The following is a 57671-nucleotide window of genomic DNA, read 5'->3' as shown; positions in this document are numbered from 1 at the left end:
TAGCTATGCCCCGTGATCCAGCCGATATCCGCGGTACACCAGAAGATGTCGCCCGGTTTCATGTCGAAGGTCCACTTCATGGTCTGCGCGGCCCACAGCAAAATGCCCGCTGTGCTGTGCTGCACGCCCTTCGGCTTGCCGGTCGAACCGGACGTGTAGAGGATGAAAAGCGGATGCTCCGCGCTCACCCACTCCGGCTCGCACTTCGTCGATTCGTTCTCGACGATCTCGTGCAGCCACGCGTCGCGGCCTTCGGCCCATGCGACCTTGCCGCCCGTGCGCCGATACACGATGACGTCCTTCACTTTCTCGCAGCCGCCCGCGGCGAGCGCTTCGTCGGCGATGCTCTTGAGCGGCAGCGCCTTGCCGCCGCGCATCTGTTCGTCGGCGGTGATGAGCGCGACCGCGCCGACATCGACGAGACGTTCGTTCAGCGACTTCGACGAGAAGCCGCCGAACACGACGGAATGCGTCGCGCCGATGCGCACGCAGGCCTGCATCGCGACGACGCCTTCCACCGACATCGGCAGATAGATCACGACGCGGTCGCCCTTCTTGACGCCGCGCTTCTTCAGCGCGTTGGCAAGGCGCGAGACGCGGTCCAGCAGATCCTGATAGGTGACGTTGGTGACGGTGCCGTCGTCGGCTTCGAAGATGATCGCGTTGTCGTTGCCGCGGCCCGCTTCGACGTGACGGTCGAGACAGTTATACGACGCGTTGAGTTCGCCGTCCTCGAACCACGTATAGAAAGGCGCCTTCGATTCATCCAGCACCTTCGTGAACGGCTTGTGCCACGTGAGCGTCTCGCGCGCGATGCGCGCCCAGAAACCCTCGTAATCCTGTTCCGCTTCAGCTGCCAGCGCCTTGTAGGCGTCCATGCCGGAGATTGCCGCACCCGCCGATGCCTTGGCTGACGGCGGGAATACACGTTTTTCCTGAAGAACCGATTCGATCGCAGACATCGACAACCTCTCCTGATGGTGTTTCCGAAATCCGGCGGCGCGCGCATCGCTGAATGGGCTGCGCGCGCCGTATGTTTATGAGGTTCGAAAGCGGAACGCGCGAGGCGTTCCCGAACCTTGTCTCCGTTTTACCGCGCCGACGAGACGCGAAGAATGTCACGGCACATTCCGCGCCAGCGACATCCTGCAGTGAATTCAAGATAAGCCGCTCAACTTACCCGCTTCTTACGTGGCCGGGCCAGCAGGCACGGGGTATACACGGAGTCCGCGCGGCTTCTACAATGCGTCCCCATAATCGTAACTGAACTCCCCGCGCGGTATCCAGCTTGAATCGCTACGCCTTTCTCCTGATTGCAGCCATGCTGCTCGTCGGAAGCAACGTCGGCATCGGCAAGTCGATCGTCGCCTCCGTTCCCGTTCCGCTCTTCGCGCTGCTGCGCTTCGTCATCGCGCTCGCGGTGCTCTGGCCGCTGTTGCGCTGGTCGAAGATGAAACGCGTCGCGCGCGGCGAATGGATCAATCTGTTCCTGCAGGCGTTCTTCGGCACCTTCGGCTTCACGCTGCTGATGCTGAACGGCGTCGCGCGCACGAGCGCGGTCGCGGCGGGCGTCATCACGAGCACGATTCCGGCCGTGGTCGCCCTCTTCGCGTGGCTCTTCCTGAGAGAGAAACCGGGATCGCGCGCGCTCGCATCGATCGGACTCGCGATCGCGGGCGTGCTCGTCATCAACATCGCGCAGGCCGGGGCTTCGGGCGCGAGTTCGTTGCCCGGCAATCTGATGGTGCTCGGCGCCGTGTGCTGCGAATCGCTCTACGTGATCCTTTCGCGCCGTCTCACGCAGACGCTGCCCGCCATCGACATCTGCGCGTACACGCACGCGATCGGCCTTCTGCTGATGCTGCCGCTCGGCGCGAGTTCGCTCGCCGGCTTCGACTGGACGAGCGTCGACTGGGACACGTGGGCGCTCGTGCTCTGGTACGGGCTGTCGGCGAGCATCTTCTCGTTCTGGCTGTGGATGAAGGGCATCCGCCACGTCGACGGCAGTCTCGCGGGCGTCTTCTGCGCCGTGCTGCCGGTCGCGGCGGCACTCTATGGCATCGCATTTCTCGACGAGCGGCCGACGCTCGCGCACGGCATCGCGCTCGCGTGCGTCGTGACGGGCATCGCGCTCGCGAGCCTGAAGGCGCGCGCCACCGGCTCCGTCTCGCGCGAAACCGGCGTCTAGGACGGGTTCAGCGGTTTCTGAAAGCTTTTGGGAAGTCCGCGTGGCGACACGCTACAATAGCGGGCTTCCCGACACCGCGAATGCGCCAACGCGCGCGCCGGCGCATCGCACGCGCATCGCGCGTTTCGGTTCGTCATATTCGCCAGTCATCATTTCCGGTCCGACCCGCCCCGACTGAACAGCCGCCCATGTCCGCTCCCAAGCATTCTCCCGCCTCGCCCTCGCAGCCCGGCTCGATGAAAGTGCTACCGAAAGTCATCTTCATGAGCCGCTGGCTCCAGGTGCCGCTCTATCTGGGCCTGATCGTCGCGCAAGCCGTCTACGTCGTCCTGTTCCTGAAGGAAGTCTGGCATCTCGTCACGCACGCGATGACGCTCGACGAAACCAACATCATGCTCGTCGTGCTCGGCCTCATCGACGTTGTGATGATCTCGAACCTGCTCATCATGGTGATCGTCGGCGGATACGAAACCTTCGTGTCGCGTCTCGGCGTGGAAGGCCATCCGGACGAACCGGAATGGCTCGATCACGTCAACGCGGGCGTGCTGAAGGTGAAGCTGTCGATGGCGCTCATCAGCATCTCGTCGATCCATCTGCTGAAAACCTTCATCAACCCCGACCAGCACACGTTCCACACGGTGCTGTGGCAGGTGATCATCCACGTCGCCTTCCTCGTGTCCGCGCTCATCATGGCGTATGTCGACCGGCTGACCACGCATACGCATCCGCGCCATTTTCACGACGAATCCTTTTCGCCGCCCCGAAACGCAATCGAGTGAGGCGTCGCCCAGAACGCCTGCACATAATTTCGTCCCCCAGAGCTGAAGCCATGACCGTCATCAAGCAGGAAGACCTGATTCAGAGCATCGCTGATTCGCTGCAATACATCAGCTACTACCATCCGCTCGACTATATCCAGGCGCTCGGCCGCGCCTACGAGCTGGAAGAAAGCCCCGCCGCGAAGGACGCGATCGCGCAGATCCTGACCAACAGCCGCATGTGCGCCGAAGGCAAGCGCCCGATCTGCCAGGACACGGGCATCGTCACGGTGTTCGTGAAGGTCGGCATGGACGTGCGCTGGGACGGTGCGACGATGTCGGTCACCGACATGATCAACGAAGGCGTGCGCCGCGGCTATCTGAACCCGGACAATGTGCTGCGCGCATCGATCGTGAGCCCGCCCGAAGGCGGCCGCAAGAACACGAAGGACAACACGCCGGCCGTGATCCACTACGAGATCGTGCCGGGCGACAAGGTCGACGTGCAGGTCGCGGCCAAGGGCGGCGGCTCGGAGAACAAGTCGAAGTTCGCGATGCTGAACCCGTCGGATTCGATCGTCGACTGGATTCTCAAGACCGTCCCGACGATGGGCGCCGGCTGGTGCCCGCCGGGCATGCTCGGCATCGGCATCGGCGGCACGGCTGAAAAGGCGATGGTCATGGCGAAGGAATCGCTGATGGACCCGATCGACATTCAGGACGTCATCGCGCGCGGCCCGCAGGACTGGATCGAAGAACTGCGCGTGGAGCTCCACGAGAAGGTGAACGCGCTCGGCATCGGCGCACAGGGTCTCGGCGGTCTCGCGACGGTGCTCGACGTGAAGATCATGGCCGCGCCGACGCACGCGGCATCGAAGCCGGTCGCAATCATCCCGAACTGCGCGGCGACGCGTCACGCGCACTTCACGCTCGACGGCTCGGGCGCGGCGAAGCTCGAAGCGCCGCCGCTCGACGCATGGCCGAACGTCACGTGGCAGCCGAACACGGAGACGAGCAAGCGCGTCGACCTGAACACGCTGACGCCGGAAGAAGTCGCGTCGTGGAAGCCGGGCCAGACGCTGCTGCTGTCGGGCAAGATGCTGACGGGCCGCGACGCCGCGCACAAGCGCATCGCCGACATGCTCGCGAAGGGCGAAAAGCTGCCGGTCGATTTCACGAACCGCGTGATCTATTACGTCGGCCCGGTCGATCCGGTGCGCGACGAAGCCGTCGGTCCGGCGGGCCCGACCACGGCCACGCGCATGGACAAGTTCACGGAAATGATGCTCGCGCAGACCGGCCTCATTTCGATGATCGGCAAGGCCGAGCGTGGCCCGGTCGCGATCGAGGCGATCAAGAATCACCAGGCGGCGTACCTGATGGCGGTCGGCGGCGCGGCGTATCTCGTGTCTAAGGCAATCCGCGAAGCGAAGGTGCTGGCGTTCGAAGACCTCGGCATGGAAGCGATCTACGAGTTCGACGTGCAGGATATGCCGGTGACGGTGGCCGTCGATTCGAGCGGCACGTCGGTCCACAAGACCGGCCCGGCCGAATGGCAGGCGAAGATCGGCAAGATTCCGGTCGCGACGGCTTGATCGCGGCTTGAGCGCTGCTTATTGGCGATTTATCACCATGAGTGAATGACGAGAGCCGGGCAATCCGCCCGGCTCTTTGTTTTGAAACGCCGCCAGTCGAGAAGGGTTTTCATTCTCAGTTTCGTCTGAAACAAAAAATTTCTACCCAACCTTGGCAGAGTCACGCTCAAGGTTTATCTTTCCAGAAGCCCCACGTTACGAACAGGAATCAAAAATCATGCAAGGCGACGCGAAAGTCATCGAATATCTGAACGCGCAGTTGAAGAATGAACTCACCGCCATCAATCAATACTTCCTGCACGCCCGGATGTACCAGCACTGGGGCCTCGAAAAGCTCAACAAGCACGAGTACGACGAATCCATCGGCGAAATGAAGCATGCCGACTGGCTCATTCAGCGCGTGTTCATGCTCGACGGCCTGCCGAATCTGCAAGACCTGCACAAGCTGCTGATCGGCGAAGAGACGAAGGAAATCCTCGAGTGCGACCTGAAGCTCGAGCAGATTTCGCAGTCGACCTGCAAGGAAGCCATCGCGTATTGCGAGTCGGTGCGTGATTTCGTGTCGCGCGAAATCTTCGAAAAGATCCTGCACGACACCGAAGAGCACATCGACTGGCTGGAAACGCAGCTGGATCTGATCGACAAGGTCGGCATCCAGAATTACCAGCAAACCATGATGGGCGATCACGAATAATCGAATGCCTGGCGTAGTCCCTGCCTCAATGCCGAACGAGCGTGCCGCGTCAGCCGCGAGCGCGCCGGTCGGCATTTTCGATTCCGGCCTCGGCGGCCTGTCGGTGCTGCGCGCCGTGCGCGCGATCCTGCCGCACGAGCGCCTCATCTACGTCGCCGATTCCCTGCACGCGCCCTACGGCGAGCGCGATGACGACTTCATTGTCGACCGCACGATGGCGATCGGCGAATGGCTCGTCAAACAGGGCGCGAAGGCGCTCGTCGTCGCGTGCAACACGGCCACCGCGCAGTCGATCGCGATCGTGCGCGAGCGTCTGCCGATTCCGCTCGTCGGCGTCGAGCCGGGCGTGAAACCGGCGGCGGCTGTATCGAAGTCACGCGTCGTTGGGGTGCTCGCCACCGCCGTCACGTTGCGTTCCGCGCGTTTCCAGTCGCTGCTCGACCGTTACGCGGGCGATTGCCGCTTCATCTGTCAGGCGGGACACGGGCTGGTGCAGGCGGTCGAGCGCTGCGACACGTCGTCGCCCGCGCTGATGGCGCTGCTCGAAAGCTACCTCGCGCCGATGCTCGACGCCGGCGCCGACACGCTCGTGCTCGGCTGCACGCACTACCCTTTTCTCGATCGCGCGATCCGCGACATCGCCGGCGAGCGGCTTCGGATCGTCGACACCAGCGTGGCCATCGCGCGGCAGCTCGACCGTCTGCTCGACGCGCACGCGCTGAAAAACGTCACCGCGCCGCCCGACAGCCTGCCGCGCTTTTGCTCCACCGCCGACGGCGAATCCCAGCGCCAGCTCGCCGCCGCGCTCCTTCAGCTCGATGCAAAAGTCGAGCACGTCGACATCCCTTCGCGCCGCACGCGCCTCGCTGAACCCGACATCGTCTGAGGGTTTCTCACGCGCGGCGCCGCGTTCATCGCGCGCTTTCCCCCGCCAGACAAGGCTTCTAGCAATAAACCCGCTCACTTGCGGGCTCTGTTACAAAAAACACTGAGCCCCGCTTGCAAACAAGCCAATACCGAATGATAATAATTCGCATTAACGCTAACTATTGCGAACGATCATGATTGTCTGTGTCTGCAAATCAGTGTCCGACCGGAAAATCCGAACCGCCATCGCCGAAGGGGTCGATACCTTCGACGAACTGCAATTCGAGCTCGGCGTCGCGCTGTGCTGCGGCAAGTGCGAAGAGAGCGTTCGCGATGTCATGGCGCAAAGCGGCGTCTGCGCGTCGCACTGCGGCGTCGAGCGGCATGAGCATGTTGCGCCGCTGACGTTCTACGAGCGCCAGGCTGCCTGAAGCCATCCGCGTAGCGTTCAGCCGGCGGCGCCGATGTTCGAGCCGCGCCGCCCGGTCGTTTTATCGTCTCCAGCAAGCCAGGTCACCTTCGTATTTCCGGTCACTTTTAGCCAGCCGCGCAACCCCTTGTCCCGTGGAGGGAAAGATGGAATTGCTGATCGGTTTCGTGACCACCCTGTTTATCTCCCTGCTTATTTTCCGAAAATGACGTCGTCTGGTTTCTTCCGCACCGTGCCTGCGCAGTCGCTGGACCGCGAACTGGAAGGCAGCGTTATCTGCAAGCATTTACGCAGCATCACAAGCAGCCAATAACAATGCAGTCCCCGACCACTACTTCTGCCGCCTTCCAGACGGCGCCGGCAGCGAACGCCAATCCGCGCGTCATCGCGGCATGTGTCGCCGTCGTCGCCATTCACGCCGCGCTGCTGGGCGTCGCGCTGACGATGCGCAACGCGCCGCCGCCGCGCCCGATCGAAGCCAAATCGATCACCGCGCAACTGATCAGCGAGACGCCGCAGCCCGCGCCGCAGCCGGTCGCCGTCGAAACGCCGCCGCCGCCCAAGCCGGTGCCGCAGCCCGTTCCGAAGCCGCAGCCCAAGCCGAAGGTCAAACCGAAAATCGAGCCGAAGCCCACGCCGATGCCGGTCACCGAAGCGCCGTCGCAGATCGCCGCGCCCACACCCGAACCCACGCCGCCCGCTCCGGCGCAACCGGCGCCGCCGCCGGCCGCACCGGCCATCGGCAAGCCGAGCATGGACCTCGCCGCGCCGAAGAACGTCGCGCATCTGAGCTGCAACTTCGCGCAGCCGGACTATCCGGCGATGTCCAAGCGCCGCGGCGAAACCGGCACGGCCGTCATCCGTCTGACGGTGGGCCTCGCGGGCAAGATCGAAAACGTCACGCTGCAAAAGAGCAGCGGTTCGTCGCGCCTCGATGACGCGGCGCTCGAGGCCGTGCGCGGCAGCGCGTGCAGCCCGTACAAGGAAAATGGCGAAGCGATTCGCGCGACCGCCACGGTGCCATTCGTTTTCAGTCTGAACGACTGATCGGTTTTTTTAGATACAAGGAAAGAGCAATGGAAAACTACGGGATTGCGCACGTCTGGGCGCAAGGCGACTTCGTGACGCGGGGCATCGCGCTCGCGCTCGTCATCATGTCGGTGCTTTCGTGGACGGTGATCGTCGTGAAGGCGTGGAATGTCGTGCGCCTGAAGCGCCTGACCAAGAACGCAGAGCAGGCGTTCTGGCACTCCGACGACTTCAGCGACGGCATCAAGAAGCTCGGCAGCCAGTCGTCGAGCCCGGCGGACAATCCGTTTCTCGCGCTCGCGCTCGCCGGCCAGGAAGCCGCCGATCATCACCACCAGACGCAGCCGCATCTGCACGACCGGATGGACGTGTCGGACTGGATCACGCGCTGCCTGAAGGATGTCATGGACGAAGGCGTCGGCCGCATGCGGTCGGGCCTCGCGATTTTGGCGTCGATCGGTTCCACGTCGCCGTTCGTCGGTCTGTTCGGCACGGTCTGGGGCATCTATCACGCGCTTCTGACCATCGGCGCGACGGGCCAGACGTCGATCGATCAGGTCGCCGGTCCGGTCGGCGAATCGCTCATCATGACCGCGTTCGGTCTGTTCGTCGCGATTCCCGCGGTGCTCGGCTACAACGCCCTCACCCGCGCGAACAAGGGCATCGTTACGAAGCTGAACCGCTTCGCGCACGGCCTGCACGCGTTCTTCGTCACGGGCACGAAGCTTTCGTCGACCAAGCGCGCGACAAACGCGCCGTCGGACAATCTGCGTCTCGCGACGCGCGCGTCCTAAGCCGGGGAGATTCGCAACATGGCCATGAGCCCATTCGCCGGAGACGAAGACGACGGCATGATGAGCGAGATCAACATGACGCCGCTCGTCGACGTCATGCTGGTGCTCCTCATCATCTTCCTCGTCACGATTCCAGCCATGCATCACGCGGTGAAGATCGATCTGCCGCACGCAAGCAGCCAGCCGCAGGACGAGAAGCCCGCGCACGTGAATATCGCGATCAAGGCCGACGGCACGACGCTGTGGGACGATCAGCCGATCGACGAAGCGACGCTCAACGCGCGCATCGCGCAGGCGGCGCAGCAGACTCCGCAGCCGGAGATTCATCTTCGCGCGGATCGTCAGGTGGCGTATGAAAAGGTCGCCGATCTGATGTCGGCGGCGCAGGCGGGCGGATTGACGAAGATCGGTTTCGTTACCGAGCCGAAGAGCGGCAAGTAACGTTCCGATGCGCCCTCTTCCGGGCGCACGAACGCACAAAGTAAAAGGCCTTCATCGTCGGATGAAGGCCTTTTTTCGTGCGCACGCGGCGCATTCGGGTGAGGCGGTCACTTTGGGTTCGAATAGCCAGAACCAGAAGTTCCGTCGCATGCAGCAGCCGTGGTCGACACGGACAGTGCAATCAACCCTATCAGGCTAACTATCAGAGCAGCCGTCAGTTTTCGCATAAGGAGCTCCTTAGCGAAGGAGACTTCAATATACCGCCGCAAATTTTGACGATCAATTGAATCTGACCATCGCAAGCGCGCGCTTCAATGTCATAAATCAATGACAAACGCCGATGCGGTCAAACTGTTTCCCGTTCCGGCTGTTCATGAACAGGACATTCTCCTGGGAAGCGCTGACCGCTACCGATCGACTCGACGAGAAAATCCACGAATGCGCGCACTGCAGGGACCATGCCTTGCCGCGACAGAAACACCGCGTAAAGCTGCGGCGACGGAAACGTCCAGCCCGGCATCACCGGCGATAGTTGCCCGGTGCGCAGCGGCGCGCCGTACATCATTTCGGGCAGCGCCGCGATGCCGACGCCGCGCATGACGGCCTCGCGGATCATCGACAGATCGGCCGTGACGAGGCGCGGCTCGTGCTCGAATTCGTGACGCGTGCCGTCCGGCGCGATCAGGCGGTAAACGTGGCGGCCGTCCGCCGAGGGCGTGTCGATGGTGTCGTACTGCGCGAGTTCGGCGGGCGTCATCGGCGGCGCGTTCGATTTCAGCAGCGACGGCGCCGCGACCAGCATCTGCTCCGTGCGCCACAGCGGCCGCGCGACGACATTCGAGCTCGCGGGCGGCTCCGAGCGCACGCGCAGCGCGACATCGACGGCATCTTCGAACAGATCGACGACGCGATTCGTCACGCGCATGACGACGCGCACTTCAGGGTAGCGATGCATGAAATCCGGCATCACGGCGGAAAGAAATGTCTGCGCGATGGTCACGGGCACGCTCACGCGCACCGTGCCGCGCGGCGAATCGCGCAGGCTTTGCACGACGTTGACGGCGGCCTGAGCTTCGGCGAGCATCGCCTGGCAATGCTGGTAGAACAGCTGCCCCGCTTCGGTCAGCGCGAGTTTGCGGGTCGAACGCTGCAAAAGACGCACGCCGAGCGACGCTTCCAGTTCCGACACGCGCCGCGACAGCCGCGACTTCGAGATGCCGAGCACGCGTTCCGCGGCGGAAAATCCACCGTGCTCGACGACGTGCGAGAAATACATCAGATCGTTCAGGTCATGCGAGTCGGCTTTCATGGTCGCTCGTCGAAGCTGGATGGAATGTAAAGCGGTTCGTTATCGCCAGCGCGACAATCCATTGCGCCGCGACGTCTTTTACCGCGAAATGCGGCCCATATAATAGCGCTGTGTTTCAAATTTATCGCTATTCCCCTCATTTCTGTATTCGCGACGCGAGGCAACCATGTCCACCAGCCGCAGCATCGAACGCATCATCCCGGCGACCCGCACCGTCGAAGGCGGCGGATTCGTCGTGCATCGCCCGTTTCCGACCCGTCTTCTGATGGATTTCGATCCATTCCTTCTCCTTGATGAAATGGGCCCCGCCGACTACGCGCCCGGCGAGGCGAAAGGCGCGCCGGATCATCCGCATCGCGGCTTCGAGACCGTCACGTACATGCTCGAAGGCGAGTTCGGCCACAAGGATTCCGCGGGGCACTCCGGCACGCTGCGCCCCGGCGACGTGCAATGGATGACCGCCGGCGCGGGCGTCGTGCACAGCGAAATGCCGGCCGAAGAATTCACGCGCCGCGGCGGCCGTGTGCACGGCTTGCAACTTTGGGTCAACCTGCCGCAGCGCGACAAGATGATCGCGCCGCATTATCAGGAGATTCCGTCGGCGGAGATTCCCGTCGCGACGAGCGAGGACGGCAAGGTCAGCGTGAAGGTCATCGCGGGCGAGGCGCTCGGCGTGAAAGCCGCCATCGATACGCGCACGCCGATTCTGTATCAGCACTTCTCGCTGCAACCGGGCGCGAAGATCGAGCTGGCGGTGCCGCGCGACTATCGCGTGTTCGCGTATCCGCTTTCGGGTACGGCACAGTACGGCCCGCAAAGTCAGCCGATCCGTGCGCAGCAGATGGTGATCTTCCGCGACGACAGCGATACCATCGCGCTCGCCGCCGGCGACGAGCCCGTCGAGCTGCTGCTGATCGGCGGCGTGCCGCTGAAGGAGCCGGTCGTGCGCTACGGTCCGTTCGTGATGAACACCGAGGACGAGATCCGCCAGGCGGTGATCGACTATCAGGCGGGACGGATGGGCGCCATTACACACTGAGGGCGCCGAGGGCACTGAATGCCCTCGCCCCCGCAGCGCGGTCGAAATCGACGAAACGGTGCGGCATGAACGGACACATTGCGTCACAATGACCGTTCTTGCCGCGCCGTTTCGTCATTCTTGCAGTCTCAACCCGAACAGGAGCAACGCATGGCCGGACCTTCCGTGACCGCCAGCATCGGCAACATCGACTATCAAGTCCGTCTCGGAGACGGCACGCATTCGTGGATCGCGGACGAGCCTGCCAGCATCGGCGGAGGCGACGCGGGGCCGGAACCGGCATCGCTGCTCCTCGCGAGCCTCGGCGCGTGCACGTCGATCACGCTGAAGATGTACGCGAAGCGCAAGGAATGGCCGCTGGAAGGCGTGCACGTCGAGCTGTCGATGAAGAGCACCGCCGACGGCACGAACATCGACCGGCGCATCGCGCTGGCGGGCGCACTGTCCGACGAACAGCGGGAACGGCTCTTGCAAATTGCCAATGCGTGCCCGATGCACAAGGTTCTGTCCGGCGCGATTCACATCGAGTCCAGGCTGACGCCGCAGTGATGCATCGAAGGCACCACGAACGTCCAAGGAAAACGTCGTCTTGAATTTCGAACACCTCATCCAGATCAACGATCCGCTCAACCCGCTTCTCGAGTCACTGACGCGCGAGCAGCTTTGGGAAGGGCTCGTCCTGCGCGCCGAGCAGCCGCAGTTGTTCGTGCTGGGGCTGGATAGCTGCGACATCCTCGCGCGCGACGGCGACACGATGGAGCGCGAGCTTCACTACGGCCAGGCCACCGTGCGCGATCGCGTGACGCTCACGCCCGGCTCCAGCGTGCGCTACGACATCCTGCCGACCGCCGATTACGTTGGCGGCTCGCTCACGATGGCGATCGAGCAACCCGACGCGGTGCAGCTCTTCCTGCGCTTCACCTACAGCACGACGCTGCCGGACAACGAGAACGCCACGCCCGACGAGCGTCAGACGCAGGAAATCGTGAAATCGGCTTACCGAGAATCGGATATCGACACCGTGCGGCTGATCCGCCAGTTCGTGCACGGGCGCAAGGATCAAAGTCCCCTGCATTAAGCGTCGCTTCGATGCGGTGGCGAATGCTTCGCGGCCGCATCGAGAACGGCTATCAAAAGTTGTGCTTCAATCGGAAAGTCTAGTTGCAAATAGGAATAGTTATCATTTACTATAGACCCATCGAATCAACGAACGCACACTTTCCGACATGACCGATACGCCGCGATCCTCCACGCTCAGGCTGCGCCGCCCGGCTGTCCGCGACGCCGCGATCACCCGCCCGAAAGCGACGACCGTCACGACGGTTCACGTGGCGCACGCGGCGGACAGCACCGGCGAGCGATCGCTGAAAAGCGACGCGCTGCTGCAGGGACGCAGCCACGTGAGCATCGTGCATAACGGGGAGACCTATCAGTTGCGCGCAACGCGTCTGGGCAAGTTGATCCTGACGAAGTAACGCGCCGAACGAACAGAGCAGCAACGGTAGTACGTACAGGGTATTGTGGGGACCACCTCGCCAGGAGGTGTTTGGCCTTAGCCAGCGAGGACGACTTGCACGCGAGAATTCAGACCCCTTCGTGCAAACACCAGCCAGTCGTCGATAGCAAGCGAAGCCGCTTTTTTTGGTTCCTGCTCGGGTTTTACGATGCATGCCTGCGAGCTGCATCCGAAAACGAAATGGCACGTCTTCATGACGAAGACGTGCCATTTTTTATTGCGCGAACGCTTCAGACGTTTTCGATACCCAGCGCCGCGATGCCCGCTTTCGCGACTTGCGCATCCTGATCCGACTTCACGCCCGACACGCCCACCGCGCCCACGATATCCGCGCCGACGAAGATCGGCACGCCGCCTTCGAGCATCGCGGTCATCGGCGCGGAGAGAAACGCCGTGCGGCCCTGCTTGATCGTGTCTTCGTAGACCTTGGTCTCGCGTCGGCCGAGCACGGCGGTGCGCGCCTTGCCCGTCGCCATCTCGACGGTGCTCGCGCCCGCGCCGTCGAGACGATGCAGATGCAGCAGATGCCCGCCATCGTCGACGATCGCGATCGTCACGTTCCAGCCATGTTCCCTTGCGTGCGCCTCGGCGGCTACGGCCATTGCCTTGACGTCTTCATCGGTCAGTACGGGTTTGGTTCTCACTTCTCGCTCTCGCTCTCGTTGCCGCGCGTGACGGCGTGGACGGTTTATCGGGTGAAGCCCCAGAACATCAGATACCACGCGCTGTCCGCAACGGCCAGCGCCGAAACAAACCATACCATCGCGAGGACACGGGAACCAGGCATCGATGCATAGCGGCCCGTCACGCGCCACGCGAGCCACGCGCTCCACAGATTCGCGGCGGCGAGCAAACCGAGGCGCAGACCCGGCACCCACCACAGCGGCAGATGCTCGGCGCGCAAAAGCGACACGGTCGTCGCGGACAGGCCGAGGAACACGCCGACGCCCGCGATCGGGATCAGCGCGAGCGTCAGATGATGCAGGCGCGTCGCGTTCATCCTGCCGAGCATGCGCGTGGCGAGTGCCAGAAGCGCGAGAAGCGCGGTGCCGTACACGAGCCCCGTCGCGACGATATAGCCGATGACCATCGTCCCGTCGAGCCAGGAGAAGACGTCGTTCTGCTCCGGGTAATGCGTGAAGAGGAACCACGGCGCGTTGGTATCGAGCGGCCAGAGGATGTTCTGATCGATCAGCCACGCGGCGAGATATTGCTTGAGATCGACGAACCACGTGCTCACGGTCCAGTGGAACGCGCCGATCGCGATGCCGAGCAGGCCGTACAGAATGAGCGCGGTGTCCCACGGGTTCGCGGCCTTGTCGCCGAGCTTCACGACTTCGTCCGACGGCGAGCGCCACGTGAGCGCGATGGCGTCACGATGACCGCTGCATCGGCCGCACATGTGGCAGTCCTGCGCGCCCTTCATATTGCGCAACGGGACGAGCGGCGCGCAGTTGATCGGAATCACGCGATGACCGTGCTCGCCCTTCGTGTACGAGCGGCGCCACGCGTCTTCGTTGACCTTGTAGTGGAATGGCGCAAGACGCGCGAGCAGCGAGAACACGCCGTTGACCGGGCACAGATACTTGCACCACACGCGCTTCTCGCGGCCGTACAACACGCCGATGATCATCGCGCCGACGGTCGAGCCGCCGAGCACGAGCAGCACCGCCTTCGGATACTGATAGACGCTGACCATCTGGCCGTAGATCGTCGTGAGGCCGAACGCGACGAACGGCCAGCCGCCCCAGCGCATCCAGCGCGGAATCGCCCAGCCGCGCCCGAACTTGCTCGCGAACTCGGAGAGTGCGCCTTCGGGACACAGCACGCCGCACCAGACGCGGCCGAGCATGACCATCGACAGCAGCACGAACGGCCACCAGATGCCCCAGAACACGAATTGCGCGGCGAGCGTGAGATTGCTCCACAGATGCGCGGAGCCATCCGGCAGCGGCATCACGGCGGGAACGATGATCAGAAATGCATACACGGCAACGACGACCCACTGAATCATGCGGATCGTGCCGCCGTGACGTTGCATCCAGTGGCCGGCTTGCTGAAGCCGGCTCGGTCTAGGCATTACGGAACTCATGCTGGACGGCTTGCCGCCTTTTGTTTCTGCGCCATCTGGTGATTCGAACGGCGCAGCAGAAGATAGATGACGACCCAGTACGCCACGTACGCGACGAGATTCATGCCCGCCGGATGCGCGCGATAGCCGGTGAGTGTAGCAACGAGCGATCCGAAGGTACTCGAATCGTCGAGCAGCCACGACGTGTTCCACACCTGATTGACGATGACCGGCAGCACTTCCATGTCGATCAGCTTGTCGACGCCCGTTTCGAAGAGACCCGCCGCGAGGAACAGCAGCATGATTTCGGTGACGCGGAAGAACGAGCGCCACGAGAAGATCTTGCCGCCGAGCTGCAGCACGTAGAACGTCAGCAGCGCGAGGCCGAAGCCGAGAATGATCGCGATGTACTGCGACGCATCGACATGCCCGGATTGCCCGAAGCCGACGCCGTAGAGGAACACGGCCGTCTCGCTGCCCTCACGCGCAATCGCCAGCGCAACCAGCAACGCGATGCCCCACCAGTGCCCGTCCTGCGTGCTCTTTTGCAGCGACGATTCCATGTCGCGCTTGAGCGTGCGGCCGTGGCGCTTCATCCACAGCACCATCTGCACGATCAGCACGCATGCGATCAGCACCATCGCGGTCTGGAAGTAATCCTGCGCATTGCCCGACAGCACTTCGGTGAAGCCGATCAGCGCAGCGCCCAGCGCCACCGCCGCGAGCAGTCCGATGCCGACGCCGGCCCACAGATAAGGCAGGCCGCGGCGCGCCTGATGGTCGCCGTTCTTCAGCCACGCGTAGAGAATGCCGACGACGAGCAACGCCTCGACGCTCTCCCGCCACACGATGAAAAGTACCTGCCCCATACCCGACCTCCAGCAATTCCACTTCAACCGGCCGCGCGCGGTGCGACACCCTCGCGCGGCACGTTCCGTTACTTCGCGACGATCACGCCTTGCGCGCTCTGATGAAAATCGTCGAAGAACTTGTATTCACCCGGATCGAGCGGTGCGATCACGACGAACGAATCCGCGCCCGGCGCGAGCACCTTTTCCTTGCGCAACTGCACGCTTTCGAATTCGGCGGCGCCCTTGCCGACGTTGTGCACTTCGATCTTGATGCGCTGCCCCGCCGGCACTTCGATGCGCGCCGGGTTGAGCTTGCCGTCGTTCATTTCGAGCTTGAACGTCGGCAGGTCGGCGGCGTGCGCCATGTTGATCCCGGCAAAGGCGAACGCCGACATCGCGAGTGCGGCCACCTGACTTTTCAGTTTCATGCGTACTTCCTGAGAATGAACGCGCCCGGTCCAGGATGCCGGGCGCAACGGACGATCAGTAACCGCCCTTCTTGCCGATGCCCGCGAACGGGAAGTCGTATTCGATCGTGAACGGCTTGAACCACGGACCCACGCCCGTTTCCTTGTCGGTGTGACGGCCGAACGCCATGTGACCTTCCTGCGACGGCGGCGAGATGTGCAGCTTCAGGTGATACTTGCCCGGCCCGAAGAGCTTGACGTTGTCGCCGTAGTGCGGGCCGTCGCTCGCGACCATCGGCATCAGGTCGCCCTTGATGGTCTGCGTCGAGCCGACCTTGCTGAGTTCATACGTGACGTTCAGATACGGCATCCAGTCGCCTTCGGCGAAACCGGTCGGGTTGTTCTTGACCGCGTGGATGTCCGCCTCAAGGTGGATATCCGAATCCGACGCCTTGCGCATCATGCCTTCCGGCGCCATCGTGATCGGCTGGAGGTACACGGCGCCCGTTTCCATGCCGCCCTCGATATGCTGCTTGCCGATCGGATATTCGGCAGCCGACGCCGCCATCATCGCCGTGAGACCTGCGGCGGCGACGAGGCCGCGCATCAACGTTGAACCCATCAGAAACTCCTTGTTGTTATCGATTGGCGCGCGTGCCACGCGAGCCTTGCCACTGGAAACGGGAGCGCCGCTCGGCTGGCGGCGTTAGCACAAGTCTGTGAACGTTAATACGAACCATTCTCAATGTTTGTCAGTTTAGCATCCTTCGATAGCCGGAACAATTTGACGGAGCTTACAGACCTAGGCGCAGTAAGGCTTTTCACTGAGTCGGGCGATTTTCCGCGGACAAAGAAAAAGCGCGGCGAACCGTCCGATTCGCCGCGCCTTGTGACTTAGCTGTTGGAAATCACTTACATACCGCTTACTTCCCGCCGATGCCGCTCACGTGATCGCCCACGTTCGCGCCGAACACGCGTTGCCGCAGCAGCGCCAATTGGTCGCGGGTCTGCGCGGCCTTTTCGAATTCGAGATTCTTGGCGTGATCCATCATCTGCTTTTCGAGGCGCTTGATTTCCTTGGCGATCTGCTTCTCCGACATGTCCTCGAACTTCGCGCGCGTCTGCGCTTCCTTCAGCTCGGCGCGGGCTTCGTCGGCGTTGTAGACGCCATCGATGATGTCCTTGATGCGCTTTTCCACGCCGCGCGGCGTGATGCCCATCGCCTCGTTGTGCGCCATCTGTTTCGCGCGGCGCCGCTCGGTTTCGCCGATGGCGCGCTTCATCGAGTCGGTCATGTTGTCGGCGTAGAGAATCGCCTTGCCGTTCACGTTACGCGCCGCCCGGCCGATGGTCTGGATCAGCGAGCGCTCGGCACGCAGGAAGCCTTCCTTGTCGGCGTCGAGAATCGCGACGAGCGACACCTCGGGAATATCGAGACCCTCGCGCAGCAGGTTGATGCCGACGAGCACATCGAACGTGCCGAGCCGCAGATCGCGGATGATTTCCACGCGCTCGACCGTGTCGATGTCGCTGTGCAGATAGCGCACCTTCACGCCGTGATCGGCGAGAAACTCGGTGAGCTGCTCGGCCATGCGCTTGGTCAGCACGGTGACGAGCACGCGCTCGTGAACCGCGACGCGCGCGTTGATTTCCGAGAGCACGTCGTCGACCTGCGAGCGCGCCGGACGCACTTCGATTTCCGGATCGACGAGACCCGTCGGCCGCACGAGCTGCTCGGCCACCTGCCCCGCCTTCTGCTTCTCGTAATCGGCGGGCGTCGCGGAAACGAAGATCGCCTGGCGCATCTTGCGCTCGAACTCGTTGAACTTGAGCGGCCGGTTGTCGAGCGCGGACGGCATGCGGAAACCGTAATCGACGAGGTTTTCCTTGCGCGCGCGGTCGCCGTTGTACATGCCGTTCAACTGGCCGATCAATACGTGCGATTCGTCGAGCAGCATCAGCGCGTCGGGCGGCAGATAGTCGACGAGCGTCGGCGGCGGTTCGCCCGGCGCCGCGCCCGAGAAGTGCCGCGAGTAATTCTCGATGCCCTTGCAGAAACCGAGCTCCTGCAGCATTTCCAGATCGAAGCGCGTGCGCTGTTCCAGCCGCTGTGCTTCGACGAGCTTGCCGTCGCCGTGAAAGAATTCGAGCCGCTCGCGCAATTCGAGCTTGATGGTTTCGATCGCGCGCATGACGGTATCGCGCGGCGTCACGTAGTGCGACGACGGGTACACGGTGAAGCGCGGAATCTTGTTGCGCACGCGGCCGGTGAGCGGATCGAAGAGCATCATCGATTCGACTTCATCGTCGAACAGCTCGACGCGCACCGCCATTTCCGCGTGCTCCGCCGGAAAAATGTCGATGGTGTCGCCGCGCACGCGAAACGAGCCGCGTGAAAAGTCGGCCTCGTTGCGCGTGTACTGCATCGCGATCAGCCGCGCGATGACGTCGCGCTGGCCGAGCTTGTCGCCCGTGCGCAGCGTGAGAATCATCTTGTGATACTCGGACGGATTGCCGATACCGTAGATCGCGGATACCGTCGCGACGATCACCACGTCGCGCCGCTCGAGCAGGCTCTTCGTGGCGGAGAGCCGCATCTGCTCGATGTGCTCGTTGATCGACGAATCCTTCTCGATGAAGAGATCGCGCTGCGGCACGTACGCTTCCGGCTGATAGTAGTCGTAGTACGAGACGAAGTACTCGACGGCATTGCGCGGAAAGAACTCGCGGAACTCGGCATAAAGCTGCGCGGCGAGCGTCTTGTTCGGCGCAAAGACGATCGCCGGGCGGCCCATGCGCGCGATGACGTTCGCCATCGTGAAAGTCTTGCCCGAGCCGGTCACGCCGAGCAGCGTCTGGAACGAGAGGCCGTCCTCGATGCCTTCGACGAGCTTGGCAATGGCGTCGGGCTGATCGCCCGCGGGCGGATACGGCTGATACAACTGAAACGGGGAACCTTCGAACGTGACGAACTTCGATTCGTCCAGTTCTTCCGGTGATTCGATGAGCGTGTCGGACATGAGAAATCGAGAGAGTCAGCGTCTGGCGCAAACAACCATTCTAGCGTCGTAAGCAATGCGCGCGCTCGACGCGACGTGACGGGTTCGGGAAGCGGATCGTTTGCAGATTGGGCGTGGATCACCGATCTCAAGCGCACACATTCGCGCCCTTTTTTATCGGTCGTTTTCGTCGCGTTCCCGCAAAAAAGGGCCAAAAAGCACGCGCATTCGCACCATATTCGTCCGAAAAGCCACGCCGGATTCGCTACAATGTGCGACTGGGCGCAACGGTTTTACACTGTTTTCCGCCACGCGCGCCGTGCCTTTGCTGTTTTATCGCGCGAATTTCCCGGCGCCCGCATCATCCGCTTGCTTCCTGCCGCACGTCTTTCCTTCACTGCCGATAGATCATGTCTCTTTTCTCTGCCGTCGAACTCGCTCCCCGCGACCCGATCCTGGGCCTCAACGAAGCCTTCAATGCCGATACGCGCACGACCAAAGTCAATCTGGGCGTCGGCGTGTACACGAATGAAGAAGGCAAGATTCCGCTCCTGCGCGCCGTGCGCGAAGCCGAAAAGGCGCGCGTCGATGCCGCGCTGCCGCGCGGTTATCTGCCGATCGACGGCATCGCCGCCTATGACTCCGCCGTGCAAAAGCTGCTTCTCGGCAATGATTCGCCGCTGATCGCCGCGGGCCGCGTCGTCACGGCGCAGGCGCTCGGCGGCACGGGCGCGCTCAAGATCGGCGCGGACTTCCTGAAACGCGTGAATCCGAACGCGATTGTCGCGATCAGCGACCCGAGCTGGGAAAACCATCGCGCGCTGTTCGAAAGCGCCGGTTTCGAGGTGGTCAATTACCCGTACTACGAAGCCGCCACGCACGGCGTGAACTTCGACGGCATGCTCGCGGCGCTGAACAGCTACGCGGCCGGCACCGTGGTCGTGCTGCACGCGTGCTGCCACAACCCGACGGGCGTCGATCTGTCGGACGATCAGTGGAAGCAGATCGTCGAAGTCGTGAAGGCGAAGAACCTCGTGCCGTTCCTCGACATGGCGTATCAGGGCTTCGCCGAGAACATCGAGGCCGACTCGGCCGCCGTGCGTCTCTTCGCGGCATCGGAGCTGAACGTGTTCGTGTCGTCGTCGTTCTCGAAGTCGTTCTCGCTGTACGGCGAGCGCGTCGGCGCGTTGTCGATCATCACGACGGGCAAGGAAGAATCCGCGCGCGTGCTGTCGCAACTGAAGCGCGTGATCCGCACGAACTACTCGAACCCGCCGACGCATGGCGGCTCGATCGTCGCGGCCGTGCTGGCGTCGCCGGAACTGCGCGCGACGTGGGAACAGGAACTCGGCGAAATGCGCGACCGCATCCGCGCGATGCGCAATGGTCTCGTCGAGCGCCTGAAAGCGAGCGGCGTCGATCGCGACTTCTCGTTCGTCAACAAGCAGCGCGGCATGTTCTCGTACTCGGGCCTGACGGCGGCGCAAGTCGACCGTCTGCGTGAGGAATTCGGCATCTACGCCGTGAGCACCGGCCGCATCTGCGTGGCCGCGCTCAACACGCGCAACATCGATGCTGTCGCGAGCGCCGTCGCCGCCGTGCTGAAGTAAGCCGGATCGACCGCTTCAAATGAAAATGGCGCCCACGTGGGCGCCATTTTTTGTGCGCGTCGAAAGCGGCGGATCAGAGCGTTTTCTGCGTGGCGATGGCTGCGGATTGCGCTTCGTCGTCTTCGACAAAGCCAAGCGAGATCGCGCGCGCCAGTTCGGCGCTCACGCCCGCGACGCTGGTTTCTTCGTGGCGTTTGGCCGCGCCGTTGCCGTCGCCGGCGTGCATGCAGAATGCGAGCGTGATCGGAAGCAGGATGGCGACGGGCCAGTAAGTCGATATTGTCTTTTTCATGGGACTGCCTTTGGTCGATATGTCACAGCGGGTAACGCCCTACGGGAACCCACTGATGGACACTTCGAATGATACGGAATCGTCCCAGGCTGAAAAAGTCCTTGAAAAGCAAAGGATTGTTGCAGTCGCAACAACGAGCCGATTTGCGGCGCAGAATGCGGCGCTCGCGTCTTACTGACCGCGTGTGGTCATAAAGGCTTACAAAGTTTTCGGGGACATCCATCCGCTGATGATGTCTTATTCGGGAATGGTTCCGCGAGTTCTACCACGATTATGAAATCCGCAGTTGCTGGTCTCTTTTTGGTGTCATCCGCCGCGCTTCTCGGCGGCTGCGCCGCTTATCCCGATGGTGCGGCCTATGGCGGCGGCTATCCGGGTGTCTATGACGATCCGGGCTATGGATACTATGGCGGCCCGCCGGTGGTCCAGCCGGGCGTCGTGATAGGCGGCGGTTATTACTCCGGTCCGGGCCCTGCGTACTATGGCCCGGGCCCGAGCCGTTACTGGGATGACGGTCCCGGCTGGCGCCGTCCGCCGCCGGGCGGTTGGCACGGCGGGCCGCCGCGCGGCCGCGGACCGGGCGGGCCGCCTCCGCAGGCAGGCGGCGGACATCCGAATGGTCCGCCACCGCAAGCTGGCGGCGGTCATCCACCGGCGGCGCCCCCTCCGCAAGCGGGCGGTGGCGCAACGGCGCCTCAGGCAGTGGGCGGTCGACCGCCCGGGCCGAATCGCGCCCCGCCGCCTTCAGCGAACGGCGGCGGCACGCGAGACAGCGGCAATTCACGCGGATTTCTTGGACGCTACGGCGGATAATGAGCGCGCGAGCGCATTCGAAGACAAGGCCGCGCCGGGTCGATCGATCCGGCGCGGCCTTGTTTTATCCGAGATGCGAATGCTGCGCCTTGTACAACTCGCGGAACGTGCGCCCGACCGGCGCGGGCATGTCGCGCGCGTCGGTCCAGCCGGCGCCGAATGGCAGTCGTGAGATCGCCTTCTTGTTGCCGCCGATGCGTTCGAGCACGCGCACCGCGAGCTTCGTGAAAAGCGCATACGCGAGCGGGCGCTTCGCGAGATAGCCCCATGCCGCGAGCGCGGCGCGTTCGTTCCAGGGACGCAGCCGGCGCTCCATCTGCTTTTCGCGCAACTTGCGCAGCAGATCCGAAAGCGGAATGCCCACCGGACAGACGCTGTTGCATTCGCCGCAGAGTGTGGCGGCTTGCGGCAGATCGAGCGCCTTGTCGATGCCGACATACGCCGGCGTCAGCACCGAACCCATCGGTCCCGGATACACCCAGCCATACGCATGTCCGCCGATCTTCTGATAGACCGGGCAATGATTCATGCACGCCCCGCAGCGGATACAGCGCAGCATCTCCTGAAACTCGCCGCCGATCAGCCCGGTGCGCCCGCCATCGACGAGCACGAAGTACATGTGCTCCGGACCGTCCGTTTCGTCCGCCGCGCGCGGTCCGGTCAGCAGCGAAAAGTAGTTCGAGATCGTCTGCCCGGTCGCCGAGCGCGGCAGAAGGCGCATCGCGGTCGCGAGATCTTCGAGCGTCGGCAGCACTTTTTCGATGCCCGTCACCGCAACGTGCACGCGTGGCATCACCGTGCACATGCCTTCGTTGCCCTCGTTCGTGACGACGGCTACCGAACCTGTCTCCGCGATCAGAAAGTTGCCGCCCGTCACGCCCATGTCCGCCGACATGAAATGCGGACGCAACACCTCGCGCGCCTCGCGCGTCATCTCGGGGATATCGGTGAGGCGCGGCTTGTTGTGGGTCTTCGCGAAGAGATCGGCGATCTGCTCCTTATCCTTGTGGACGACCGGCGCGATGATATGGCTCGGCGGCTCGTTGTCGTTGATCTGCAGGATGTATTCGCCAAGGTCGGTTTCGATCGACTGCACGCCCATCTCGCCGAGCACGCGATTCAGTTGCATCTCTTCCGAGACCATCGACTTGGTCTTGATGACCTTCTTCACGTCATGCTTGCGGGCGATGTCCGCGACGAGCTTCGCGGCGTCCTGCGTCGATTCGGCATAGAGCACGGTCGCGCCGCGACGGGTCGCTTCGCGCTCGAAGGTGTCGAGCCACACGTCGAGATTCTCGAGCGCGCGATTGCGGCGCTCCTTCAACGCGGCGCGCGTCGCCTCGAAGTCGATGTCGCGTACCGCGCTCGCGCGGGCACTGACGAACTTGGTCGAGAGCTTCGTGAGGTTCTGCTGCAGGCGTTCGTCGGCGAGCTTGCTGCCCGCGCGGGCCTTGAAGTGCATCGTCTGGACTTGCATCCGCTTGTCTCCTTCAGACGCCGTAGGTCACGTCGCCGGCGAGCACCTGCGCGATGTGCAGCACGCGCGTCGAGGTATCGCCGGTGCGGCGCAGGCGTCCTTCGATGTTCAGCATGCAGCCGAGATCGCCGAGCACGACGGCATCCGCCCCGCTCGCCTTGATGTTCGCGCACTTCTCGTCGACGATCGCCGTCGAGATGTCGCCGTACTTCACCGCGAACGTGCCGCCGAAGCCGCAGCAATGCTCGCAGCCCGCCATCTCGGTCACGGCCACGCCCGCTTGCGCGAGCAGTTCGCGCGGCTGCGATTTCACGCCGAGTTCGCGCAGGCCCGAACAGGAATCGTGATACGTCACCATGCCGTCGAACGCGCCCGGCTCCATGCGCGCCTTCGCGACGTTCACGAGAAAATCGGTCAGTTCGAACACGCGCGGCTGCATGCGCGCGAAGCGGCTCATCAATTGCGGATCATCACGAAAAAGATCGCCGTAATGCGCGCGAATCATGCCGCCGCAGGAACCGGACGGCACCACGACATAGTCGAACTGCTCGAATTCGCGCAGCGTCTTTTCGGCGAGATCGCGAGCGAGCGGCCGGTCGCCCGAGTTGTAGGCGGGCTGGCCGCAGCACGTTTGCGACGGCGGCACGACGACTTCGAAACCCGCTCGCTCGATCAGCTTGATGACCGAGAAGCCGATCTCCGGGCGCATCATGTCGATGAGACATGTCACGAATAATCCGACTCGCATGGGGCGTTTCCTGTTCTGTAGAGTGATGTGAACGCAGCGCCGATTATCCGCGAAAAGTCCCGGCCGACGGGGTTCTCGCCGGCTGCCCGCCGCATCGGCGGAACCGTTGTTTCCGCGTCGCGTTCGCTTTTTTCACATTATGAGATACAATCGTGGTTCCGCTGTTTGACGCATCAACCGATTTTTCACGATGAGCGATACGAACCCGGAATCCAAAACGTCCATTCAGGTGATCGAGCGCATGATGCGTCTTCTCGACGCCCTTGCCGATCACACCGATCCCGTCAGCCTGAAAGAGCTCGCCCAGAGCACCGATCTGCATCCGTCCACCGCGCATCGCATCCTGAACGACATGGTGCTTTGCCGGCTCGTCGACCGGTCCGATCCCGGCACTTATCGGCTCGGCATGCGCTTGCTGGAGCTCGGCAATCTGGTGAAGGCGCGTCTTTCGGTGCGCGAAGCCGCGATGCCGCCGATGCGCGAGTTGCATCGGCAGACCGGGCAGACGGTCAACCTCTCCGTGCGGCAGGGCGACGAGATCGTGTATATCGAACGCGCCTATTCCGAGCGCTCGGGGATGCAGGTCGTGCGCGCCATCGGCGGCCGCGCGCCGTTGCATCTGACGTCGGTCGGCAAGCTCTTCCTCGCCGCCGACGAAGCCACGCGCGTGCGCGCCTATGCGATGCGAACCGGTCTCTCCGGCCACACGCAGAACAGCATCACGGATCTCTCGAAGCTCGAGCGTGAGTTGTCGCTGGTGCGTCAGCAAGCTTGCGCCCGCGATAACGAGGAACTCGAACTCGGCGTGCGCTGCATCGCGGCCGGCATCTACGACGACACCGGACGGCTCGTCGCCGGCCTGTCGCTCTCCGCGCCCGCGGATCGTCTGCAGGACGCCTGGCTCAAGCAACTGAGTCACACAGCGCTCGAAATCTCGCAATCGCTGGGTTATCACCCGGAACAGGCAGCCGCCGACGCGCAACAGCACGCGCAACACGCGCACCGCTGATTCCTCCGCCGCATGAAAAAAGGGATTCGTCTTTCGACGAATCCCTTTTTCGCTTTTACGTCAGCGAATGGCGGGCGCTCAAGGATTCCCGCCGCTGCCCATGTCCGCGCTCATGATATGCGGCTCGCCGAGCGTATCGAGGAACGAGCGCAACCGGCCCGCATCGGCGAAACGCGAATACTTGCCGTACGAATCGAGCAGCACGATCACGACCGGACGGCCATTCACGGTTGCCTGCATCACGAGGCACTCGCCCGCTTCGTTGATGAAACCCGTCTTCTGCAAGCCGATGTCCCACGACGCATTGCGGATCAGCGCGTTCGTGCTGTTGTACGCGAGATTGCGCTTGCCGGTGAAGACGTCGTAACTGCGGTCGGTCGAGAACTTGCGGATCAACGGATACTGATACGCCGCGTTCACCATCTTCACGAGGTCGCGCGCGCTCGACACGTTCTGGCTCGTCAGACCCGTGGAATTCTCGAAGTGCGTGTCGACCATGCCGAGCGACTTCGCCTTCGCGTTCATCGCGGCGATAAACGCCGGACGCCCGCCCGGGAAATAGCGCGACAGCGCCGCGGCCGCGCGATTTTCCGATGCCATCAGCGCGATGTGCAGCATGTCTTCGCGATTGAGCACCGAACCGACCGCGAGACGCGAGCCGGTGAACTTCTCGTAGTCGCGGTCTTCGTCGGTGACGCTGATTTCGTCGGTGAGCGGCATGTGCGAGTCGAGCACGACCATCGCCGTCATGAGTTTGGTGATCGATGCGATCGGCACGACGGCGCGCGAGTTCTTGTCGAAGAGCGTCTCGGACGTGTTCTGATCGACCACGTAGGCCACGCTCGAACGCAGCGCGAGGCTGTCGGGCGTCTCATGCAGACCGAACGCCTGGCCGACCGACGTCGCACGCGGCTGGAACGCAACTGCATGCACCGACGCGCGGCGCGCATGCGGCTCCATGCGATACGACGCGCGACGCTTACGCGACGCGCGGGGCGCGTCTTCGTCGTCATCGGCGGCGGCGACCTTGGCCGCTTTCGCGGGTTTCGGCGCCTTGAGCGTGGTTTTTGCGACGCGCGCGGGCTTTTCAGCCGCGTCTTTCTTTGCTGTCTTGGTATGGGTGGCGGTCTTCGCAAGGGCTTCAGCCGGAGCCGCTGCGAAGGACGTCGCTACTGCGATGGAGACAGCGATGGACAATGCCGAGCGCACTGCCACGCCATGCACCACCTTAAACGACGAAAACATTTCGGTTTTCATTAGTGTTCTATTGGGCGGCTGGAGGGTACCGCCAAGTGTAGTGAAGCTACGAAATTTAAGCAATATTAAGCACTTATCGACACTCGTTAAACTGAGTTGTAAGCCGTGATTGCATATTGCTGAACAAAAACGCGCCTCGATCGGAAAAAACGATCGTCCTCGCGAAACAGTTCTGCCGGCAGCACGCTTTTCTACACGACGACAAACGCACTATCGGCAAAACTTTCCACGACTTTAGCCAGACGTGAAGATCAAATCAGACAAAACGAAGAGTTTCGAACCGAGGAACAAGGCAACCGGATGACGCGGACAGACGCACGGCAGATCGGGCAGCCGAAATGTTAACGTTTCTTCAACAATTTGGTGTACGGCGACATCCTAAAAATAGGACGATCTTCAGAAATATCTCTGTTTTGCGTCGCCGCAGCGCGCGCCGGCGGTCTGCCGTCGCAACATCAAACTTTCATCGGAACGTGCTTTCATTCGGATCGGAGATGGATAACGGATGGCCTGGAGACCCCTGCCCCGCTTGGGTGCATAGGGTTTTCACGAACCGCTCTCCGAACCCCGATGCTGACAAGTAAGTTCTTGTTTAATATGAGCTTTCCACCGATTGTGCGACGCACAAAAAGCGCTTGACATCCATCGGAATATCTCTAAAATGGGCCTCATGTTGCGACGCACCAATTGCAGTTGCACCTAGCCGGCAAAGGTTCATCGCGCCGGATCTACCCAAACCACGACCCGCGTTGATGGGTCTGCCATCAGGAGCCTGAGATGACGCTGTTGACCCCCGAGCAAATCGCCGCTGCACAGAAAGCCAACTTCGACACGCTGTTCGGTCTGACGAACAAGGCGTTCGAAGGCGTCGAAAAGCTTGTCGAACTGAATCTGCAAGTCGTTAAGTCCACGCTGGCCGAAAGCCAGGAAAACGCACAGCGCGCGCTGTCCGTGAAGGACGCGCAGGAACTGCTCGCGCTGCAAGCCAGCCTGACCCAGCCGGTCGCGGAAAAGGTGCTGTCGTACGGCCGTCACCTGTATGAAATCGCATCGGCTACGCAAGCCGAATTCGCCCGCGTCGCGGAAGCGCAGTACGAAGAGCAGAACCGCAAGGTGCAAACGCTCGTCGACAACGTCGCCAAGAACGCACCGGCTGGTTCGGAAACCGCTGTCGCCGTGATGAAGTCGGCTATCACCGCCGCCAACACGACGTACGAAACGGTTCACAAGGCAACGAAGCAAGCTGTCGAAATCGCTGAAAGCAACTTCAACGCCGCCGCTACGGCTGCGACGAAGGCCGCTACGCAAGCGACCGAGCAAGCTTCGCGCGTCGCCAAGAAGTCGGTTGCCTAAGTTCGCTTCCGGGCTTCTGCCCGGTTGATGCAGCACGAATCACGAAGAACCCGGCCATCGCGCCGGGTTTTTTGTCGTCCGCGTTTTCTCGTTCCGTCAACGAAAAGAGCCAACGAAAAAAGGCGCGCTCCCGTCAAGGAGCGCGCCTTTGCGCTTGGCGAAGGAGGAAAACTTACTTCTTGCGTTGCGGCGGCAGGTCCGTGCACACGCCTTCGTACAACTCGGCGGCCATGCCGACCGATTCGCCGAGCGTCGGGTGCGGGTGGATCGTCTTGCCGATGTCGGTCGCATCCGCGCCCATTTCGATCGCGAGACACACTTCGCTGATCAGATCGCCCGCGTTCAGGCCGACGATGCCGCCGCCGATCACGCGATGCGTCTCTTCATCGAAGATGAGCTTGGTGAAGCCTTCGTCGCGGCCGTTGGCGATCGCGCGGCCCGATGCGGCCCACGGGAACACCGCCTTGCCGAACTTGATGCCTTCGGCCTTGCACTGGTCTTCCGTCTTGCCCGCCCACGCCACTTCCGGATCCGTATAAGCGACGGACGGAATCTGCAGCGCGTCGAAATACGCCTTCTCGCCGTGCGCCGCTTCCGCCGCGACGTGGCCTTCGTGCACGGCCTTGTGCGCGAGCATCGGCTGGCCGACGAGATCGCCGATCGCGAAGATGTGCGGCACGTTGGTGCGCATCTGCTTGTCGACGTTGATGAAGCCGCGATCCGTCACCGCGACGCCCGCCTTGTCCGCGCCGATCTTGCCGCCGTTCGGGCTGCGGCCAACCGCGAGCAGCACGAGGTCGTACCGTTGCGCTTCGCTCGGCGCCTTCTCGCCTTCGAACGTGACGTAGATGCCGTCTTCCCTGGCTTCCGCCTTGGTCGTCTTGGTCTTGAGCATCACGTTCGTGAAGCGCTTGGAATTGAACTTCTCCCAGACCTTCACGAGATCGCGGTCCGCGCCCTGCATCAGGCCGTCGAGCATTTCGACGACATCGATGTCCGCGCCCAGTGTCGAATAGACCGTGGCCATTTCCAGGCCGATGATGCCGCCGCCCACCACGAGCATGCGCTTGGGCAACTGACGCAATTCCAGCGCGCCGGTTGAATCGACGACACGCGGATCATCCGGGAAGAACGGCAGCTTCACGGACTGCGAACCCGCCGCGATGATCGCCTGCTTGAACCTGACGACCTTCTTGCCGTCCGGGCCGTTCACTTCCATGTGGTTCGGATCGACGAAATTGCCGACGCCCGTCACCACCGTCACCTTGCGCGCCTTCGCCATGCCCGCGAGACCGCCGGTCAGCTTCTTGACGACGCCTTCCTTGAAGCCGCGCAGCTTGTCGAGATCGACCTTCGGCTCGCCGAAGCTGATGCCGTGCGCCGCGAGCTCGGCCGCTTCGTCGATGACGAGCGCGGTGTGCAGCAGCGCCTTCGACGGAATGCAGCCGACGTTCAGGCACACGCCGCCCAGCGTCGAATAACGTTCGACGAGCACGGTCTTCATGCCGAGATCGGCGGAACGGAACGCCGCCGAATAGCCGCCGGGACCGGCGCCGAGCACGAGCATGTCGCATTCGACATCCGCCGCGCCCGAATAGCTGCCGGCTTGCGGCGCGGGCGTCGGGGCTGCGGCAGGCGCCGGAGCGGGCGCGGCCTTCTGAGGCGCGGGTGCGGCGGCGCCGGCGGCGCCCTCGAGCGTCAGCACCAGCGTGCCTTCCGACACGTTGTCGCCGACCTTCACCTTCACTTCCCTCACCGTGCCGGCGGCAGGCGATGGCACGTCCATCGTCGCCTTGTCGGATTCGAGCGTGATGAGCGACTGTTCCTTCTCGACCGTATCGCCCGGCTTCACGTGCACTTCGATGACCGGAATGTCCTTGAAGTCGCCGATATCCGGCACCTTCACGTCCTGCACGCCGCCGCCCGAAGCCGCGGCCGGCGCGGGCGCAGCGGCGGGTGCGGGAGCCGGCGAAGGCGCGGCGGCAGCGCCCGCGGCCTCGACCATCGCGATGACCGAGCCCTGGCTCACCTTGTCGCCCTGCTTGACCTTCACTTCCTTGATCGTGCCCGCGACATCGGCGGGCACTTCCATCGTGGCCTTGTCGGTTTCGAGCGTGATGACGCCCTGTTCCTTTTCGATGACGTCGCCGGGCTTGATATTGACTTCGATGACATCGACATCGGAGAAGTCGCCGATGTCGGGTACTTTTAGTTCGACGAGACTCATGTTGTCCCCTAAGAGATATGCGGATGGAACCTCGGGACACACGCCCGAGGTTCCGCCGTCGGCCAGATCAGAAGATCAGAGAATGACGCGACGGAAATCGCCCAGAATCGCCGACAGATAAGCGTTGAAGCGCGCAGCCGCCGCACCGTCGATGACGCGATGGTCATACGACAGCGACATCGGCAGCGTGAGGCGCGGCACGAACTGCTTGCCGTCCCACACGGGCTTCTGATAGCCGCGCGACAGGCCGAGGATCGCGACTTCGGGCGCGTTGATGATCGGCGTGAAGTGCGTCCCGCCGATGCCGCCCAGCGACGAGATCGAGAAGCAGCCGCCCTGCATCTGATCGGGCTTCAGCTTGCCGTCGCGCGCGAGCTTCGACAGTTCCGCCATCTCCTTGGCGATATCCACGAGGCCCTTCTTGTCCGCGTCGCGGATCACCGGAACGACGAGGCCGTTCGGCGTATCGGCCGCAAAACCGATGTGGTAGTACTTCTTGAAGACGAGATTGTCGCCGTCGAGGCTCGCGTTGAAGTCCGGGAACTTCTTGAGCGCCGAGACCACGGCCTTGATGACGAACGCGAGCATCGTGAACTTCACGCCGGCCTTCTCGTGCTCCTTGTTGAGCTTCACGCGCAGCTCTTCGAGCTCGGTGATGTCGGCTTCGTCGTTGTTCGTGACGTGCGGGATCATCACCCAGTTGCGATGCAGGTTCGCGCCCGAGATCTTCTTGATGCGCGAGAGCGGCTTCGGATCGACCGGCCCGAACTTCGTGAAGTCGATCTTCGGCCACGGCAGCAGACCGAGTTCGCCACCGCCGCCGCCAGCCGGAGCGGCCGCCGCGGGCGCCGCGCCCTGACCCGACATCACGCCCTTCACGAACGCGGTGATGTCCTGCTGCGTGATGCGGTTCTTCGGACCGGTGCCGCGCACGCGCGACACATCGACGCCCAGTTCGCGCGCGAACTTGCGCACCGACGGCGATGCGTGGCTCGACGTGCGCGTACCGTCGCCGGCCGGCATCACGGGCGCCTGTGCGAGCGCGGACGGCGCTTCCTTCGGAGCGGGCGCCGGCGCTGCGGGCGCATCCGGCGGCACTTCCTTCTGCGCTGCCGGTGCGGGAGCGGGCGCCGGTGCGGCCGCACCGCCTGCTGCGCCTTCCAGCACGACGATCAGCGTGCCTTCAGAGACCGTATCGCCGATCTTGACCTTCAGTTCCTTGACCGTGCCCGCTGCGGGGCTCGGCACATCCATCGTGGCCTTGTCGGATTCGAGCGTGACGAGCGACTGCTCCTTCTCGACCTTGTCGCCGACTTTCACCGCGATCTCGATGACCGGGATGTCCTTGAAGTCGCCGATATCCGGCACCTTTACTTCGACGGAACCGCCGCCGCTCGCCGCTGGCGCGGCTGCCGGAGCGGGCGCGGGTGCGGGAGCCGCTGCTGCCGGAGCCGGAGCGGGCGCTGCCGCCGCGCCGCCGCCTTCCAGCACGACGATGAGCGTGCCTTCCGACACGTTGTCGCCGACCTTGACCTTCACTTCCTTCACGGTGCCTGCTGCCGAGCTCGGGACGTCCATCGTCGCCTTGTCGGATTCGAGCGTGACGAGCGACTGCTCGGGTTCGACCGTATCACCCACCTTGACCAGCACCTCGATCACGGGGATGTCCTTGAAATCGCCGATGTCCGGCACTTTGACTTCGATCGCTTGACTCATTATTAGTGTCTCCTGGGTTGCACGCGGCCTCTCTCCGCTTCGGAGAGAGGCGCGTCACAACGCACGGGGGCGATGCCTTTAGACGGTCATCGGGTTGGGTTTGGACGGGTCGAGGTTGTACTTCCTGATCGCCTCGGCGACGACCTTGCGCTCGATCGTGCCTTCGTCGGCCAGCGCGTTCAGCGCAGCCAGCGTCACCCAGTAGCGGTCGACTTCGAAGAAGTGGCGCAGCGCTTCGCGCGTATCCGAGCGGCCATAGCCGTCGGTGCCGAGCACCACGAACTTCTGCGGCACGAACGCACGGATCTGATCGGTCAGCGCGCGGATGTAATCCGTCGATGCGATCACCGGACCCTTCGCGCCCGTGAGCAGCTTCGTGACGTGCGCCACACGCTTCTCTTCCGTCGGATGCAGCAGGTTGTAGCGCTCGACCGCCTGACCTTCGCGGGCCAGCTCGGTGAAGCTCGGCACGCTCCAGAGATCGGCGCTGACGCCCCAGTCGTTCTTCAGCAGCTCGGCGGCAGCGATGACTTCATTGAAGATCGTGCCCGCGCCCATCAGCTGGACGTGCGCCTTCGCCGGCGCGTCGGCCTTCTTGAACGAGTACATGCCCTTGATGATGTCCGCGGCAACGGCATCGCCTTGCGGGATCGCCGGATGCTCGTAGTTCTCGTTCATCACGGTGATGTAGTAGTACACGTCCTCCTGTTCCGCGACCATGCGGCGCAGGCCGTCCTGCATGATGACGGCGAGTTCGTAACCGAACGTCGGGTCATAGCTGATGCAGTTCGGAACGGACGCCGCCCACAGCAGCGAATGGCCGTCTTCGTGCTGCAGGCCTTCGCCGTTGAGCGTCGTGCGTCCTGCGGTGCCGCCCAGCAGGAAGCCGCGCGAACGCATGTCGCCCGCGGCCCACGCCAGATCGCCGATGCGCTGGAAGCCGAACATCGAATAGAAGATGTAGAACGGGATCATAATCTCGCCGTGCGTCGAGTACGACGTCGCAGCCGCGATCCAGTCACACATGCCACCCGCTTCGTTGATGCCTTCCTGCAGAATCTGACCCGTTTCCGATTCGCGGTAGAACATCAGCTGGTCGGAATCTTCCGGGATGTACTTCTGTCCGTCCTGATTCCAGATGCCGATCTGGCGGAACAGACCTTCCATGCCGAAGGTACGCGATTCGTCCGGGACGATCGGCACGACGCGCTTGCCGAGCGCCTTGTCCTTCAGCAGGATGTTCAGAATGCGCACGAAGGCCATCGTCGTGGAGATTTCGCGGCCTTCGCCCGTGCCCTTCAACAGCGGCTCGAACGCGGAGAGCGCCGGCACCGGCAGCGATTCCGCCTTCTCGCGGCGCGACGGCAGATAGCCGCCCAGGTCCATGCGCTTCTGGCGCATGTACTCGAGCTCCTTCGAGCCTTCCTCGAACGTGAGGTACGGCACGTCGGCGATTTGCTCATCGGTCAGCGGCAGACGGAACTGGTCGCGGAATTTCTTCAGCGTGTCGATCGGCAGCTTCTTCTGCTGGTGCGTGATGTTCATCGCCTGGCCGTGCTCGCCCATGCCATAGCCCTTGATGGTCTTGGCGAGGATGACGGTCGGCGCGCCCTTCGTCTTGGTCGCTGCGTCGAAAGCCGCGTAGATCTTGTGCGGATCGTGGCCGCCGCGATTCAGGTTCCAGATGTCCTCGTCGGACCAATCGGACACCAGCGCCTTCAGTTCCGGCGTGTTGAAGAAGTGCTCGCGCACGAACGCGCCCGACTCCGACTTGTACGTCTGGTATTCGCCGTCGACGACTTCCATCATGCGGCGCATCAGCGCGCCCGTCTTGTCGCGTGCGAAGAGCGCATCCCAGCGGCTGCCCCAGATCACCTTGATGACGTTCCAGCCCGCGCCGCGGAACTCGCTTTCGAGTTCCTGGATGATCTTGCCGTTGCCGCGCACCGGGCCGTCAAGACGCTGCAGGTTGCAGTTGATGACGAACACGAGGTTGTCCAGACGCTCGCGGCCGGCCATGCCGATCGCGCCGAGCGATTCCGGCTCGTCCGTCTCGCCGTCGCCGAGGAACGCCCAGACCTTGCGGCCTTCGGTCTTCGCCATGCCGCGCGCCGCCATGTACTTCATGAAGCGCGCCTGATAGATCGCCATGATCGGGCCGAGGCCCATCGAGACGGTCGGGAATTGCCAGAAATCCGGCATCAGCCACGGATGCGGATACGACGAGATGCCCTCGCCGCCCACTTCCTGGCGGAAGTTGTTCAGTTGCTTCTCGTTCAGGCGGCCGAGCAGGAACGCGCGCGAGTACACGCCCGGCGACGAGTGGCCCTGCACGAACACGAGGTCGCCGCCGTGCTCTTTCGACGGCGCGTGCCAGAAGTGGTTGAAGCCGACGTCGTAGAGCGTCGCCGCCGATGCGAAGGAAGCGATGTGACCGCCGACGTTCGTGTCCTTGCCCGCGCGCAGCACCATCGCGATGGCGTTCCAGCGCGTGTACGAGCGGATGCGGTGTTCGATGTCCTGATCGCCCGGAATCTTGGCCTGCGAAGCGACGGGGATCGTGTTGATGTACGGCGTGTTGGCCGAGAACGGCAGGTGCTCGCCGTGTACGCGAGCGAATTCGATCTGTTTCTCGATCAGGTAGTGCGCGCGATCAGGACCGACCGCGGAAATCACGCCGTCGAGCGCGTCGAGCCACTCGGCGGTTTCCTGAGGATCGTCGTCCTTGGCGTTGGCGACATATTTGAGAACTTCGTCGGGTACAGCGGACATGCTCGTCTCCTGATGTGAGGAACACTCGATGAGAACCGCCGGCGCACGCCCGCAACAGACACGGAAAGGCGGGCACTGGCCGCGTGCCGGCAATTCTAAAGAGGGTCCAGACCATGACGCAAGGAATTTTTCAAATCATGAGAGTACATCTCACCATGCGAAAAATTGCTGCAACGCACCGTCCGATAAGACTTTTTTGTTCAGATGTTTCTCCTCCTTTTCCTGCAATCGAGCCATCTTTACCGTCTTTTTACGCCAATTAACAATCAGGTGCTGCGTTACAATCGCTTCCATGTTGACCGAACGGCTGATCAAACGCTCGGCGCGAGTCGGGCGAAAGCCGACCGACGCCTCGCCCTCCCGCTGGCACCACGGACCGTGGTGGTCAAACTCCTATTTGCTCACGCCGCTCATTTCGATCCTGGTATTCCTGATCGTCATGAGTCTCATTCTCTGGAGCCTGAACCGGCGCGAGCAGCAGCAGCAGGAAGACACGCTTTATCGCAACGTCGCGTGGGCACAGCAGCAAATCCGCCTGTCCATGACCGGCGCGCAGGAGCAGATTCAGGCGCTCGCGCGCGACATCGCGAGCGGCCACGGCGACCCGCAAACCTTCCAGACCTCGTCCACCGACATCATGCAGGGGCATCCCGAGATCCTCTACATGAACTGGTATACGAGCGAGCATAAGCCGCGCTGGCCCAACACGCCGCTGCCCGTGCTCGGATCGCGTCTCGCGAAACCGAACGACACCCAGATGGACGAGGCCGTGCAGGCCGCCTTCGACGAAGCGCGCACCACCCGCCGCCAAGTCTACTCGCCGTTGCTCTACGACGACCTCGGCAACGGCTACATCACGTTGCAGACACCAGTTTTCCGCGACCGCGAGTTTCTCGGCTCGATCGCAGCGGTGTTTTCCATCGAAGGCATTCTGAAGCACGACATTCCGAGCGAACTGTCGGCGAAGTACAAGATATCCATCACCGACCTGAACAACCGCGAGCTCGCGACCACGTCGAGCCGCCCGCGCCTGCCGCGCGACATGTTCTACGACCTGCCGCTCGACCCGCCCGGACAAGGTCTGTCGGTGCGCGTGTACTCGTATCCGCAGCTCACGAATTTCACCAACAACACGCTCGTGTGGCTCGTCGCCGGTTTGTCGTGTTTCGTGCTGTGGAGTCTCTGGAGCCTGTGGAAGCACACGCGCCAGCGCTTCGAGGCGCAGCAGGCGCTCTACGCCGAAGCGTTTTTCCGCCGCGCGATGGAGAACTCCGTGCTGATCGGCATGCGCGTGCTCGACATGCACGGCCGCATCACGCACGTGAATCCGGCGTTCTGCCGCATGACCGGCTGGGACGAAAGCGATCTCGTCGGCAAGAACGCGCCGTTCCCGTACTGGCCGCGCGACGCGTATCCCGAAATGCAGCGCCAGCTCGACATGACGCTGCGCGGCAAGGCGCCCTCTTCCGGGTTTGAACTGCGCGTGCGCCGTAAAGACGGCTCGTTCTTCCACGCGCGGCTGTATGTCTCGCCGCTCATCGACAGTTCGGGCCGTCAGACGGGCTGGATGTCGTCGATGACCGACATCACCGAACCCAAGCGCGCGCGCGAGGAACTGGCCGCCGCGCACGAACGCTTCACGACGGTGCTCGAAAGCCTCGATGCCGCCGTCTCCGTGCTCGCCGCCGACGAAGCCGAGCTGCTCTTCGCGAACCGCTATTACCGGCATCTTTTCGGCATTCGTCCGGACGGCCATCTGGAGCTCGCGGGCGCCGCGTTCGACGGCGGCTCGCAGAGCTCGTCGTCGGACAGCATCGACATGGTCGACACCTACGCCGGCCTGCCCGCGACCGCGCTCACGGAAAGCTCGGCGGACGCGCAGGAGGTGTACGTGGAAGGCATCCAGAAGTGGTTCGAGGTGCGCCGCCAGTACATCCAGTGGGTCGACGGCCATCTCGCGCAGATGCAGATCGCGACCGACATCACGCAGCGCAAGCAGGCGCAGGAGCTCGCGCATCAGCAGGAAGAAAAGCTCCAGTTCACGAGCCGCCTGATGACGATGGGCGAAATGGCGTCGTCGCTCGCGCACGAGCTGAATCAGCCGCTCGCCGCGATCAACAACTATTGCTCGGGCTGCGTCGCGCTGGTGAAATCCGGGCGCATGACCCAGGAAACGCTGCTTCCGGTGCTCGAAAAGACCGCGCAGCAGGCGGTGCGCGCGGGCATGATCATCAAGCGCATCCGCGAATTCGTGAAGCGCAGCGAGCCCAAGCGCCAGGCGGCGCGCGTCGCGGATATCGTCGCGGACGCGGTCGGTCTCGCGGAGATCGAGGCGCGCAAACGCAAGATCCGCATCGTCACCGAAATCCGCTCGCGCATGCCGGTGATTTACGTCGATCCGGTTTTGATCGAACAAGTGTTGGTCAACCTGTTGAAAAACGCGGCCGAGGCGATGCATGATGCAAAACCACACGCCGTCGATCCGGTGATACGCGTCGTCGTCCAGCGCATGGACGGCGGCTTCGTGTGCATCAGCGTGGTCGACCAGGGTCCGGGCGTGGACGAGGCAACCGCCGAGCGCCTCTTCGAGCCGTTCTACAGCACCAAGTCCGACGGCATGGGCATGGGGCTGAACATTTGCCGCTCGATCATCGAGTCGCATCGCGGACGCCTTTGGGTGGTCAACAACGTCGAAGCGGACGGCCACGTGACCGGCGCGACCTTCCATTGCAGCCTGCCGATCGGCGAGGTGGAAGGCGGTTCGGGCACGGGCGGCACGGATGCGCAGGACGAACATACGAGACAACAAACAGTTACGGGAGAACTATGAGCACAGTCACCACTCAGGAAACCGTCTTCGTCGTCGACGATGATGAAGCCGTGCGTGATTCCTTGCGCTGGCTGCTCGAAGCAAACGGCTATCGCGTTCAGTGTTTCTCCAGCGCGGAATCGTTCCTCGACGTCTATCTGCCGATTTCCCATTCCGGCGCGATCTCCTGCCTGATCCTCGACGTGCGCATGGCCGGCATGACGGGGCTCGAGCTGCAGGAGAAGCTCATCGCCGAGAACTCGCTGCTGCCGATCATCTTCGTGACGGGCCACGGCGACGTGCCGATGGCCGTCTCGACGATGAAGAAAGGCGCGATGGACTTCATCGAGAAGCCGTTCGACGAAGCCGAACTGCGCAAGCTCGTCGAGCGCATGCTCGAAAAGGCGCGCAGCGAAAGCACCAGCGTGCAGCAGCAGCGCGCGGCCGCCGAGCGTCTCGGCAAGCTGACGGCGCGCGAGCATCAGGTGCTCGAGCGCATCATCGCGGGGCGCCTGAACAAGCAGATCGCCGACGATCTCGGCATCAGCATCAAGACGGTGGAAGCGCATCGCGCGAACATCATGGAGAAGCTTTCCGTGAACACCGTCGCCGATCTGCTGCGTCTCGCGCTGTCGAACAAGCCGCAGCAGTAAGCCGCAGCAGTAAGCCGCGGCGCTCCCCTTCGCGGCCGGCATCGACATGCCGGCCGCGCCTTTCCCGGCGCGCTCTCTGGCGAACGCGCCCGCGTCTCCTTCCCTCCGAAGTTCGTTGTCTGCCGAACTGAAAAGTGATATTGGCTGAATCACGCCGGATCACACCCGATTTCCTCGCATCCATCCGGCGACGCGCAACGGTCTCGCAACGTCTTGCACGGGGGATTCGATGTCGAAACGAATTCGTGTCATTGGTTCGCGCATCGGCACACTCAGGGCGATCGCCGTCGCCGCCACGCTCGCCACGATGCCGCTCGTCGCCCTGTATCCGGGCGACGTGCAAGCGCAGAACGCCGCGCCAGCCGGCCAGAAACTCACGAACCAGCAACTCGATGCGCTGACCGCGCCGGTCGCGCTCTATCCGGATGCGCTGCTCGCGCAGGTGCTGATGGCGTCGACGTATCCGTCGCAGATCACCGACGCGGCGGCGTGGTCGAAGGCGAATCCGAACGTCAGCGGCGACGACGCGGTGAAAGCCGTGCAATCCCAGCCGTGGGACCCGAGCGTGCAGTCGCTCGTCGCGTTCCCGCAGGCGCTCGCGACGATGGCCTCCAAGATCGACTGGGTGACGCAGCTCGGCAACGCCTTCATCGCGCAGCCGAGCGATGTGATGGACTCCGTGCAGCGTCTGCGGCGCGCGGCGCAAACCGCGGGCAATCTCAAGTCGAACGAGCAGCAGAAGGTCACGAGCGCGCCGGCGCCGGCGGGCAGCACGACCAGCAGCACCACGGTGATCCAGATCGAGCCGGCCAATCCGCAAGTGGTCTACGTGCCGACTTACAACCCGACGGTCGTGTACGGCACGTGGCCTTATCCGGCGTATCCGCCGGTCTACGTGCCGCCGCCGCCGGGCTATGCGATCGGATCGGCCTTCGTGACCGGAATGGCGTTCGCAACGGGCGTCGCGGTCGTGAATTCGCTGTGGGGCAATTGCAACTGGGGTCACGGCGATGTCAACGTCAACGTGAACCGCTACAACAACATCAACACGAGCAACCGCATCAATGCGAACAGCAATAACGTGCGATGGAACCGCAACGATCCGCAGTTCAACCGGACCAATGTCGCCGCGAACCGGCAGAACCTGAACAACGCGAATCTCGGCGCGAACGGCAACCAGTTCCGCGGCCGCGAGGATGCGCGCGCGCAGGCCGCGCAGACGCTGCAACAACGCACCGGCCAGAATCTCAATCAATCGGCGAGCCAGCGCGCGCAGAGCATCCGCGAAGGCGGCGGCCCGAATGCGCGGACCACGAGCGACCTGCATCAGCGCTCACAGAACGTGAATCGCGACAATGCCCTGCGCGGCGCGGGCGATGGCAACGGCGCGCGGCAGGACATGCAGCGCGGCCAGGCGAGCCGGCAGTCGTTCGCCAATCAGTCGCACGAACGCCCCGGCGCGGGGGGTGGCGGCGTTCAGCGTCAGGCGGGCGGCGGCGGCGGCAATCTGGGCGCGGGCGGAGGCGGTGTGCAACGCGGCGGCGGTGGCGGCGGCGGATTCCACGGCGGTGGAGGCGGAGGCGGAGGCGGAGGTGGTGGCGGGTTCCATCGGGGCGGCGGCGGCGGCGGAGGGTTTCGCCGTTGATGATCGAATCCATCGTCAGACGCCGCCGATGCGGCGAACGCCAGATTCAGGAGCCCGACATGAAAACATCCGCCTCATCGAAGAAGCTCGTCCTGCGTGTGTTCGCGGCCGCGACGCTCGTGCTCGGCGCATCGCTCGCGCACGCGCAGGCCGTGTATCCGACCGCCGAAGCGGCCGCGCAGGCGCTCACCGACGCCATCGCGACCAACGACGAAACCGCGCTCGCCAAGGTGCTCGGCAAGGACCACGGCCGTTATGTGCCGGAAGGCAGCATCGGACAGGAAGACATTTACGCGTACCTCGGCGCGTGGGCGCAGCAGCATCGCATCGTCGAGGATCCGCATCCGGTCGATGGCCGTCCGGCTGCGCGTATCGAAGCGGGCACCGACGGCTGGACGTTGCCGATTCCGATCATCAAGGTCGCGAACGGCTGGCGCTTCGACATGCACGCCGCGCGCGACGAAGTGCTGACGAGGCGCATTGGCCGCAACGAACGTTCGGCGATGCAGGTCGCGCTCGCCTATGTCGCCGCTCAGGGCGACTTTCACAAGATCGAGAACCACTACGCCGACCGGTTAGTGAGCACGCCCGGCAAGCACGACGGCCTCTACTGGCGCACGGAGCCGGGCGAGCCGGACAGCCCGCTCGGCCCGCTCGCCGAGACGATGCCGAACAAGCCGACCGACAAGGACGGCTACTACGGCTATCACTACCGCATCCTGACGTCGCAGGGCGCGCACGCGGAGGGCGGCGCGAAGAACTATCGCCAGGACGGGCGGCTCACGCAGGGCTTCGGCCTCATCGCGACGCCCGCGCGCTACGGCCAGACCGGCGTGATGAGCTTCATGGTCAACCAGGACGGGCAGATCTACGAGAAGGATCTCGGCCCGTCGGCGAGCGCGGCTGCGGCGATCAAGTCGTTCAATCCGGACTCGTCGTGGAAAATGGTGATGCCCTGAGCGTCCCGTGGATGGCGCGGCGAAACGTGCGATAGCGCCCGGCGGTATAATTTCGCCCTTCCCAAGGGTGCATTTGCCGCGCATCGGCTAAAAAAGCGCCCAGCACGCTGCGCGAGCGCCGCGCACCGCCGCCGATCAGAGCGGCGGACGCGGCGTCGGCTTCACGCCCTCGCGCGCCCTCGCCCATCCTCGATCCGATTCGCCATGACCGCCCAACTCATCGACGGCAACGCCCTTTCCAAGACCCTTCGCGCCGATGTCGCCCAGCGCGCCGCCACCCTCACCGCCCGTGGCCACAAGCCGGGACTCGCCGTCGTGCTCGTCGGCGACAATCCCGCGAGCGAGGTCTACGTGCGCAACAAGGTGAAGGCGTGCCAGGACAACGGCCTGCATTCGGTGATGGACCGTTTCCCCGCGTCGCTCGCCGAGAACGCGCTGCTCGCGCACATCGCGAAGCTGAACGCCGATCCGTCGATTCACGGCATTCTCGTGCAACTGCCGCTGCCCGCGCACATCGACAGCCACAAGGTGATCGAGGCGATCGCGCCGGAGAAGGACGTCGACGGCTTTCACGTCGCCAATGCGGGCGCGCTCATGACCGGCAAGCCGCTCTTTCGCCCGTGCACGCCCTACGGCGTGATGAAGATGTTCCAGGCGCACGACATCGACCTGAAAGGCGCGAATGCGGTGGTGATCGGGCGCTCGAACATCGTCGGCAAGCCGATGGCGTTGCTTCTGCTCGAAGCCGGCGCGACCGTCACGATCTGCCACAGCAAGACGCGCGATCTCGCGAAGCACACGCGCGACGCCGATGTGATCGTCGCCGCGGTCGGCCGCCGCAACATCCTCACCGCCGACATGGTGAAGCCGGGCGCGACGGTCATCGACGTCGGCATGAACCGCAATGACGAAGGCAAGCTGTGCGGCGACGTCGATTTCGCGGGCGTGAAGGAAGTGGCCGGCTACATTACGGCGGTGCCGGGCGGCGTCGGCCCGATGACCATCACGATGCTGCTCGTCAACACGATCGAGGCGGCCGAGCGCGCGGCGCAGGCGTAATCGGCGCGGGGTGCGTTAATCGGCCCCTTAAAAACAATCGATTGGAATTTGCCGCGCCCGCCCCAATAATCTCCAGAACGAGCCGGCGCGGGGCGCGACACCCGCACGGCTTCACCCAACACCAGAACGGGAGAGCCATGAGCGATACCACGTCCACCCCGGCAGCGGCCAATCCGCTGCTCGATTTCTCCGACCTCCCCCGCTTCGGCGAGATTCAGCCGGCGCACGTCACGCCCGCGCTCGACGTGCTGCTCGCCGCCGCCAAAGCCGCCGTCGACCGCGCGAGCGCGCCGGACACGCCCGCGACGTGGAAAGACGTCGTCGAGGCGGTCGAGCTGGAATCGGAAAAACTGTCGCGCGCGTGGGGTGTCATCGGCCATCTGAACGCCGTCGCCGATACGCCCGAACTGCGTGCCGCACACGCCGAAAACCTGCCGCGCGTCACCGAATTTTCCGCGAGCGTCGGTCAGAATCTCGCGCTCTACGAGAAGTACAAGGCGATCGCCGCCGGCACCGAATTCGCCGGTTTGTCGGCCGAACGCAAGAAAATCCTCGAAAACTCGCTGCGCGATTTCCGTCTCTCGGGCGCCGAACTGCCCGAAGACCGCAAGCCGCGTTTCGCGCAATTGCAGGAAGAACAGGCGGCGCTGTCGAAGGCGTTTTCCGATCACGTGCTCGATTCGACCAACGCCTACGCGTACATCGTCACGCAGAAGCGCGATCTCGCCGGCCTGCCCGACGACGTGATCGAAGCAGCCCATGAAGCCGCGCAGCGCGACGGCAAGGACGGCTGGAAGTTCACGCTGCATTTCCCGTCGTATTTCCCGGTGCTGCAGTATGCCGAGCATCGTCCGATGCGCGAGGCCATGTATCGCGCCTATGTCACGCGCGCGTCCGAACTCGGCGCGACCTACGGCGACGGCAAGACCGAATGGGACAACACGGCGAACGTCGTCGAGCATCTGAAGCTGCGCGAGGAAGAAGCGAAGACGCTCGGCTATCAGAACTTCGCGGAAGTGTCGCTCGCGCCGAAGATGGCCGAATCGCCTGCGCAGGTCATCGCGTTCCTCGAAGACCTCGCGAAGCGCGCCCGCCCGTACGCCGAAAACGACTGGATGGAACTGCGCGCGTTCGCCGCGACCGAGCTCGGCATGCCTGAACTGCAGCCTTGGGATATCGCGTATGCGGCGGAGAAGCTGCGTCAGAAGCGCTATTCGTTCTCGGAAAACGAAGTGAAGCAGTACTTCCCGCAGGAAGCCGTGCTGAAGGGACTTTTCAAGGTCACCGAAACGCTTTTCAACGTGTCGATCCGCCGCGACGAAGCCGCCGTGTGGAATCCGGATGTGCGCTTCTTCCGCGTCGAGAACAAGGACGGCACGCTCGTCGCGCAGTTCTATCTCGATCTCTACGCGCGCGAAGGCAAGCGCGGCGGCGCTTGGATGGACGACGCCCGCTCGCGTCACAAGCGCGGCGAAGGCGGCGTGCAGACGCCGGTCGCGTATCTCACCTGCAACTTCTCGGCGCCGGTGGGCGGCAAGCCCGCGTGCTTCACGCACGATGAAGTCATCACCCTCTTCCATGAGTTCGGGCACGGCCTGCATCACATGCTGACGCGCATCGACGAGCTGGGTGTGTCGGGCATCAACGGCGTCGAGTGGGATGCGGTCGAGCTGCCGTCGCAGTTCATGGAGAATTTCTGCTGGGAGTGGGACGTGCTGACCGACATGTCCGCGCACGTCGAAACCGGCGCGCCGCTGCCGCGCGAACTCTTCGACAAGATGCTCGCCGCGAAGAACTTCCAAAGCGGTCTCGGCACGCTGCGCCAGATTGTCTTCTCGATGTTCGACATGGTGCTGCACACGTCCTACGATCCGGCCAACGCGACGCAGAACGTGAACGATCTCGCACGCGCAATCAACGAGAAGTTCCACGTGATCCCGCAGGCGCCGTTCTCGCGCTGGCCGAACACGTTCAGCCATATCTTCGCGGGCGGCTATGCGGCGGGCTACTACAGCTACAAGTGGGCGGAAGTCCTGTCCGCCGATGCCTACGCCGCGTTCGAAGAAGCCGCGAAGGCCGGCAACGGCTCGGTGCTCGATGCGACGACGGGCACGCGTTATCGCCGCGAGATTCTGGAAGTGGGCGGCAGCCGTCCGGCGATGGATTCGTTCAAGGCATTCCGTGGGCGCGAGCCGGATATCGATGCATTGTTAAGGCATAACGGAATGTCGGAGCAGACGCTGCACTGATATTTTCTGGTTGCTGCAAATAAGAACGCCGGCTTCGATAGCCGGCGTTTTTTTGCGTGACGGCTCTGGGCCATAGCGTCGACGGCGCATTCTGAAACACTGCCTCGTATTGTTGAGCGAATCGTGCGCGCAGGCGCCTGAATGTATCGTATAGCGAAATCCTGCGTGATCAGATTGCCACCGCTGCATAACCTTGCTTAAGCTTGCTCTGCCGCGCCCGTCTGCCTAGTCCCGGCGGGCCAGGCCATATCGCGTTTCGACCATGAATAACTTTCAGGGAAACAGTGATGAAGCTCGCACACGGGGCCATTCCTCGACTCGCAGTCGCGGTTACAGCAATCGTCATGTCGAGCGCAGCGCAGGCTCAGACTTCACGTTATGGCGCGCTCGTCGACGCACCGTTTGAAAAGGACTATCCGACTGCCGACACAGCGCGCAGTCTGCGCGACGAACTGATTTTCCAACGCGCGACGCAGGCCTATCTGTGGGCACTGCCTGCGATAAACATCTGGGCCATGAAGGAAGGCTCCGAAAAGGTATTCGGCGCCGGGTACAACGTGCTGCCCGTGTGGAAAGAGCGGATCACGGCATCCACCCTTGTCACGACGCCCAATTCCGACGTCGTCTACGCGATGGGCTATCTCGATCTGCATAAGGACGGGCCGCTCGTCGTCGAGGCGCCGCAGGGTGTGCAAGGCATGTTCGACGACTTCTTCCAGCGGCCGCTCGTCGGTCCGACGATCGATGGCCGTACATGGATCGGCGATGTCGGCCTTGCCGGTCCCGACAAGGGCAAGGGGGGCACCTATGTGCTGCTGCCGCCCGATTACAAAGGCGAACCACCGAAAGGCAGTGTGCCGCCGGGTGCTTTCGTCTATCGCTCACGCACCTACAACGTGTTCCTCTTCTGGCGCACGTTCTTTAGCGACCCCAAGGATCTCGCGAAGCCGAATGCCCAGATCGCGGCGACGCGGATCTATCCGCTGGGCCAGAAGGCGAGCGCCAAGCCCATGCAGTTCCCCGATGCCAACCAGCAACCCGCCGACCTGCTCTTTCCCCGCGACATACGCTACTTCGAGATGATGTCGCGGTTCATCGACAGCGAATACGTCGATCCCGCCGACCTCGATATGCGAGGCTTTCTGCATACCATCGGCATCGAGAAAGGCAGGCCGTTTGCGCCTACGCCGGACATGCGCACGCTGCTCGACAGTGCCGCGCAGGCGGGCTTCAAGATGAGCAAGGTCGTGATTACAGAGATGCTCGCGCAGGAACCGGGCGGCAAGTATTACCCCGACCGGCAATGGGTCAACGTGTTCGCGGGCGAGGATACTTCCTTCCAGTCGAGCCACACGTTCACCAATCTCGAACAGCGCTCCGGGTATTTCACGAGCGCCTATTCGGCGAGCCCCGGGATGGTGAAGAATCTGGTCGGTGCCGGCGCGAAGTATCCGGTGACGTTCCGCGACAAGGACGGCCATTTCCTCGACGGCGGGCAGTCGTACACGCTGCATTTACCGCCCGATATCCCGGCGAAAAACTTCTGGTCGGCCACGGTCTACGACGCGACGACTGCATCCGGCCTCGACAACGGACAGGCGCATCCGTCGCTGAACAAGATGGACCAGCCGGTGCAGAACGCCGACGGCTCGACCGATCTTTACTTCGGCCCGAACGCCCCCGCGGGCCACGAGAAAAACTGGCTTCGCACAGTGCCGGGAAAAGGCTATTTCGTGATCTTCCGGCTCTACTCACCCGAGAAAGCATTTTTCGATCAGACCTGGAAACCGGGCGACCTCGAAAAGACAAGTTGATTTACGTGAATACCGACCCGAAACCTGCACGGCGAGGCAAACATGGATGATCAAAATGAAGTGAACTCGACTCGAAGGCTCGTTACGGCGATGGGCGCGGCATTACCGCTTGCCTATGCGTCGCTGGCGGGAATGCCGCGCACGGCCGAAGCCGCTGCCCCGAAAGACAATGCATCGACGAGTCCGAATCCGGCGGCGAAAACATCGGTGAACGAGACGCTTCCCCCGGCGGGGATCTTGATGCATCCGGAGTACGCGCAGGTCATCGCACGGATGGCCTATGTCTGGGCATGGCCGATGGTCAACATGCTGAACCGCAATGCGCGCATCACGAAGGCGCCGCATCCAGGACTTTTGGGCGGCGTGCTGCCGGCTGCTCCGCGCGGGCAGATCGGGATGCTTCACGACTACATCGATCCGGCCGAGACCTTCGTGACCTGCCCCAATCAGGATGTGGTCTATGGCCTGGGGTTTTTCTCGTTGGACGAAGAACCTGTCGTTGCGCAGGTGCCCGACTTCGGCGACCGGTTCTGGGTCTACGCGCTGTACGATGCACGGACCAATCAGTTCGGCCATATCGGCAAGCCCTACAGGACGCAGCGCGGCTTTTATCTGCTCGTCGGCCCGAACTGGAAGGGCCGCAAACCTGCAGGCATCACCGAGATCGTTCGCTGTCCCACCGCGCTCGCCAATGCGATTCCACGCGTCTTTCAGAACGACACGCCGGAGGACAAGGCGGCCATTCAGAAAGTGATCAATCAGATCGTCTTCTATCCGCTCAAACAGTTCGATGGCCGAATGAAGACAATCGACTGGATGAACGCGCCGATCATCCAGCCGCCGGCGCAAGCGGCGGGCAGCGACGAGGGCGGCGGCGAAACGAAGTGGGTGATTCCCGAGCAGTTCTTCGATCAGTTTCCGCAGGTGCTCGACACGGTTCCCGCATTGCCGGGCGAGGAAGCGCTCTACGCGCAGTTCCGATCGCTGATGGAGGTGGCGAGCCGAGACCCCGACATCAAGAAACTGCTCGTTTCGACGGCGATCGACACCGAGCGTCAGGTTATCGGGCCGTTCTTCGAATGGCGGCGCAACGGGCTACCCGCTGGCAAAAACTGGAATCGCTCGACCAACAACGCACAGACCGGATTCGATTATTTCGACCGCACGGGGACGGCGAAATCGAACATGTTCGACAACAGGCCGAACGAGACGCAGTATTTCTATACCGATTTCGATGCGTCGGGTCAGGCGCTCAATGGCGCGAATACCTACGAAATCGTCTTCGCCAAAGGTGAGGAACCTCCCGTCAACGGCTTCTGGTCGCTCACGCTTTACAACGACAAGCATCTCTTTCACGCGAACGATCTGAAACGCTATTCGCTGGGCACCAAGAACTCGAATCTGAAGCGCAATGCCGATGGTTCGCTCACGCTCTACGCCGGAGCGAAATCGCCCGGCGCCGAGCGCGAGTCGAACTGGCTGCCTGCCCCGGATGGCGCGTTCTCGCTCTATATACGGGCTTACTGGGGGAAGGCGCCGATTCTCGATGGTTCCTGGACGCCGCCTCAGATCCGAACGAAGACCTGACGGCAAACGATCGCGACGGCCTATCGCCGGTCGATCCTGAAATCGACTTCCGATGGCCGCCCTTCCAGCGCCAGCGCCGCGCGCACGGCGGGGCTTCGGCCGACGACTTTACCGCGTCGAACGACGGCCGTGCGCGCCGCGCGCAAACGAATCGCTTCGACGGGATCGCGCGCATCGAGCACGACGCAATCCGCGTTGCATCCCACTTCGATGCCGTAGCCTTCCAGCCCGAGAATGCGCGCGGGATTCTTCGTGACCGCGTCGAAGCACGCGCGCATCGCGTCGATGCCCGTCATCTGCGCGACATGCAAGCCCATGTGCGCGACTTCCAGCATGTCGCCGGAGCCTAAGCTGTACCACGGGTCCATCACGCAATCGTGGCCGAACGCGACCGTGATGCCGGCCGCCATCAGTTCCGGCACGCGCGTCATGCCGCGCCGTTTCGGATACGTATCCGAGCGTCCCTGCAACGTGATGTTGATGAGCGGATTCGCGATCGCCGCCACGCCCGCTTCGCGCATCAGCGGAATGAGCTTGCTGACGTAGTAGTTGTCCATCGAATGCATCGACGTGAGATGCGAGCCAGTCACGCGTCCATGCAAGCCGAGCCGATGCGTTTCCGCCGCGAGCGTTTCGATGTGGCGCGACATCGGATCGTCGGATTCGTCGCAGTGCATGTCCACGCGCAAGCCCTGCTCCGCCGCGTATTCGCACAGCAGCTTCACGGACAGCGCGCCGTCGACCATCGTGCGCTCGAAGTGCGGAATCCCGCCGACGACATCGACGCCCATCGAAATCGCGCGCTTGAGGTTGTCGAATGCGCCCGCGCTGCGCAACACGCCGTCCTGCGGAAACGCGACGAGTTGCAGATCGAGATACGGTTTCACGCGCCGTTTCACTTCGACGAGCGCTTCCACGGCCAACAGGCGCGGATCGCAGACATCGACGTGAGAGCGGATCGCGAGCAGGCCGCGCGCGACGGCCCAGTCGCAGTATTGCAGCGCGCGTTCGACGAGCGCCTCCTGCGTGAGATCGGGCTTCAGCTCGCCCCACAACGCGATGCCTTCGAGCAGCGTGCCGGACGCGTTCACGCGCGGCAGGCCGTAGGAAAGCGTCGCGTCCATATGGAAATGCGCGTCGACGAAAGGCGCGGTGACGAGCGAGCCGTTCGCATCGATTTCCTCGCGCGCGGTGGCCGAAAGATGCGGCTCAATCGCGGCGATGCGCCCCGCTTCCATGCCGATATCGACGAGTTCGCGCGAATCCACGAGCGCCGCGCGGCGAATGATCAAATCCATGTGCGAAACCTCCGTCCGGTCTGTTCGTCCGATTGTATCGGGACATAAAAGCCGTGCGGAGGCCCGATTCAAGCAAGCACGCGATTGCGCCCGACGACCGCGTAACTGAGCGGCAGCGAACCGCGCGGCCTTGCGCGTTCCGTTTCCGGCGCGAGCGGATACACATTGCCCTGCCGCGCGAGCGGTCCGTAGAGATCCGGACGACGCGTCATCATCGCCCGATGTCCGATGCTCGCCCCAGCCAGTGACGGCTGCACCTGCGCGGCGATCACGCCGTCACGCACGTCTGCCTGACACGCGAGCACGCAGCCGTCCGGTCCGGCGATCAGCGCCTGCTCGACGGATGCATGACTGCACGCGATATACATGCCGTTATCGGCGGCGCGGGCGGCCAGCATCGCGCGATGTGAACGATCGCCGCGCATCGGCGCGATGAGCAACGTCGCACCCATGAGCGCCGTCATGCGCACGTTTTCGACGACATCGTTATCCGCGCCGATCAGAATGCCGATGCGCACGCCGAACGGCGCATCGAACACGGTGAACGCGTTGCCGCTGTGCAGTCCGCGCTGCGTCGCATGCAGCATGCGATGGCGCACGCGCGCGCCGCCCGGAAAACATATCGCGTAGCTGTCGTAGCGCCTGCCGTCTTCCGTGCGCTCGATCCAGCCGACGCCCGCGGCCACGCCAGTCTCATCAACGGCGGCGGCGATCGCGTGAAGCGAAGCACCGTCGAACGATTCGTCGCCCGGTTCCTCGATGCACGATGGCGGAAACACCGCGAGCCGCACGCCCTGCCGCGCGGCGTCAGCGAGCTTTTCAGCGATGCGCATGCAATGGCGCGCGGTGTCGCCCTGTTGCGATTCAAGCGCGATCACGGCAACGCGAAACGATGTGGCATCCAAGTGAGACTCCCGATAAAACGAGTGGATAGCCTTATTGAACCGCTCGCACATCGATAAGTAAAATGAATGTTTTGACCGTTTCGATCGCCAAATGGAATTGAAACTTCTGCGCACGTTTCTCACCATCGCCGAGCTGCGTCATTTCGGACGCGCCGCCGAAGCGCTGCATTTGAGCCAGCCCGCGCTCAGCAAGCAGATCGCGTCGCTCGAAGCGAGCCTCGGCGCGCGTCTCTTCGAACGCGGCCGTCACGGTGCGGATCTGACGGCCTTCGGCGCGAGTTTCATCGCCGATGCGCAAGCGCTCGTGCGCGACGCCGACGCCGTGCTCGCCCGCGCGCGCGAATCCGCGAGCGGCGCGCGAGGATTTCTGCGCGTCGGCTTGTGTCTGTCGACGCTTACGCATGTGCCGAAGCTCATCGCCGAATTCGGTGCGCTGAATCCGGGCGTGAGCATCACGTTGCATGATCTCTCATCGCACGAGCAGACACGCCGCATCCTCGCGAACAAGCTCGATGTGGGATTCATGCGCATGCCCGCGAGCGCCGGGTTGTCGGGCTTCACCGTGCTCGATGAAACGCTCGCGCTCGCCGTGCCCGAGCACACGGCTACAAGCGTTTGCCCGTCGATTTGAACGAACTGAATGAACCGGGTTTCGTCGCGCTGTCGCGTGTGCGCGGGCCAGGGTTGGCCGCGCAGATCGATCGATGGTGCGCGGAGCATCGTTTCGTGCCGCGCGTGATTCAGGAAGCCGACGATATCCAGTCGGTGCTCGCGTCGGTAGCGGGCGGCGTGGGCGCGGCGTTCCTGCCATCGCGTGCGCAATATCTGCTGCGCGATGCACGCGTGCTGACGTTGCGCGATCAGCCCGCGCGATGGCGCGTCGGACTTGCATGGCAAGCGGAGCGCGACGACACGGTCACGCGCGGCTTCGTCGCGTTCATGAAAGCGCGCGTGAAAGCGTTGAAGGTGCGCGCTACGCTCGACGATTGAGCTTGCCGAGCAGCATCGCTTTGACGGCGGGCCATTCGTCGTCGATGATCGAAAAGCGCACCGAATTGCGCTTGCGGCCATCGGGCATGATGCGCTCGTGCCTCACGATACCTTCCTGTTTCGCGCCGACGCCGAGTATCGCCGCGCGCGATTTCTCGTTGAGTTCGTCGGTGGTGAACTGCACGCGCACGCACTGCATCGCTTCGAACGCGTGTTCGAGCAGCAGATATTTCGCTTCGGTATTGATGCCCGTGCGCTGCGTCGATGCCGCGAGCCACGTATGACCGATTTCGAGCTTGCGGTTCAAGCGATCGATCTTCCAGTAGCGCGTGCTGCCGACGACGCGGCCATCATCGGTTCTCACGATCACGAACGGCATCACCGTGCCGGCGTCGCGGCCCGCGAGCGCGGTGTCGATATAGCGGTCGATCGTGTCTTCGTTCGGCACGACCGTCACGCTGAGATTCCAGAGTTCGCCGTCGGCGGCGGCATCGAGCAAGGCGGCGCGGTCTTCGCGTTGCAGCGGGCGAAGCTGCACGCGTTCGCCGTTCAGGGTCGGCTCAGTCATCGGTTGGCTCATCGCTTGATTCATCGATCGTTTGCATGTGGCTCGTGAGCCGACATCATAATTCGCCGCGCTCGCCCACGCCTGCAAGCCGATAACCGACGCCCGTCTCCGTCACGATATGCGCGGGCTGCGCGGGATCGCGCTCCAGCTTCTGCCGCAGATGCCCCATGTACACGCGCAGATAATGCGGATTGCCGACCTGCTCCGGTCCCCACACTTCGCGCAGCAATTGCCGATGCGTCAGCACGCAGCCCGCATGACGCATCAGCACCGTGAGCAGCTTGTATTCGATCGGCGTCAGCCGCACGGGGTCGCCCTCGCGCGTCACTTGCCGCTTGCCGAGATCGACGACGATATCGCCGAAGCGGATCATCGGCGTCTCTTTCTGCGCCTGTGCGTTGCGGCGCAACTGCGCCCGCATGCGCGCGAGCAGTTCGGGCACGCCGAAGGGCTTGGTCAGATAATCGTCGGCGCCGGCATCGAGCGCGGCGACTTTCGCCTGCTCGCTCGTGCGCGCCGAGAGCACGATCACGGGCGTCTGCGTCCAGCCGCGCAATTCGCGGATCACGTCGATGCCGTCCGCATCCGGCAGGCCGAGATCGATCACGATGAGATCGGGCTTGCGCGTCGCGGCTTCGCGCAGGCCGGCTGCGGCGGTGTCGGCTTCGATCGCCGTCATGCCGTGCGCGTGCAGCGTCGCGCGCACGAAGCGGCGAATCTGCGGATCGTCCTCGATGACGACGACCGATACGTCCGCATCAGACATCGCCCGCTCCCGGCGCTGCGGCCTTTGAATCGACATCTTCGTCGGGCGGCAGTTCTTCGGGCGGCGCGTCGTTTGCCGGCAGCGTGAACCAGAAGCGCGCGCCGAGCACGTGTCCGTTCGCGTCCTCGCGATTCGCAACGCCGATCTGCCCGCCATGCGCCTCGACGATCGCGCGGCAGATCGCGAGACCCAGCCCGATGCCCGGTTGCGCCGACTCCTTCTCGCCGCGCGTGAATTTGTCGAAGAGACGGTTCTGCATGCCGGCGGGCACGCCCGGGCCTTCATCGTCGATACACACGCGCACGAAGCGCCCTTCGCCGTCGTGCTCCAGCGCCGCGCCGATCTGAATCGGCGTGCCGGGCGGCGTGTATTTCGCGGCGTTTTCGAGCAGGTTCGCGAAGAGGCGCTCCATCAGCACGGCGTCGAGTTGCAGCAGCGGCAGATTCGCCGGCACGCGCGTCTGCACGGGACGGCCCGCGAGCACCCGGCGCGATGTCGCGAGCGCGGCGCCTACGGTTTCTTCGAGCATCGACCATTGACGATTCAGGCGGATCGCGCCCGCCTGCAGGCGCGCCATGTCGAGCAGATTCGTGACGAGCCCGCTCATGCGCAGCGCTTCCTCGTGGATCGCGTGCACGAGTTCCTGCGACGCTTCCGTATTGCCGCCCGCATCGCGCGCCTGCTCCTCCAGCACCGAAGCGAAGCCGACGATCGATGTGAGCGGCGTGCGCAGATCGTGCGATATCGCGGAGAGGAGCGAGTTGCGCAGCCGCTCCGATTCCATATTGACGAGCGCGTCCTGCGCGATCTCGACGTAGTGCACGCGTTCGAGCGCGAGCGCGATCTGCGACGCGAACGTTTCGATCATGCGACGCTGCTCGGGCACCGCGAGTTCGGCTTCGCGTTCCGTCGCGAGCGCGAGCACGCCGCGCGTGCGCATCGGCGCCTTGAGCGGCAGATAGAGCGCCTGACTCGCGGGCAAGGTCTCCGTGCCGCGGCCCGCGGGCTTCTGCTGGTCGTAGACCCATTGCGCGATATCGAGATCGAGACATTGGGCATCGAGCGTCACATCGGGATTCGGCTCGTCTACTTTCTGGCGCACTTTTTCGGCGGCATCGGGCAAGAGCATCGCGACCTTGGCCTGAAACACTTCCGCGACGTGCCGCGTGCCGATCTCGATGATCTGCTCGGTCATCAGCGCGGCGCCGAGTTCTTTGGTCATCGCGTACATCGCGCCGGTGCGCCGCTCGCGTTGCGATGCGATGCGCGCCTCGCGCCGCAGGCTCGACGTCAGATGACTGATGGTCAGCGATGTCAGCAGCATCACGACGAAGGTCAGCAGATATTGCGTGTCCGTCACGGAAAACGAGAGTTCGGGCGGCACGAAAAAGAAATCGAACGCGGCCACCGACAGAAACGACAGCATCACGCCTGGCCCGCGCCCAAGCCGCACTGCCGCGAAGATCACGCCGAGCAGATAGAGCATCACGAGATTCGTGATGGCGAACTGACGCGCGGCGAGCATATCGGCGACGAGCGTGATGCCGGCGCCGATCGCGAGTGCGTAGACATAGGCGCGCGGCGACGAGTGCCCGCCATCGTGCCATGTATCGAAGGCTTGCGCGAGCGTGCGGCGTTGTTCGTCGCGCGCGCCGGTCGAGACCAGCGTGACGTCGATATCCGAGCCTTGTCGGATGATGCGCTCGCTCACCGGGCGCGCGATGAGACGCTGCCATCCGCTGCTTCCCGATGCGCCCGCCACGAGCTTCGACACGTTGCGCATGTGCGCATAGTCGATGAGCGTCGCGGCGGCATCGGCGCCATCGAGCGTGACGGTTTCCGCGCCGAGCTCGGAGGCCAGCTTGAGGGCGTCGAGGGTGCGGCGGCGTTGATCGTCGGAGAGGCGCTGCAGCTTCGGCGTTTCGACGTACACCGCGAGCCAGTCGGCCTTGAGCGCTGCGGCAAGGCGCGCGGCTGCGCGCACGAGCGTCGCGCTTTCCGGTCCCGGCCCGATGCACGCGATGAGCCTTTCTCGCGCGCGCCAGATGCGTTCGATCGACTGATCGGCGCGGTATTCGCGCATTTGGGCATCGACTCGGTCTGCCGTGCGGCGCAGCGCGAGTTCGCGTAGCGCGATCAGATTGCCTTTGCGGAAGAAGTTGCGCACGGCGTGCTCGGCCTGCGTCGGCAGATAGACTTTGCCTTCGCGCAGACGGTCGAGCAGTTCTTCGGGCGGGAGGTCGACGAGGGTGACTTCATCGGCGAGATCGAAGACGCGATCGGGCACGGTCTCCCAGACGCGAATCCCGGTGATGCGGCCGACGATGTCGTTCAGGCTTTCGAGGTGCTGGACGTTGACGGTCGTATAGACGTCGATGCCCGCGTCGAGCAGCTCTTGCACGTCTTGCCAGCGCTTCATGTGGCGCGAGCCCTGGACGTTCGAGTGAGCGAGTTCGTCGACGAGGATGAGTTGAGGTTTTCTTGCTAGGGCGGCGTCGAGGTCGAATTCGGCGAGCAGCCGGCCGCGATATTCGATGCGCGCAGGCGGCAGTGTTTCGAGGCCTTCGACCAAGGCGAGCGTTTCCTTGCGGCCATGCGTTTCGACCACGCCGACGACGACCTCCACGCTTTCATCGCGGCGGCGGCGGGCGGCTTGCAACATCGCGAAGGTCTTGCCTACGCCGGCGGATGCGCCGAAGAAGATCTTCAGTCTTCCGCGATGGCGCTTTTCTTCCTCGCGGTGCAGTTTGTCGAGGAGTTCGTCGGGGGTTGGGCGGGGCATGGTTTTCGTTTTTCGCTTTTTGGCTTTTGCTGGCGCTTGAAGTTCGTGAAATCCTGTTTTCTTATCGGTCTATTTGCTCTGCCCCTGTGCGGGGCGGCAGTCACTTTCTTTGCTGCTGCAAAGAAAGTAACCAAAGAAAGCAGCTTCTCAGGCCCGCGGTCACACGCAATTTGGGTAGTTCTCTCGTCCACCGTGGCACTCGCCTAAAGAGTGCCCTCAAAGGCCCAACCGGGCTTGGATCGCGCACGGTCTGTCACATCGCACCGCCCAACAAACTGGTTCAGCACAAAAAGGCTCCGGCCCGCTGCGCGGCCGATGGGTCCATCGGGGCCGCGTGTGCTTCTTTGCTAGCACTTCCATCTCACCGCACATGCATCAGGTTGGTTTCCCTGGCAGACCCGGCGGCAGCGCGCAGCGCTGTGCCGGAACTCTTTCGTGCTGAACCAGCGCCCTCAAACTCCTAGCTAGTCAGACCGTGCGCGATCCAAGCCCGGCGGGGCCTACGAGGGCACACTTTAGGCGAGTGCCCCCTTGAACGAGAGAACTACCCAAACTACGTGTGACCGCGGGCCTGAAAAGCTGCTTTCTTTGGTTACTTTCTTTGCAGCAGCAAAGAAAGTGACTGCCGCCCCGCACAGGGGCAGTGCTAATAGACCGACACGAAAGCAGGATTTCATACAAGCCCAGGCGAGCGACTCCAACCACTACTCCCGATCAAGAGCAAGATTCAATTTAAGCACATTCACTCTAGGCTCCCCAAAGACACCAAACTGCCGCCCGCTCGTAGCACGAGCAACCATCGCCTCGACCTGCGGGATCGACATCCCCCGCGCCTTCGCCACCCGCGCCACCTGATACTCCGCCGCCGCCGGACTGATCTCCGGATCGAGCCCACTCCCCGACGAAGTAACAAGATCAACCGGAACATCCGCGCCATTGCCCGGATCGGCATCATGCAACGCGGCGATACGCGCCTTGATCTCAGCGGCGAGGGCGGGATTCGTCGGTCCGAGATTGGAGCCACTCGAACTCCCCGCGTTATACGGATTCGGCGTCGTCGCCGACAAGCGCCCCCAGAAGTACCGAGGCGCATCGAACTGCTGCCCGATGACCTCCGACCCGACGACACGGCCATCCCGCTCGATCAGACTGCCATTCGCCTGATGCGAAAACGCCGCCTGCCCGATCGCGGTCACGACCGCCGGATAAATCAAGCCAGTGATAACGGTCAGCGCGACGAACAACACCAGCATCGGACGCAAAAGATTCTTCATGATGTGATTAACTCCAGCCAAGCGCGGTAATAGCCATATCGATGAGCTTGATGATCGGAAACGGCAACAAGATGCCGCCCAAGCCGTAAACCAGCAGATTCCGGCGCAACAAGGACGCAGCGCCCAGCGCGCGATACTTCACGCCCTTCAGCGCAAGCGGAATCAGAAACACGATGATCAGCGCGTTGAAAATCACCGCCGACAGAATCGCCGACGAAGGCGACGCGAGATGCATCACGTCCAGCACGCGCAACTGCGGATACGTCGTCGCGAACGCGGCCGGGATGATCGCGAAGTACTTGGCGACGTCGTTGGCGATGGAAAAAGTCGTCAGCGAACCACGCGTCATCAGCATCTGCTTGCCGATCTCCACGATCTCGATGAGCTTCGTCGGATTCGAATCGAGATCGACCATGTTGCCCGCTTCCTTCGCGGCCTGCGTGCCCGTGTTCATGGCGACCGCGACGTCGGCCTGCGCGAGCGCGGGCGCATCGTTGGTGCCGTCGCCCGTCATCGCCACGAGCCGTCCTTGCGCCTGATGCTCGCGGATCGTCTTGAGCTTCGCTTCCGGCGTCGCTTCGGCAAGGAAATCGTCGACGCCCGCTTCCGCCGCGATCGCCGCAGCAGTGAGGCGGTTGTCGCCCGTCACCATCACCGTCTTGATGCCCATCTTGCGCAACTCCGCGAAACGCTCGCGAATGCCGCCCTTCACGATGTCCTTCAACTCGATCACGCCCAGCGCGCGCGTCGCTTCGTTCACGCGTTCGGCGACGACGAGCGGCGTGCTGCCGCGATGCGCTACCTCATCGACGGCGTTCTGCACTTCCTGCGGAAAACGTCCGCCGCGTTCTTCGACGTAGCGCTTCACGGCATCGGCGGAACCCTTGCGAATCTCGCGATTGGGCAGGTCCACGCCGCTCATGCGCGTCTGCGCGCTGAACGCAAGAAACGTCGCGTGCAACGTGGCCATGTCGCGTTCGCGGATATTGAAGCGCTGCTTCGCCAGCACGACGATGCTGCGGCCTTCCGGCGTTTCATCGGCGAGCGATGCGAGTTGCGCGGCGTCCGCGAGATCGCGCTCCGCGACGCCCGGCGCCGCCACGAACATCGACGCCTGGCGATTGCCGAGCGTGATCGTGCCGGTCTTGTCGAGCAGCAGCACATCGACATCGCCGGCCGCTTCGACCGCGCGGCCCGACGTCGCGATCACGTTAGCCTGCATCATGCGGCTCATGCCCGCGACGCCGATCGCGGACAAGAGCCCGCCGATGGTTGTCGGAATCAGGCACACGAGCAGCGCGACGAGCGCGGTGATCGTCACGACATGGCCTTGCTTCACCGCTTCCACGGAAAACATCGAAAACGGCAGCAGGGTCGCGGTCGCGAACAGCAGCACGAGCGTCAACGCGACGAGCAGGATCGTCAACGCGATTTCGTTCGGCGTCTTCTGACGCTTCGCGCCTTCGACCATCGCGATCATGCGGTCGAGAAACGCCTCGCCCGGATTCACCGATACGCGCACGACGATCCAGTCCGACAGCACGCGCGTGCCGCCCGTCACCGACGAGAAGTCGCCGCCCGACTCGCGGATCACCGGCGCGGATTCGCCCGTGATCGCGGATTCGTCGACGGACGCGACGCCGTCGATCACTTCGCCATCGGCGGGAATCACGTCGCCTGCTTCGACGAGCACGACATCATCCTTGCGCAGCTCGGTGGACGTCGTGATGCGAATCGGCGATTTCGGATGCGGCTCGTTGAGCTTCTTCGCCATCACATTATGCTTCGCATTCCGTAGCGATTCCGCTTGCGCCTTCGAACGCCCTTCCGCGAGCGCTTCCGCGAAGTTCGCAAAGAGCACCGTGAACCACAGCCACAGCGCGATCGCGAGGATAAAACCCGCGGGCGCCTCGGCCTGGCCGGCGAGCGCAGCGATCCAGAGCACCGTCGTCAGAATGCTGCCGACGTACACGCAGAACATCACCGGATTGCGCAACTGCGTGCGCGGCGCGAGCTTTTTGAAGGCATCGACGATCGCGGGCTTCACGAGC

Annotated in this window: 48 protein-coding genes and 1 pseudogene (2 of these 49 cut by a window edge); 27 read left to right on the top strand and 22 right to left on the bottom strand. The window is 63.3% G+C overall.

Features of this window, described 5'->3' with window-relative positions:
- Positions 1–962: the 5' end (the start) of an acetate--CoA ligase gene (acs, locus tag AWB76_RS02345; RefSeq protein ID WP_061158488.1), read on the bottom strand. It extends 1021 nt beyond the left edge of the window; only the first 962 of its 1983 coding nucleotides appear in the window; it begins with the start codon at positions 960–962; the stop codon falls past the left edge of the window.
- A gap of 326 nt (positions 963–1288) precedes the next feature.
- On the opposite strand from acs, the gene AWB76_RS02340 reads away from it, so the two are divergent.
- The 10 genes from AWB76_RS02340 to AWB76_RS02300 all read left to right on the top strand — a co-directional run bounded on the left by AWB76_RS02340 (position 1289) and on the right by AWB76_RS02300 (position 8796).
- The gene (locus AWB76_RS02340; RefSeq protein WP_061158487.1) at positions 1289–2188 is read left to right on the top strand and encodes a DMT family transporter; all 900 of its coding nucleotides are present in this window, start codon (positions 1289–1291) and stop codon (positions 2186–2188) included.
- A gap of 188 nt (positions 2189–2376) precedes the next feature.
- Positions 2377–2967: a TIGR00645 family protein gene (locus AWB76_RS02335; RefSeq protein ID WP_061158486.1), complete on the top strand. Its 591-nt coding sequence runs from the start codon at positions 2377–2379 to the stop codon at positions 2965–2967.
- A 50-nt stretch (positions 2968–3017) separates the two neighbouring features.
- Positions 3018–4541, top strand: a complete 1524-nt coding sequence (locus AWB76_RS02330; RefSeq protein WP_061158485.1) for a fumarate hydratase — start codon at positions 3018–3020, stop codon at positions 4539–4541.
- A 217-nt stretch (positions 4542–4758) separates the two neighbouring features.
- Positions 4759–5235 (top strand): bacterioferritin, encoded by a 477-nt coding sequence (gene bfr, locus AWB76_RS02325; RefSeq protein WP_008350427.1) that lies wholly within the window; start codon positions 4759–4761, stop codon positions 5233–5235.
- Between the two features lie 4 nt (positions 5236–5239).
- Positions 5240–6121 carry a glutamate racemase gene (murI, locus tag AWB76_RS02320; RefSeq protein ID WP_061158484.1) on the top strand — a complete coding sequence of 294 codons (882 nt, stop codon included), beginning with the start codon at positions 5240–5242 and terminating at the stop codon, positions 6119–6121.
- 175 nt (positions 6122–6296) lie between these two features.
- Positions 6297–6533 (top strand): (2Fe-2S)-binding protein, encoded by a 237-nt coding sequence (locus tag AWB76_RS38855; protein WP_074171275.1) that lies wholly within the window; start codon positions 6297–6299, stop codon positions 6531–6533.
- Between the two features lie 33 nt (positions 6534–6566).
- Positions 6567–6845, top strand: a complete 279-nt coding sequence (locus AWB76_RS40620; protein WP_157696036.1) for a hypothetical protein — start codon at positions 6567–6569, stop codon at positions 6843–6845.
- A 2-nt stretch (positions 6846–6847) separates the two neighbouring features.
- Positions 6848–7579: an energy transducer TonB gene (locus AWB76_RS02310; protein WP_061158482.1), complete on the top strand. Its 732-nt coding sequence runs from the start codon at positions 6848–6850 to the stop codon at positions 7577–7579.
- Between the two features lie 29 nt (positions 7580–7608).
- On the top strand, positions 7609–8355 hold the full coding sequence (locus AWB76_RS02305) for a MotA/TolQ/ExbB proton channel family protein (RefSeq protein ID WP_061158481.1): 747 nt from the start codon (positions 7609–7611) through the stop codon (positions 8353–8355).
- Positions 8356–8373: 18 nt separating this feature from the next.
- Positions 8374–8796 carry an ExbD/TolR family protein gene (locus AWB76_RS02300; protein WP_061158480.1) on the top strand — a complete coding sequence of 141 codons (423 nt, stop codon included), beginning with the start codon at positions 8374–8376 and terminating at the stop codon, positions 8794–8796.
- A 346-nt stretch (positions 8797–9142) separates the two neighbouring features.
- On the opposite strand, the gene AWB76_RS02295 is transcribed toward AWB76_RS02300, so the two are convergent.
- Positions 9143–10105, bottom strand: coding sequence for a LysR family transcriptional regulator (locus AWB76_RS02295; RefSeq protein WP_061158479.1), 963 nt, complete (start codon positions 10103–10105; stop codon positions 9143–9145).
- Between the two features lie 166 nt (positions 10106–10271).
- Here AWB76_RS02295 and AWB76_RS02290 point away from each other — a divergent pair, with 166 nt between their 5' ends.
- From AWB76_RS02290 to hemP, 4 genes are all read left to right on the top strand, one after another.
- The gene (locus AWB76_RS02290) at positions 10272–11144 is read left to right on the top strand and encodes a pirin family protein (protein ID WP_061158478.1); all 873 of its coding nucleotides are present in this window, start codon (positions 10272–10274) and stop codon (positions 11142–11144) included.
- 150 nt (positions 11145–11294) lie between these two features.
- Positions 11295–11693 (top strand): OsmC family protein, encoded by a 399-nt coding sequence (locus AWB76_RS02285; RefSeq protein ID WP_061158477.1) that lies wholly within the window; start codon positions 11295–11297, stop codon positions 11691–11693.
- A 40-nt stretch (positions 11694–11733) separates the two neighbouring features.
- Complete coding sequence (locus AWB76_RS02280) at positions 11734–12222, top strand: SRPBCC family protein (protein WP_061158476.1); 489 nt, start codon at positions 11734–11736, stop codon at positions 12220–12222.
- 148 nt (positions 12223–12370) lie between these two features.
- Entirely contained in the window at positions 12371–12619 is a 249-nt protein-coding gene (gene hemP, locus AWB76_RS02275; protein WP_061158475.1) for a hemin uptake protein HemP, read from the top strand.
- Positions 12620–12890: 271 nt separating this feature from the next.
- Here hemP and AWB76_RS02270 read toward each other — a convergent pair whose 3' ends face one another.
- The 6 genes from AWB76_RS02270 to uvrB all read right to left on the bottom strand — a co-directional run bounded on the left by AWB76_RS02270 (position 12891) and on the right by uvrB (position 19009).
- Complete coding sequence (locus tag AWB76_RS02270) at positions 12891–13304, bottom strand: GlcG/HbpS family heme-binding protein (RefSeq protein WP_061158474.1); 414 nt, start codon at positions 13302–13304, stop codon at positions 12891–12893.
- A gap of 44 nt (positions 13305–13348) precedes the next feature.
- Positions 13349–14752 carry a 4Fe-4S binding protein gene (locus tag AWB76_RS02265; RefSeq protein WP_208606526.1) on the bottom strand — a complete coding sequence of 468 codons (1404 nt, stop codon included), beginning with the start codon at positions 14750–14752 and terminating at the stop codon, positions 13349–13351.
- Positions 14749–15600, bottom strand: a complete 852-nt coding sequence (locus AWB76_RS02260; protein WP_061158472.1) for an FTR1 family iron permease — start codon at positions 15598–15600, stop codon at positions 14749–14751. Before AWB76_RS02260 ends, AWB76_RS02265 begins: the two co-directional genes overlap by 4 nt.
- A gap of 68 nt (positions 15601–15668) precedes the next feature.
- Positions 15669–15977 carry a cupredoxin domain-containing protein gene (locus AWB76_RS02255; RefSeq protein WP_374729906.1) on the bottom strand — a complete coding sequence of 103 codons (309 nt, stop codon included), beginning with the start codon at positions 15975–15977 and terminating at the stop codon, positions 15669–15671.
- Between the two features lie 88 nt (positions 15978–16065).
- A complete protein-coding gene (locus AWB76_RS02250) occupies positions 16066–16611 on the bottom strand; it encodes an iron transporter (protein ID WP_061158559.1) in 546 nt (181 codons plus the stop codon).
- Between the two features lie 301 nt (positions 16612–16912).
- Complete coding sequence (uvrB, locus tag AWB76_RS02245; RefSeq protein WP_061158470.1) at positions 16913–19009, bottom strand: excinuclease ABC subunit UvrB; 2097 nt, start codon at positions 19007–19009, stop codon at positions 16913–16915.
- Between the two features lie 389 nt (positions 19010–19398).
- Here uvrB and AWB76_RS02240 point away from each other — a divergent pair, with 389 nt between their 5' ends.
- Positions 19399–20598 (top strand): amino acid aminotransferase, encoded by a 1200-nt coding sequence (locus tag AWB76_RS02240; RefSeq protein WP_061158469.1) that lies wholly within the window; start codon positions 19399–19401, stop codon positions 20596–20598.
- Positions 20599–20671: 73 nt separating this feature from the next.
- Here the strand turns inward: AWB76_RS02240 and AWB76_RS02235 are convergent, their stop codons facing one another.
- Positions 20672–20890 (bottom strand): hypothetical protein, encoded by a 219-nt coding sequence (locus AWB76_RS02235; RefSeq protein ID WP_061158468.1) that lies wholly within the window; start codon positions 20888–20890, stop codon positions 20672–20674.
- 273 nt (positions 20891–21163) lie between these two features.
- Between AWB76_RS02235 and AWB76_RS38850 the strand changes: the two genes are divergently transcribed.
- A complete protein-coding gene (locus AWB76_RS38850) occupies positions 21164–21703 on the top strand; it encodes a hypothetical protein (protein ID WP_074171274.1) in 540 nt (179 codons plus the stop codon).
- A gap of 64 nt (positions 21704–21767) precedes the next feature.
- Here AWB76_RS38850 and AWB76_RS02225 read toward each other — a convergent pair whose 3' ends face one another.
- Together AWB76_RS02225 and AWB76_RS02220 are read right to left on the bottom strand one after the other, a co-directional pair.
- Positions 21768–23180 (bottom strand): lactate utilization protein B, encoded by a 1413-nt coding sequence (locus AWB76_RS02225; protein WP_061158466.1) that lies wholly within the window; start codon positions 23178–23180, stop codon positions 21768–21770.
- A gap of 13 nt (positions 23181–23193) precedes the next feature.
- Entirely contained in the window at positions 23194–23928 is a 735-nt protein-coding gene (locus AWB76_RS02220) for a (Fe-S)-binding protein (protein WP_061158465.1), read from the bottom strand.
- Positions 23929–24118: 190 nt separating this feature from the next.
- On the opposite strand from AWB76_RS02220, the gene AWB76_RS02215 reads away from it, so the two are divergent.
- Positions 24119–24937, top strand: a complete 819-nt coding sequence (locus tag AWB76_RS02215; protein ID WP_061158464.1) for an IclR family transcriptional regulator — start codon at positions 24119–24121, stop codon at positions 24935–24937.
- A gap of 78 nt (positions 24938–25015) precedes the next feature.
- Here the strand turns inward: AWB76_RS02215 and pbpG are convergent, their stop codons facing one another.
- Positions 25016–26194, bottom strand: coding sequence for a D-alanyl-D-alanine endopeptidase (gene pbpG / locus AWB76_RS02210; RefSeq protein WP_061158463.1), 1179 nt, complete (start codon positions 26192–26194; stop codon positions 25016–25018).
- A 777-nt stretch (positions 26195–26971) separates the two neighbouring features.
- Here pbpG and AWB76_RS02205 point away from each other — a divergent pair.
- Entirely contained in the window at positions 26972–27547 is a 576-nt protein-coding gene (locus AWB76_RS02205) for a phasin family protein (protein WP_014190976.1), read from the top strand.
- A 172-nt stretch (positions 27548–27719) separates the two neighbouring features.
- On the opposite strand, the gene lpdA is transcribed toward AWB76_RS02205, so the two are convergent.
- The 3 genes from lpdA to aceE form a co-directional block, all read right to left on the bottom strand.
- Positions 27720–29774, bottom strand: a complete 2055-nt coding sequence (gene lpdA / locus AWB76_RS02200; protein WP_074171273.1) for a dihydrolipoyl dehydrogenase — start codon at positions 29772–29774, stop codon at positions 27720–27722.
- Positions 29775–29849: 75 nt separating this feature from the next.
- Complete coding sequence (gene aceF / locus AWB76_RS02195; protein WP_061158462.1) at positions 29850–31490, bottom strand: dihydrolipoyllysine-residue acetyltransferase; 1641 nt, start codon at positions 31488–31490, stop codon at positions 29850–29852.
- 78 nt (positions 31491–31568) lie between these two features.
- Complete coding sequence (gene aceE / locus AWB76_RS02190) at positions 31569–34262, bottom strand: pyruvate dehydrogenase (acetyl-transferring), homodimeric type (protein ID WP_061158461.1); 2694 nt, start codon at positions 34260–34262, stop codon at positions 31569–31571.
- Positions 34263–34554: 292 nt separating this feature from the next.
- Here aceE and fixL point away from each other — a divergent pair, with 292 nt between their 5' ends.
- The 8 genes from fixL (at position 34555) to AWB76_RS02150 (ending at position 47037) form a co-directional block, all read left to right on the top strand.
- Positions 34555–37092: an oxygen sensor histidine kinase FixL gene (gene fixL, locus AWB76_RS02185; protein ID WP_061158460.1), complete on the top strand. Its 2538-nt coding sequence runs from the start codon at positions 34555–34557 to the stop codon at positions 37090–37092.
- The gene (fixJ, locus tag AWB76_RS02180; RefSeq protein WP_014190971.1) at positions 37089–37724 is read left to right on the top strand and encodes an oxygen response regulator transcription factor FixJ; all 636 of its coding nucleotides are present in this window, start codon (positions 37089–37091) and stop codon (positions 37722–37724) included. The genes fixL and fixJ overlap by 4 nt, the downstream gene beginning before the upstream one ends.
- Before the next feature lie 229 nt (positions 37725–37953).
- Positions 37954–39369, top strand: coding sequence for a DUF3300 domain-containing protein (locus AWB76_RS02175; RefSeq protein ID WP_061158459.1), 1416 nt, complete (start codon positions 37954–37956; stop codon positions 39367–39369).
- Positions 39370–39428: 59 nt separating this feature from the next.
- Entirely contained in the window at positions 39429–40328 is a 900-nt protein-coding gene (locus AWB76_RS02170) for a DUF2950 domain-containing protein (RefSeq protein ID WP_244173197.1), read from the top strand.
- 204 nt (positions 40329–40532) lie between these two features.
- Entirely contained in the window at positions 40533–41387 is an 855-nt protein-coding gene (gene folD, locus AWB76_RS02165; protein WP_061158457.1) for a bifunctional methylenetetrahydrofolate dehydrogenase/methenyltetrahydrofolate cyclohydrolase FolD, read from the top strand.
- 137 nt (positions 41388–41524) lie between these two features.
- The gene (locus AWB76_RS02160) at positions 41525–43636 is read left to right on the top strand and encodes a M3 family metallopeptidase (RefSeq protein ID WP_061158456.1); all 2112 of its coding nucleotides are present in this window, start codon (positions 41525–41527) and stop codon (positions 43634–43636) included.
- Positions 43637–43923: 287 nt separating this feature from the next.
- Entirely contained in the window at positions 43924–45450 is a 1527-nt protein-coding gene (locus tag AWB76_RS02155) for a DUF1254 domain-containing protein (RefSeq protein WP_061158455.1), read from the top strand.
- Positions 45451–45492: 42 nt separating this feature from the next.
- Positions 45493–47037, top strand: coding sequence for a DUF1254 domain-containing protein (locus AWB76_RS02150; protein ID WP_208606525.1), 1545 nt, complete (start codon positions 45493–45495; stop codon positions 47035–47037).
- 20 nt (positions 47038–47057) lie between these two features.
- Here the strand turns inward: AWB76_RS02150 and AWB76_RS02145 are convergent, their stop codons facing one another.
- Both AWB76_RS02145 and AWB76_RS02140 read right to left on the bottom strand, forming a co-directional pair.
- Positions 47058–48335: an amidohydrolase family protein gene (locus tag AWB76_RS02145; protein ID WP_061158454.1), complete on the bottom strand. Its 1278-nt coding sequence runs from the start codon at positions 48333–48335 to the stop codon at positions 47058–47060.
- Positions 48336–48403: 68 nt separating this feature from the next.
- Positions 48404–49240, bottom strand: coding sequence for a nitrilase-related carbon-nitrogen hydrolase (locus AWB76_RS02140; RefSeq protein ID WP_061158453.1), 837 nt, complete (start codon positions 49238–49240; stop codon positions 48404–48406).
- 91 nt (positions 49241–49331) lie between these two features.
- On the opposite strand from AWB76_RS02140, the pseudogene AWB76_RS02135 reads away from it, so the two are divergent.
- Positions 49332–50230, top strand: a pseudogene (locus tag AWB76_RS02135) (LysR family transcriptional regulator).
- Here AWB76_RS02135 and AWB76_RS02130 read toward each other — a convergent pair.
- The 5 genes from AWB76_RS02130 to kdpB form a co-directional block, all read right to left on the bottom strand.
- Positions 50214–50798 (bottom strand): GNAT family N-acetyltransferase, encoded by a 585-nt coding sequence (locus AWB76_RS02130; RefSeq protein WP_074171281.1) that lies wholly within the window; start codon positions 50796–50798, stop codon positions 50214–50216. The pseudogene AWB76_RS02135 and the gene AWB76_RS02130 overlap by 17 nt on opposite strands.
- A gap of 55 nt (positions 50799–50853) precedes the next feature.
- Positions 50854–51564 carry a two-component system response regulator KdpE gene (kdpE, locus tag AWB76_RS02125; protein WP_061158451.1) on the bottom strand — a complete coding sequence of 237 codons (711 nt, stop codon included), beginning with the start codon at positions 51562–51564 and terminating at the stop codon, positions 50854–50856.
- On the bottom strand, positions 51557–54346 hold the full coding sequence (locus AWB76_RS02120) for a DUF4118 domain-containing protein (RefSeq protein WP_061158450.1): 2790 nt from the start codon (positions 54344–54346) through the stop codon (positions 51557–51559). Before AWB76_RS02120 ends, kdpE begins: the two co-directional genes overlap by 8 nt.
- 704 nt (positions 54347–55050) lie before the next feature.
- A complete protein-coding gene (gene kdpC / locus AWB76_RS02115) occupies positions 55051–55620 on the bottom strand; it encodes a potassium-transporting ATPase subunit KdpC (RefSeq protein ID WP_061158449.1) in 570 nt (189 codons plus the stop codon).
- A 7-nt stretch (positions 55621–55627) separates the two neighbouring features.
- A protein-coding gene (gene kdpB, locus AWB76_RS02110; protein ID WP_061158556.1) for a potassium-transporting ATPase subunit KdpB crosses the window boundary here: on the bottom strand, positions 55628–57671 show its 3' portion. It continues 14 nt past the right edge of the window; only the last 2044 of its 2058 coding nucleotides appear in the window; its start codon lies off the right edge, out of view; the stop codon is at positions 55628–55630.

The organism is Caballeronia temeraria (assembly GCF_001544795.2).
Lineage (GTDB): Bacteria > Pseudomonadota > Gammaproteobacteria > Burkholderiales > Burkholderiaceae > Caballeronia > Caballeronia temeraria.
Note: the sequence above shows the minus strand (reverse complement) of the source record. Positions and strands in the feature narration are given on the sequence as shown.

Bases quoted from the DNA above. Each gene is read 5' to 3' on its own strand.
- murI (WP_061158484.1), top strand. From the start codon at position 5,240: ATGCCTGGCGTAGTCCCTGCCTCAATGCCGAACGAGCGTGCCGCGTCA.
- AWB76_RS02145 (WP_061158454.1), bottom strand. From the start codon at position 48,335: ATGGATTTGATCATTCGCCGCGCGGCGCTCGTGGATTCGCGCGAACTC.
- fixL (WP_061158460.1), top strand. From the start codon at position 34,555: ATGTTGACCGAACGGCTGATCAAACGCTCGGCGCGAGTCGGGCGAAAG.
- AWB76_RS02130 (WP_074171281.1), bottom strand. From the start codon at position 50,798: ATGACTGAGCCGACCCTGAACGGCGAACGCGTGCAGCTTCGCCCGCTG.
- AWB76_RS02235 (WP_061158468.1), bottom strand. From the start codon at position 20,890: ATGAAAAAGACAATATCGACTTACTGGCCCGTCGCCATCCTGCTTCCG.
- AWB76_RS02240 (WP_061158469.1), top strand. From the start codon at position 19,399: ATGTCTCTTTTCTCTGCCGTCGAACTCGCTCCCCGCGACCCGATCCTG.
- fixJ (WP_014190971.1), top strand. From the start codon at position 37,089: ATGAGCACAGTCACCACTCAGGAAACCGTCTTCGTCGTCGACGATGAT.
- AWB76_RS02160 (WP_061158456.1), top strand. From the start codon at position 41,525: ATGAGCGATACCACGTCCACCCCGGCAGCGGCCAATCCGCTGCTCGAT.
- AWB76_RS02295 (WP_061158479.1), bottom strand. From the start codon at position 10,105: ATGAAAGCCGACTCGCATGACCTGAACGATCTGATGTATTTCTCGCAC.
- AWB76_RS02150 (WP_208606525.1), top strand. From the start codon at position 45,493: ATGGATGATCAAAATGAAGTGAACTCGACTCGAAGGCTCGTTACGGCG.
- kdpC (WP_061158449.1), bottom strand. From the start codon at position 55,620: ATGAAGAATCTTTTGCGTCCGATGCTGGTGTTGTTCGTCGCGCTGACC.
- AWB76_RS02335 (WP_061158486.1), top strand. From the start codon at position 2,377: ATGTCCGCTCCCAAGCATTCTCCCGCCTCGCCCTCGCAGCCCGGCTCG.
- AWB76_RS02265 (WP_208606526.1), bottom strand. From the start codon at position 14,752: ATGAGTTCCGTAATGCCTAGACCGAGCCGGCTTCAGCAAGCCGGCCAC.
- kdpE (WP_061158451.1), bottom strand. From the start codon at position 51,564: ATGTCTGATGCGGACGTATCGGTCGTCGTCATCGAGGACGATCCGCAG.
- AWB76_RS02310 (WP_061158482.1), top strand. From the start codon at position 6,848: ATGCAGTCCCCGACCACTACTTCTGCCGCCTTCCAGACGGCGCCGGCA.
- AWB76_RS02175 (WP_061158459.1), top strand. From the start codon at position 37,954: ATGTCGAAACGAATTCGTGTCATTGGTTCGCGCATCGGCACACTCAGG.
- uvrB (WP_061158470.1), bottom strand. From the start codon at position 19,009: ATGTCCGACACGCTCATCGAATCACCGGAAGAACTGGACGAATCGAAG.
- AWB76_RS40620 (WP_157696036.1), top strand. From the start codon at position 6,567: ATGTTCGAGCCGCGCCGCCCGGTCGTTTTATCGTCTCCAGCAAGCCAG.
- AWB76_RS02225 (WP_061158466.1), bottom strand. From the start codon at position 23,180: ATGCAAGTCCAGACGATGCACTTCAAGGCCCGCGCGGGCAGCAAGCTC.
- AWB76_RS02260 (WP_061158472.1), bottom strand. From the start codon at position 15,600: ATGGGGCAGGTACTTTTCATCGTGTGGCGGGAGAGCGTCGAGGCGTTG.
- AWB76_RS02155 (WP_061158455.1), top strand. From the start codon at position 43,924: ATGAAGCTCGCACACGGGGCCATTCCTCGACTCGCAGTCGCGGTTACA.
- AWB76_RS02300 (WP_061158480.1), top strand. From the start codon at position 8,374: ATGGCCATGAGCCCATTCGCCGGAGACGAAGACGACGGCATGATGAGC.
- AWB76_RS02250 (WP_061158559.1), bottom strand. From the start codon at position 16,611: ATGGGTTCAACGTTGATGCGCGGCCTCGTCGCCGCCGCAGGTCTCACG.
- AWB76_RS02290 (WP_061158478.1), top strand. From the start codon at position 10,272: ATGTCCACCAGCCGCAGCATCGAACGCATCATCCCGGCGACCCGCACC.
- aceF (WP_061158462.1), bottom strand. From the start codon at position 31,490: ATGAGTCAAGCGATCGAAGTCAAAGTGCCGGACATCGGCGATTTCAAG.
- AWB76_RS02220 (WP_061158465.1), bottom strand. From the start codon at position 23,928: ATGCGAGTCGGATTATTCGTGACATGTCTCATCGACATGATGCGCCCG.
- folD (WP_061158457.1), top strand. From the start codon at position 40,533: ATGACCGCCCAACTCATCGACGGCAACGCCCTTTCCAAGACCCTTCGC.
- pbpG (WP_061158463.1), bottom strand. From the start codon at position 26,194: ATGAAAACCGAAATGTTTTCGTCGTTTAAGGTGGTGCATGGCGTGGCA.
- lpdA (WP_074171273.1), bottom strand. From the start codon at position 29,774: ATGAGTCTCGTCGAACTAAAAGTACCCGACATCGGCGACTTCTCCGAT.
- aceE (WP_061158461.1), bottom strand. From the start codon at position 34,262: ATGTCCGCTGTACCCGACGAAGTTCTCAAATATGTCGCCAACGCCAAG.
- AWB76_RS02285 (WP_061158477.1), top strand. From the start codon at position 11,295: ATGGCCGGACCTTCCGTGACCGCCAGCATCGGCAACATCGACTATCAA.
- AWB76_RS02305 (WP_061158481.1), top strand. From the start codon at position 7,609: ATGGAAAACTACGGGATTGCGCACGTCTGGGCGCAAGGCGACTTCGTG.
- AWB76_RS02205 (WP_014190976.1), top strand. From the start codon at position 26,972: ATGACGCTGTTGACCCCCGAGCAAATCGCCGCTGCACAGAAAGCCAAC.
- AWB76_RS02170 (WP_244173197.1), top strand. From the start codon at position 39,429: ATGAAAACATCCGCCTCATCGAAGAAGCTCGTCCTGCGTGTGTTCGCG.
- hemP (WP_061158475.1), top strand. From the start codon at position 12,371: ATGACCGATACGCCGCGATCCTCCACGCTCAGGCTGCGCCGCCCGGCT.
- AWB76_RS02330 (WP_061158485.1), top strand. From the start codon at position 3,018: ATGACCGTCATCAAGCAGGAAGACCTGATTCAGAGCATCGCTGATTCG.
- AWB76_RS38855 (WP_074171275.1), top strand. From the start codon at position 6,297: ATGATTGTCTGTGTCTGCAAATCAGTGTCCGACCGGAAAATCCGAACC.
- AWB76_RS02120 (WP_061158450.1), bottom strand. From the start codon at position 54,346: ATGCCCCGCCCAACCCCCGACGAACTCCTCGACAAACTGCACCGCGAG.
- AWB76_RS02215 (WP_061158464.1), top strand. From the start codon at position 24,119: ATGAGCGATACGAACCCGGAATCCAAAACGTCCATTCAGGTGATCGAG.
- bfr (WP_008350427.1), top strand. From the start codon at position 4,759: ATGCAAGGCGACGCGAAAGTCATCGAATATCTGAACGCGCAGTTGAAG.
- AWB76_RS38850 (WP_074171274.1), top strand. From the start codon at position 21,164: ATGAAATCCGCAGTTGCTGGTCTCTTTTTGGTGTCATCCGCCGCGCTT.
- AWB76_RS02255 (WP_374729906.1), bottom strand. From the start codon at position 15,977: ATGTCGGCGTTCGCCTTTGCCGGGATCAACATGGCGCACGCCGCCGAC.